This window comes from Flavobacterium commune, assembly GCF_001857965.1.
Classification (GTDB): domain Bacteria; phylum Bacteroidota; class Bacteroidia; order Flavobacteriales; family Flavobacteriaceae; genus Flavobacterium; species Flavobacterium commune.
This window is the reverse complement of sequence record NZ_CP017774.1, coordinates 1-57671: the sequence shown is the minus strand read 5'-3', so window position 1 is coordinate 57671 and position 57671 is coordinate 1. Positions and strand designations below refer to the sequence as shown.

The 57671-nt window shown below is 35.6% G+C and carries 32 protein-coding genes, 2 tRNA genes, 3 rRNA genes and 1 pseudogene (1 of these 38 running past the window's edge); 36 read left to right on the top strand and 2 right to left on the bottom strand.

What is annotated here, in order from left to right:
* From araA to BIW12_RS00100, 20 genes are all read left to right on the top strand, one after another.
* Positions 1-762, top strand: partial view of an L-arabinose isomerase gene (araA, locus tag BIW12_RS00195; RefSeq protein WP_071183258.1) — the 3' portion only. 747 nt of this gene lie to the left of the window's left edge; only the last 762 of its 1509 coding nucleotides appear in the window; the start codon falls outside the window, past its left edge; it ends in the stop codon at positions 760-762.
* A gap of 100 nt (positions 763-862) precedes the next feature.
* Positions 863-2041 carry an aldose epimerase family protein gene (locus tag BIW12_RS00190; protein WP_071183257.1) on the top strand — a complete coding sequence of 393 codons (1179 nt, stop codon included), beginning with the start codon at positions 863-865 and terminating at the stop codon, positions 2039-2041.
* Between the two features lie 888 nt (positions 2042-2929).
* Positions 2930-4443, top strand: a 16S ribosomal RNA gene (locus BIW12_RS00185).
* Positions 4444-4574: 131 nt separating this feature from the next.
* Positions 4575-4648: transfer RNA gene (locus BIW12_RS00180), tRNA-Ile, on the top strand.
* 127 nt (positions 4649-4775) lie between these two features.
* A tRNA-Ala gene (locus tag BIW12_RS00175) sits at positions 4776-4849 on the top strand.
* Positions 4850-5036: 187 nt separating this feature from the next.
* Positions 5037-7916: ribosomal RNA gene (locus BIW12_RS00170) — 23S ribosomal RNA — on the top strand.
* A 171-nt stretch (positions 7917-8087) separates the two neighbouring features.
* A 5S ribosomal RNA gene (rrf, locus tag BIW12_RS00165) occupies positions 8088-8197 on the top strand.
* The 16S, 23S and 5S rRNA genes sit together here with 2 tRNA genes alongside, the layout of an rRNA operon.
* 636 nt (positions 8198-8833) lie before the next feature.
* On the top strand, positions 8834-13114 hold the full coding sequence (locus BIW12_RS00160) for a DUF4979 domain-containing protein (protein ID WP_071183256.1): 4281 nt from the start codon (positions 8834-8836) through the stop codon (positions 13112-13114).
* Positions 13115-13692: 578 nt separating this feature from the next.
* The gene (locus BIW12_RS00155; protein ID WP_071183255.1) at positions 13693-16485 is read left to right on the top strand and encodes a heparinase II/III domain-containing protein; all 2793 of its coding nucleotides are present in this window, start codon (positions 13693-13695) and stop codon (positions 16483-16485) included.
* A 62-nt stretch (positions 16486-16547) separates the two neighbouring features.
* A complete protein-coding gene (locus BIW12_RS00150; protein WP_157499445.1) occupies positions 16548-18419 on the top strand; it encodes an alpha/beta fold hydrolase in 1872 nt (623 codons plus the stop codon).
* A gap of 44 nt (positions 18420-18463) precedes the next feature.
* A complete protein-coding gene (locus BIW12_RS00145; protein WP_157499443.1) occupies positions 18464-19876 on the top strand; it encodes a glycosyl hydrolase family 28 protein in 1413 nt (470 codons plus the stop codon).
* 221 nt (positions 19877-20097) lie between these two features.
* Positions 20098-21297 (top strand): DUF4861 family protein, encoded by a 1200-nt coding sequence (locus BIW12_RS00140; RefSeq protein WP_071183252.1) that lies wholly within the window; start codon positions 20098-20100, stop codon positions 21295-21297.
* A gap of 29 nt (positions 21298-21326) precedes the next feature.
* On the top strand, positions 21327-22991 hold the full coding sequence (locus BIW12_RS00135) for a glycoside hydrolase family 43 protein (protein ID WP_071183251.1): 1665 nt from the start codon (positions 21327-21329) through the stop codon (positions 22989-22991).
* 9 nt (positions 22992-23000) lie between these two features.
* On the top strand, positions 23001-24950 hold the full coding sequence (locus tag BIW12_RS00130) for a glycoside hydrolase family 97 protein (protein ID WP_071183250.1): 1950 nt from the start codon (positions 23001-23003) through the stop codon (positions 24948-24950).
* Positions 24951-24961: 11 nt separating this feature from the next.
* Positions 24962-26563: an alpha/beta hydrolase family protein gene (locus BIW12_RS00125; RefSeq protein WP_071183249.1), complete on the top strand. Its 1602-nt coding sequence runs from the start codon at positions 24962-24964 to the stop codon at positions 26561-26563.
* Positions 26564-27056: 493 nt separating this feature from the next.
* Positions 27057-28988: a glycoside hydrolase family 127 protein gene (locus BIW12_RS00120; protein WP_071183248.1), complete on the top strand. Its 1932-nt coding sequence runs from the start codon at positions 27057-27059 to the stop codon at positions 28986-28988.
* A 20-nt stretch (positions 28989-29008) separates the two neighbouring features.
* On the top strand, positions 29009-30250 hold the full coding sequence (locus BIW12_RS00115) for a glycoside hydrolase family 88 protein (protein WP_071183247.1): 1242 nt from the start codon (positions 29009-29011) through the stop codon (positions 30248-30250).
* A 32-nt stretch (positions 30251-30282) separates the two neighbouring features.
* On the top strand, positions 30283-31662 hold the full coding sequence (locus tag BIW12_RS00110; protein ID WP_071183246.1) for a sugar porter family MFS transporter: 1380 nt from the start codon (positions 30283-30285) through the stop codon (positions 31660-31662).
* Positions 31649-32431, top strand: a complete 783-nt coding sequence (locus BIW12_RS00105) for a gluconate 5-dehydrogenase (protein WP_071183245.1) — start codon at positions 31649-31651, stop codon at positions 32429-32431. The genes BIW12_RS00110 and BIW12_RS00105 overlap by 14 nt, the downstream gene beginning before the upstream one ends.
* 23 nt (positions 32432-32454) lie before the next feature.
* A complete protein-coding gene (locus BIW12_RS00100) occupies positions 32455-32970 on the top strand; it encodes a cupin domain-containing protein (protein ID WP_071183244.1) in 516 nt (171 codons plus the stop codon).
* Positions 32971-33139: 169 nt separating this feature from the next.
* Here the strand turns inward: BIW12_RS00100 and BIW12_RS00095 are convergent, their stop codons facing one another.
* The gene (locus tag BIW12_RS00095; RefSeq protein ID WP_071183243.1) at positions 33140-33337 is read right to left on the bottom strand and encodes a hypothetical protein; all 198 of its coding nucleotides are present in this window, start codon (positions 33335-33337) and stop codon (positions 33140-33142) included.
* A 432-nt stretch (positions 33338-33769) separates the two neighbouring features.
* Positions 33770-34944 (bottom strand): IS3 family transposase gene (locus tag BIW12_RS00090; protein WP_394332086.1). Its coding sequence is split into 2 segments (ribosomal slippage): positions 33770-34686 and positions 34686-34944, totalling 1176 coding nucleotides; the frame shifts between segments, so codons are not numbered across the junction.
* A 96-nt stretch (positions 34945-35040) separates the two neighbouring features.
* Between BIW12_RS00090 and BIW12_RS00080 the strand changes: the two genes are divergently transcribed.
* From BIW12_RS00080 to BIW12_RS00005, 16 genes and pseudogenes are all read left to right on the top strand, one after another.
* The gene (locus tag BIW12_RS00080) at positions 35041-36435 is read left to right on the top strand and encodes an Ig-like domain-containing protein (RefSeq protein ID WP_071183240.1); all 1395 of its coding nucleotides are present in this window, start codon (positions 35041-35043) and stop codon (positions 36433-36435) included.
* Between the two features lie 137 nt (positions 36436-36572).
* Entirely contained in the window at positions 36573-39641 is a 3069-nt protein-coding gene (locus tag BIW12_RS00075; protein ID WP_071183239.1) for a chondroitinase family polysaccharide lyase, read from the top strand.
* A gap of 7 nt (positions 39642-39648) precedes the next feature.
* On the top strand, positions 39649-41070 hold the full coding sequence (locus BIW12_RS00070) for a sulfatase family protein (RefSeq protein WP_071183238.1): 1422 nt from the start codon (positions 39649-39651) through the stop codon (positions 41068-41070).
* A 25-nt stretch (positions 41071-41095) separates the two neighbouring features.
* Complete coding sequence (locus BIW12_RS00065) at positions 41096-42646, top strand: sulfatase family protein (RefSeq protein ID WP_071183237.1); 1551 nt, start codon at positions 41096-41098, stop codon at positions 42644-42646.
* A gap of 392 nt (positions 42647-43038) precedes the next feature.
* Positions 43039-46203: a SusC/RagA family TonB-linked outer membrane protein gene (locus tag BIW12_RS00060; RefSeq protein ID WP_083382017.1), complete on the top strand. Its 3165-nt coding sequence runs from the start codon at positions 43039-43041 to the stop codon at positions 46201-46203.
* A gap of 19 nt (positions 46204-46222) precedes the next feature.
* Entirely contained in the window at positions 46223-47884 is a 1662-nt protein-coding gene (locus BIW12_RS00055) for a RagB/SusD family nutrient uptake outer membrane protein (RefSeq protein WP_071183235.1), read from the top strand.
* A gap of 86 nt (positions 47885-47970) precedes the next feature.
* Positions 47971-49185 carry a glycoside hydrolase family 88 protein gene (locus BIW12_RS00050; protein WP_071183234.1) on the top strand — a complete coding sequence of 405 codons (1215 nt, stop codon included), beginning with the start codon at positions 47971-47973 and terminating at the stop codon, positions 49183-49185.
* A 40-nt stretch (positions 49186-49225) separates the two neighbouring features.
* Positions 49226-50791, top strand: coding sequence for a DUF4955 domain-containing protein (locus BIW12_RS00045; RefSeq protein ID WP_071183233.1), 1566 nt, complete (start codon positions 49226-49228; stop codon positions 50789-50791).
* Between the two features lie 13 nt (positions 50792-50804).
* A complete protein-coding gene (locus BIW12_RS00040; RefSeq protein ID WP_071186027.1) occupies positions 50805-52283 on the top strand; it encodes a sulfatase family protein in 1479 nt (492 codons plus the stop codon).
* Between the two features lie 20 nt (positions 52284-52303).
* The gene (locus BIW12_RS00035) at positions 52304-53092 is read left to right on the top strand and encodes a gluconate 5-dehydrogenase (protein WP_071183232.1); all 789 of its coding nucleotides are present in this window, start codon (positions 52304-52306) and stop codon (positions 53090-53092) included.
* Positions 53093-53232: 140 nt separating this feature from the next.
* A complete protein-coding gene (locus tag BIW12_RS00030; protein ID WP_232227118.1) occupies positions 53233-54309 on the top strand; it encodes a DUF4861 family protein in 1077 nt (358 codons plus the stop codon).
* Between the two features lie 16 nt (positions 54310-54325).
* Entirely contained in the window at positions 54326-54628 is a 303-nt protein-coding gene (locus BIW12_RS16525; protein WP_232227117.1) for a hypothetical protein, read from the top strand.
* Positions 54610-55434, top strand: a complete 825-nt coding sequence (locus BIW12_RS00025) for a formylglycine-generating enzyme family protein (RefSeq protein ID WP_232227115.1) — start codon at positions 54610-54612, stop codon at positions 55432-55434. Before BIW12_RS16525 ends, BIW12_RS00025 begins: the two co-directional genes overlap by 19 nt.
* Positions 55435-55559: 125 nt before the next feature.
* Positions 55560-55913 (top strand): sulfatase family protein, encoded by a 354-nt coding sequence (locus BIW12_RS16615; RefSeq protein ID WP_071183230.1) that lies wholly within the window; start codon positions 55560-55562, stop codon positions 55911-55913.
* Between the two features lie 20 nt (positions 55914-55933).
* Positions 55934-56916, top strand: a pseudogene (locus tag BIW12_RS16695) (sulfatase-like hydrolase/transferase).
* Between the two features lie 161 nt (positions 56917-57077).
* Positions 57078-57545, top strand: a complete 468-nt coding sequence (locus BIW12_RS00005) for a chondroitinase-B domain-containing protein (protein ID WP_157499441.1) — start codon at positions 57078-57080, stop codon at positions 57543-57545.
* Positions 57546-57671: the final 126 nt, after the last annotated feature.

The window sequence follows — 57671 nt, the reverse complement described above, 5'->3', positions numbered from 1 at the left end:
AGACAATCATTGTTAGATGCTGCTAAAATCGAATTAGGTTTAAGAGCTTTCTTAGAAGAAGGTGGTTTTGGTGCTTTCACAGATACTTTTGAAAACTTAGGAGAATTAAAACAATTACCAGGTATTGCAACTCAGCGTTTAATGGCTGATGGTTACGGTTTTGGTGGTGAAGGTGACTGGAAAACAGCTGCTATGGTTCGTGTTATGAAAGTAATGAACATCGGTCTTGAAGGAGGAACTTCTTTCATGGAAGATTATACTTATCACTTTACACCTGAGAAATCATACGTTTTAGGTTCTCACATGCTAGAAATTTGTCCTTCTATTACTGACGGAAAACCTTCTTGCGAAATTCATCCATTAGGAATTGGTGGAAAAGAAGATCCGGTTCGTTTGGTATTCAATTCACCTGCTGGAGATGCTATCAATGTTTCGTTGGTTGATATGGGGACTCGTTTCCGTTTAATCGTTAACGAAGTAACTGCGGTTAAGCCAATGGCTGATTTACCAAAATTACCAGTAGCTCGTGTGCTTTGGGATTGTAAACCTAACCTTGACATCGCTGCTACAGCTTGGATTCTTGCTGGTGGTGCTCACCATACAGTATATAGCCAGGCGGTAACTACTGAATTTATGGAAGATTTTGCTGATATTGCTGGAATCGAATTAGTGGTTATTGATAACGATACCAGAATCCGTAATTTCAAAGATACTTTGAATGCTAATGAAGCTTACTACCATTTATTTCAAACTGGATTATAATCTTTTTTAGAAACAAATTTACCAAGTCATAAAGTCAAAAGTTAGTATTACTTTTGGCTTTATGGCTTCTCTATTATCATTAACCTAATAAAATAAAATTATGAATCTATTAAAAAGTTGTGTCTTAGGATTGGCTGTTATTACTACAGCAGGACTTTCTGTTCAATGTAAAGGGGAAAAGAAAGAAAACCAGGAACAAAATGTTACTCAAAAAGACAGTGTTACTATTGAGAAATCAGAGTACGGAACTACTGCCAAAGGTGAAAAGATTGACAGCTATAAGTTGAAAAATCAAAAAGGAATGGAAGTGGATATTATGACTTATGGAGGAATTATTACTTCTTTAAAAGTGCCTAATAAAGCAGGAGTTTCTGAAGAAGTAGTGGTAGGTTTTGATAATTTCGAACAATATACTAAAGACAATCCTTATTTTGGAGCTTTAATCGGTCGTTACGGAAATCGTATTGCTAAAGGTAAATTTACTTTGGATGGTAAAGAATATAAATTGGCAACTAATAATGGTGAAAATGCTTTACACGGAGGGCCTGAAGGATTTCATAGAAGAATTTGGACTGTCGAAGAGGCTAAAGGTGGTAATGCTGCAGTCTTAAAGTTGAAGTACATCAGTAAAGACATGGAAGAGGGTTATCCTGGGAATTTAACGGTTTTTGTTACTTATACATTAAACAATGATAATTCTTTGGATGTTCTTTACGAGGCTACAACGGATAAGAAAACAGTGGTGAATTTAACACAACATTCTTATTTCAACTTATCAGGGGATTTTACTAAAACTATCTTGAATAATGAAATCACTATTGATGCGGATAAATTGGTACCTGTAGATGCTGATCTTATTCCAACAGGTAAATTAGATGATGTGACTAATACTCCTTTTGATTTCAGAAAACCAAAAGCGATTGGTAAAGATATCGAAGTAACAAATGACCAATTGAAAAAAGGATTGGGTTACGATCACTGTTGGGTGTTGAATAACCAGGACAAAGGATTCCGTTTTGCAGCTTCTGCTTATGATCCAACTAGCGGAAGATTGTTGGAAGTATACACTGATCAGCCTGGAATCCAATTGTACACAGGAAACTTCTTGGACGGAACTTTACCAACCAGAGACGGTAAAACTTACGCACATAGAACAGGACTTTGTTTGGAAACACAGCATTATCCGGATTCTCCAAATCAAAAAGATTTCCCAACTACGGTTTTAAACCCGGGTGAAAACTATAAAACAAAAACTTCTTTCAAGTTTTCTACTAAGTAATATTAGGAAACAGAATTTGTTTTAATCTATAAAACCTGTCTCGTTCTAAACGAGGCAGGTTTTTTTGTGTTTTTGTATGAAGTTGATTTTATACATATATATAAGAGTGATTTTTTGAAGCTATTTCCCGCTATCCGTTTCAATCTTTAGTGCCGTCCCGAGGCTTCGGGACCGGCACTAAAGGATTTTCACTACTATCGGGGCTAGTAAATCGTGCTAGAAATAGCGAGATGTACTAATATATTAAGTATAGTTTGTTAGAAAAGCCTTTGCGGGCTTTGTGTTTTCTTGGTGTTCTTTGTGTTTAAAATAGCGTTAACAATTCTAAAACCTTACAAAACTCAAAAAAGCTAAAAAATAAAAACCACGTTTTCAGAGTGTTAAAAAATACTTTCAAAATAGTTTCGAAAAGTTATTGTCAAAACGAATAAAGGTTCTACTTTTGCACCCGCAACAGCGCAGACGTTCATTAAAATACTGGCAAACATTAAATCTAAATTAGAGATTTATTTCTAAAAAAAAGGTTTAAAAAAGTTTGTGAGATTTAAAAACAGATGTTACATTTGCACCCCGCAAAAGCGACAAGTTATTTGAAAAGCTGGTAAGGAATTGAGAAGAAAAGAAGAGTAAGATTTTCTAAAAAAAACTTTAAAAATTTCTTGCGAGATTAAAAAGAAGTTGTACTTTTGCACCCGCTTCGAGAGACATGCTACGGTGTGAAAAACGAAGAGAAAAAATAAGAAGAACACGTTCCTAGACATATTGAATTGACAGCCGTCCCGATTAATCGGGACAAAAGAATAAGAGTAATAGAATCGAGAGATTAGAATAAAACCACTAGAACTTCAGTCAAATAATAAATAGTCCGCCACGGCGGACAAACAATATACGATGAAGAGTTTGATCCTGGCTCAGGATGAACGCTAGCGGCAGGCTTAACACATGCAAGTCGAGGGGTATAGTTTTTCGGAACTAGAGACCGGCGCACGGGTGCGTAACGCGTATGCAATCTACCTTTCACAGAGGGATAGCCCAGAGAAATTTGGATTAATACCTCATAGTATAGCAGTTTCGCATGAAACCACTATTAAAGTCACAACGGTGAAAGATGAGCATGCGTCCCATTAGCTTGTTGGTAAGGTAACGGCTTACCAAGGCTACGATGGGTAGGGGTCCTGAGAGGGAGATCCCCCACACTGGTACTGAGACACGGACCAGACTCCTACGGGAGGCAGCAGTGAGGAATATTGGTCAATGGACGCAAGTCTGAACCAGCCATGCCGCGTGCAGGATGACGGTCCTATGGATTGTAAACTGCTTTTGTACAGGAAGAAACACTCCTTCGTGAAGGAACTTGACGGTACTGTAAGAATAAGGATCGGCTAACTCCGTGCCAGCAGCCGCGGTAATACGGAGGATCCAAGCGTTATCCGGAATCATTGGGTTTAAAGGGTCCGTAGGCGGTTTAGTAAGTCAGTGGTGAAAGCCCATCGCTCAACGGTGGAACGGCCATTGATACTGCTAGACTTGAATTACTAGGAAGTAACTAGAATATGTAGTGTAGCGGTGAAATGCTTAGAGATTACATGGAATACCAATTGCGAAGGCAGGTTACTACTAGTTTATTGACGCTGATGGACGAAAGCGTGGGTAGCGAACAGGATTAGATACCCTGGTAGTCCACGCCGTAAACGATGGATACTAGCTGTTGGGAGCAATTTCAGTGGCTAAGCGAAAGTGATAAGTATCCCACCTGGGGAGTACGGGCGCAAGCCTGAAACTCAAAGGAATTGACGGGGGCCCGCACAAGCGGTGGAGCATGTGGTTTAATTCGATGATACGCGAGGAACCTTACCAAGGCTTAAATGTAGATTGACCGGTTTGGAAACAGACTTTTCGCAAGACAATTTACAAGGTGCTGCATGGTTGTCGTCAGCTCGTGCCGTGAGGTGTCAGGTTAAGTCCTATAACGAGCGCAACCCCTGTTGTTAGTTGCCATCGAGTCATGTCGGGAACTCTAACGAGACTGCCAGTGCAAACTGTGAGGAAGGTGGGGATGACGTCAAATCATCACGGCCCTTACGCCTTGGGCTACACACGTGCTACAATGGCCGGTACAGAGAGCAGCCACTGGGTGACCAGGAGCGAATCTACAAAGCCGGTCACAGTTCGGATCGGAGTCTGCAACTCGACTCCGTGAAGCTGGAATCGCTAGTAATCGGATATCAGCCATGATCCGGTGAATACGTTCCCGGGCCTTGTACACACCGCCCGTCAAGCCATGGAAGCTGGGGGTGCCTGAAGTCGGTGACCGCAAGGAGCTGCCTAGGGTAAAACTGGTAACTAGGGCTAAGTCGTAACAAGGTAGCCGTACCGGAAGGTGCGGCTGGAACACCTCCTTTCTAGAGCCTTAGTGTTAGCTATATGCACGCTAAGGAAAAAGACGAAAAGAACTATTGGTCATTAATATTGACATTTTATTACTCTTGCTGTTAATTTAAAAAAAAAGAATAAGAATTTAAGTAAAAAACAGAGTCTCGTAGCTCAGCTGGTTAGAGTACTACACTGATAATGTAGGGGTCGGCAGTTCGAGTCTGCCCGGGACTACTTTTTAAGACAAAAACTTAAAAAGACTGTAAAAAACTTAAAAGGAAATTTTAGAAGTTGAGTTGCACTATTAGTGACGAACCGTATAGGACTGTTAACTAAAAACTGTTAACTGTACACTAAAACCGGGGGATTAGCTCAGCTGGCTAGAGCGCCTGCCTTGCACGCAGGAGGTCAACGGTTCGACTCCGTTATTCTCCACAAAAAAGTACAAAGATATAAGTACAAAGTATCAAGACAATGTCTTAATACTTAATACAAAAATCTTAATACTTATTAAAGTTCATTGACATATTGAGATAAAAAATATTAAAAAGTAGAAAGCGTTTTCTATTATTTATAATAGGAAACAAACAAAACGGTCTTGTTTTAATTAACAAGATTGGTACAATAAGCAAAATAAGGGCGTATGGGGGATGCCTAGGCTCTCAGAGGCGATGAAAGGCGTGATAAGCTGCGAAAAGCTACGGGGATCTGCACACAAGATTTGATCCGTAGATACCTGAATGGGGCAACCCACTATGTTGAAGACATAGTACACCGATAGGTGGGCAAACCCGCTGAACTGAAACATCTAAGTAGGCGGAGGAGAAGAAAACAAAAGTGATTCCGTAAGTAGTGGCGAGCGAACGCGGATTAGCCCAAACCAATGTTGTTACGGCAATGTTGGGGTTGTAGGACCACGAGATTTTATGCATGAAGAATTAGAATCTACTGGAAAGTAGAGCCAAAGAGAGTGATAGCCTCGTATAAGTAATGATTGTAATAGATAGTGGTATCCTGAGTAGGGCGGGGCACGTGAAACCCTGTCTGAATTTGGCGGGACCATCCGCTAAGGCTAAATACTCCTGAGAGACCGATAGTGAACCAGTACTGTGAAGGAAAGGTGAAAAGAACCGTGAATAACGGAGTGAAATAGATCCTGAAACCATACGCTTACAAGCGGTCGGAGCCCTTTTGTGGGGTGACGGCGTGCCTTTTGCATAATGAGCCTACGAGTTAACGTTGCTGGCAAGGATAAGTACTTCAGGTATGGATCCGTAGCGAAAGCGAGTCTGAATAGGGCGCTTTAGTCAGTAGTGTTAGACGCGAAACCGTGTGATCTACCCATGGGCAGGTTGAAGCTGTGGTAACACACAGTGGAGGACCGAACCGGTTGACGTTGAAAAGTCTTCGGATGACCTGTGGGTAGGGGTGAAAGGCCAATCAAACTCGGAAATAGCTCGTACTCCCCGAAATGCATTTAGGTGCAGCGCTAGATATAAGTTATATAGAGGTAGAGCTACTGATTGGATGCGGGGGCTTCACCGCCTACCAATTCCTGACAAACTCCGAATGCTATATAATGTTCTCTAGCAGTGAGGGCTTGGGTGCTAAGGTCCAAGTCCGAGAGGGAAAGAACCCAGACCATCAGCTAAGGTCCCCAAATATATGTTAAGTTGAAAGAACGCGGTTTGTCTGCCCAGACAGCTAGGATGTTGGCTTGGAAGCAGCCATTCATTTAAAGAGTGCGTAACAGCTCACTAGTCGAGCGGACGAGCATGGATAATAATCGGGCATAAACATATTACCGAAGCTATGGATTTTGCGTAAGCAAAGTGGTAGGGGAGCATTCCAGCAGGGTTGAAGGTGTATCGTAAGGTATGCTGGACTGGCTGGAAAAGAAAATGTAGGCATAAGTAACGATAATGCGGGCGAGAAACCCGCACACCGAAAGACTAAGGTTTCCACAGCTATGCTAATCAGCTGTGGGTTAGTCGGGACCTAAGGCGAACCCGAAAGGGACAGTCGATGGACCACGGGTTAATATTCCCGTACTACTGTTAACTGTGATGGGGTGACGGAGTGATGAAAGCGCCGCGAACTGACGGAATAGTTCGTTAAAGTACCTAGCTATATTCTCTATAGGCAAATCCGTAGAGAATGGTGAAATACGATAGTACACGGAGACTTCGGTTGAAGTGATAGTGCGCCTAAGGGCTTCCAAGAAAAACCTCTAAACTTCAGGTTAATAGTACCCGTACCGCAAACCGACACAGGTAGTCGAGATGAGAATTCTAAGGTGCTCGAGAGATTCATGGCTAAGGAATTAGGCAAAATAGACCCGTAACTTCGGGAGAAGGGTCGCCCGCCGTAAGGCGGGCCGCAGTGAAGAGGTCCAGGCGACTGTTTATCAAAAACACAGGGCTCTGCAAAATCGTAAGATGAAGTATAGGGCCTGACACCTGCCCGGTGCTGGAAGGTTAAGAGGAGATGTTATCTTCGGAGAAGCATTGAATTGAAGCCCCAGTAAACGGCGGCCGTAACTATAACGGTCCTAAGGTAGCGAAATTCCTTGTCGGGTAAGTTCCGACCTGCACGAATGGTGTAACGATCTGGACACTGTCTCAGCCATGAGCTCGGTGAAATTGTAGTAACGGTGAAGATGCCGTTTACCCGCAGTGGGACGAAAAGACCCTGTGCACCTTTACTATAGCTTAGTATTGACCTTGGATAAATGATGTGTAGGATAGGTTGGAGACTGTGAAGTGGCGTCGCCAGGCGTTGTGGAGTCATTGTTGAAATACAACCCTTTGTTTATCTGAGGCCTAACCCCCAACCGGGGGGACATTGCTTGGTGGGTAGTTTGACTGGGGTGGTCGCCTCCAAAAGAGTAACGGAGGCTTCTAAAGGTTCCCTCAGTACGCTTGGTAACCGTGCGAAGAGTGCAATGGCATAAGGGAGCTTGACTGAGAGACATACAGGTCGATCAGGTACGAAAGTAGAGCATAGTGATCCGGTGGTTCCGCATGGAAGGGCCATCGCTCAAAGGATAAAAGGTACGCCGGGGATAACAGGCTGATCTCCCCCAAGAGCTCATATCGACGGGGGGGTTTGGCACCTCGATGTCGGCTCGTCACATCCTGGGGCTGGAGAAGGTCCCAAGGGTTGGGCTGTTCGCCCATTAAAGTGGCACGCGAGCTGGGTTCAGAACGTCGTGAGACAGTTCGGTCTCTATCTACTGTGGGCGCAAGAAATTTGAGTGGATCTGATTCTAGTACGAGAGGACCGAATTGGACTAACCTCTAGTGTATCTGTTGTCACGCCAGTGGCACTGCAGAGTAGCTACGTTGGGAAGGGATAAGCGCTGAAAGCATATAAGCGCGAAACCCACCACAAGATGAGATTTCTTTTAAAGGTCGTGGGAGATGACCACGTTGATAGGCTATAGGTGTAAAGGCAGTAATGTCATAGCCGAGTAGTACTAATAACCTGTAAGCTTATGTACATCCGCTTGTCCCGATGTAAATCGGGACAGCAAACTTTCTAATGACAATTTAAATTATTTATCTCAGTATGTTAAGATATTTGCTCGACGCGAGCAGTTATGAGTTTTGAGTTATAAGTTAAGAGTTTAAAAACTGCAAACTATAAACTGTGAACTGGAAACTAACAACCTTAAGGTGGTTATTGCGGCGGGGCTCACCTCTTCCCATCCCGAACAGAGTAGTTAAGCCCGCCTGCGCAGATGGTACTGCAGTTTTGTGGGAGAGTATGTCGTCGCCTTTCTTTGAAAACCCTATCCTAATCAGATAGGGTTTTTTGTTTTTATACTGTCTCGTCCTGATACAGAATGTTGAAATTGAGAATTTCAAAATTAAAGGAGAAGTTATTCAAAAGGACAAAGACAATAATTATATTATAAAATATTTTGTCCAAAATATTAACCTTAAATAAGGTAAGAGTAAAATTTATCTAAACCATTACCAATTTTTATAAGCCAAGATTGCGTTTTCTTAAGCGCAATATTGGCTTTGTTTTTTATAATTATTGGTGAGTTTATTTCTGTTGTAAATGGTTTTAATTGAGTGTTTTACAGTGGAAAAATAAATTGTAAAATTTAACTGTGTTTTTAATGAAATAAATTTAAAAATGGGTGATAGTTTATGCAGAATGGTTGATAATTAGTATTCAGGGAGAATTCATGTAGGTATTTTTGATTGTAGATAAATAAAGAGAATTGAATTCTATTAATCAAATTAAAAGCCTATGGGGAAACAAAAAAAGATTAAGTGATATGTAATTCCTATTGATTGCATATCAAAATGGGATGATTAAAAACAAATTCAATTCAATCACAATGATTTGGAAAATAACCGAAACCACAAAAAAATAAATTATGAATTTATATTTAAAAACCAACCAATGAAAAATTCTAATCTAATAAATATTGACAAAAACTTTACTTTACCCCTGCCTGTTGAGATTGTCGCTACAGATGAAACAGCGAATGAAAAAATATATAATTTGTTCAATGCTATAGTCGTTATTCTGTTACTGTTTTTTCCTTTTATAAAAGCTGAGGCCCAAACAGGATTGATAAATGATGATTTTTCCACCGGAGCTACCTACAACTGGGTTGCAGCCACAGCAGGATCTACCGGGCAAATTGTAAATGGAAAATATAATGTGAACTTTCCGGCACCAGCAGGAGGAAAATACCGTGCAGACTTCAAAAAAAATGGAGGTATAACTTTTCATGCCGGAAGTTACCCTATTATTGCCATTAAGATTAATAAACCACCGCGTTGTAATTATTTCTTTGATACTAATTTAGGATCTTATAATGGTGTTAATAACAATGGGACTAAGATTATTACTGAAACCGGTAACGTTTTTTATTGGGATCTTTCAACCTGTAAATTGGGTAACACCACGATTTCAACTTCGCAGCCAACTACCTTGTCTTCATTTCAACTTAAAATTGCGGATATTGTCTTAACAGATGAAGAAATTGCTGCAAATAAAACTAATTATCAGGTGGACTGGGTCAAGAGTTTTACTTCGGTAGATGCACTCCGTGCTTTTTTAAATCCTTCTGGAACGACTAATCCTCAATTTGAATTCAGCGGTACTTTTGTTCATCCCGGTTTGCTTCATAATGCGGCTGACCTTAACAGGATTAAGGATTTAGTAGCTCAGCAGGCGGGTCGTCCGTACCAGAGTTTTCAGGCTTTGGTTGCTTCGGGTAAAGCCTCTGCTACTTATGTTGTGAAAGGTCCTTATACTGCGCTTACAAGAGACCCTTCTATCACAGTTGGTGGGGTAGCGGGAGGAACAGTTAAAAATAATGTAGAAAGCGATTTTCTGGCTGCCTATTACAATGCATTAATGTATAAAATTAATGGTAATGAGGCACATGCTTTAAAAGCCATTCAGATATTAGATGCTTATTCTGCTACCACAACATCAATCGTTGGTGGTGATGCTGAGCTGAATGGCTTGTACGGATTTATGTTTGTTAATGCGGCTGAGATCATGCGTTCTGTTTATCCATCATGGCCGGCAGCCAAAGTTTTGCAGTGTCAAAATATGCTGAAGTCTGTTTTTTATCCTGTAATAGGGAATTTTAGGCCTTGTGCTCATGGTAATTGGGACATCATTTGTATGAAAGCCTTAATGGGAATTGCCATTTTTACCGAAGATGTTACCATGTTCAATAAAACAATAAACTACTATTATTACGGAGAAGGTAATGGAAGTATTAAAAACTATGTACTTACCGATGAAGGTCAATTACAGGAAAGTAATCGAGACCAGCCTCATACGATGCTGGCTTTAGGTTCTCTTGCTGAATTGGCAGAAATGGCCTTAAAACAAGGTGTGGATTTATACTCTGCTAATAATAATGCCATTATGAGAGGTTACGAATATACTTCTCAATATAATTTAGGACAGGATGTTCCTTATCAAACCAGTTATGATTATTGCGAAAAAAATTACCAGGACTATACTCCAACCGCTATTTCTGCAAATGGTCGTGGTCAGTTAAGATCTGTGTTTGAAATTGCTTATAATCATTATGTGTATCGAAAAGGTTTGACTATGCCTCAAACAATGGCTGTATTAGGAAGAATGGGAGCTGAAGGAGCTCCTGTTGGAGCGGATAACCCGGGTTATGGATCTTTATTGTTTTATTTGAATTCGTCCAATGATTATCCATTTGTAAATCAGGGATTAATTGATGATAATTTTACCACTTCAACAGGAACGTGGAAAGCGGTAACGACAGGATCAGTTGCTACTGCTGAAGACGGGCAATTAAAGATTACTACAGTAATTCAATCGAATGGAAAAGGAAGGGGAGATATGCAGAATAACATTACAACGGTTCATTCTGGTAATTATCCAATTTTAGCCATCAAGATGAAGAAACCTGTTAGTTGCAATTTTACTTTTGATACTAACTTAGGCAGCTATGGAAATGCTGCTAACAAATGGACTGGAAAAGTAGGAGAGGAGATTTATTATTATGATCTTTCTAAAACAGGTTTTGGTGCAACACCTACCATGTTGTCAGCTACTGCTGCTACTACATTTTCAACTTTTCAATTTAAAGTAGCCGATATTGCCTCTGGTGAAACAAGTTATACTGTTGATTGGGTTAAAACGGTTAAAACAGTAGCAGAGCTTACAGCCTTTGATCCTGCAACTGGTCTGATTAATGATAATTTTTCGACAACAACAGATGGATGGAACGTTGCTACCAGTGGTGCTAATTCCTTTGCCGATAACGGCCATTTACGAGTAGGTCTTGCCAAACAAACCAATGGATCTTATCGTGGAGATATCAAACGTACCGCTGGTGCAACATTGTATCCTGCCAATTATCCTATTGTAGCCATTAAATTGAAAAAGCCAATAGTTGCCAATATTATTTTAGATTCTAATTTAGGTTCTTTCGGTAATGGTAGTAACAAATGGACAGGCAAAGTGGGGAATGATATTTATTACTTTGATCTTTCTAAAACGGGTTTTGGTTTAAGTGGTATATTAACTACTCCAACCGCTTTAACAACTTTTCAATTTAAAATAGCTGATATTACATCAGGCGAAACGGATTATCAGGTGGATTGGGTTAAATCCGTGAAAACTGTGGCAGAGTTGCAGGCTTTGGTTGCTCCGGCTTATCAAACAATAACTTTTGCTGCTATAGACGTTATGAAAGTGGGAATGGCCGATTTTGGCTCAGCTGTATCCAGCTCAGGACTACCAGTAACTTTGTTAAGTTCTAATTCAGATGTAGCAACTATAGTAAATGGAAAAATACATATTGTAGGATCGGGAACTTCCGAGATCTCAGCTACCCAAGCCGGAGATGCTAATTATTATGCTGCCGATGTAGTGAAACGAAATCTTGTTGTGGTTAAAAACGATCAGAATATTACGTTTAATAGCTTATCTGCAAAAACAATAGGGGATGCAGATTTTGATGGTGGTGCTATTGCAAGTTCAGGATTATTAGTAGATTATACAAGTTCTAATCCGGCTGTAGCAACTATTGTTGATGGAAAAATACATCTTGTTGGAGTTGGAACAGCAACAATTACAGCTTCACAGACAGGAAATGAAATCTACAATGCTGCAATTTCAGTTACACAACCGCTAACTGTAAATAAGACATTTTATGTAGATGCAGATAAGGATGGTTTTGGATCAACTATAACTGCTTTGCTTGCTGTTAATGATGCTCCTGAAGGATATGCTACTAACAATACCGACTGTAATGATAACGATGCGACTGTTCATCAGCCAATTCAATATTATGTAGATGCTGATAAGGATGGATTTGGTTCAACTACAACGGTAATGTTATGTTCATCAATAGCACCTGAAGGATATGCAATTAATAATACTGATTGTGATGATACTAAAATATTGTATGCTGATGATGATGGTGACGGACTCGGAGCTGGATTTCCAACTGCTTGCGGTGTAGAAAACAATAATGACTGTGATGACACTAATCCGGTTCAATTGACCGCAACGATTCCTGATGTGTATGCGCTTAATTCGGCGGTAGATGAGAAGAATACTATTTATATTGGTTATGGAACCCCGTCGCTTACTATTGCTGCAACTCCATCCGGAGGTACAGCACCTTATACATATCAATGGAATGTAAGTACAAACCAAAACAAGCAAAGTGTTTCAGTGTCAGCAGCAGGAACTTATACTGTGATTGTAACGGACGCTAAAGGTTGTCAAACAACAGCTTCTATTGTTATTAAAACCATCAATGTACAATGTGGCAATTCGGGCGACAAAGTGATGGTTTGCCATAATAACCAAGCAATTTGTGTGAGTTCAAGTTCAGTTCAGGCACATTTGAATCACGGAGATAAGTTAGGTTCATGCACAGTTGCCGGTAAACAAACCAGTAAAAATTTAATTACTGATGAAGATATAACAGAAGCTGTTGTAGTTTACCCTAATCCTGTTAGTAGTGATTTGAATATAAAAGTAAACGAAGTGCATACTGCTGCAAAATTAGAGTTGTTTAATGCCTTAGGAATTAAGCTTCGTTCTCAAGCTTTGATAAATACTTTGGAAGTGATGCCTTTGGAAGGATTAGCTACGGGAATTTATTCATTGTATATTACAAATGGAACTGAAATTACCGTGAAGAAAATTATTAAAGAATAACGTTATTTATTAAGTTATAAGCCGGCTACTTTTTTACAGAGTAGCCGGCTTTATTATTTATAGAAATTGATTTTTTAAAATAATGATTTGTTGAATTTTGTTAAGATTATGTATTTAATATAAAAAGGCAACAAAACAGAGGGTTTTCGATTGTTTATGGTTTATAATTTATAGAAAATGAACCATAATTTATCTTTAAAAACAGAGATTCTTAGTAATATTGAAAAACGGTTCAAGCTGTTTTATCCTATTCTAAAGACGGTGTATGCAGAGTGAATTTATAATAGAAATACAGGTTTGGTTGACTTGTAATTAGTGTGTTTATGATGTCAAAAACAGTTGCTGAATTGGTTACTCAGTAACTGTTTTTTAGAATTAAATAAGAACACAAATTGAAACTTAGATAAATGATTCTTGTATTTTTAGAACGAATTTAAACGTTTCAAAAATAGGGATGAAACAATACAAATTTTGGTTAGTTTGTAATTAGTTTGATTACTGTAGTATAGTTGCCAAAAATTACTTTGGCAACTAGTAATCAAAATTTCTGTAACTTGATAAAATAAAAAGAAATTAATATGCAAAATAAAATTCTGGTACTTCTTTTTCTATTGCTTTCAATAAGTAATGTGAAATCTCAAAATCTGCCTGTACCTCAAAATGTTGGGACACAACATCCGCGTGTTTTTGGGAAAGAGATGTCTTTGAACCAGGTGAAAGAATTGGTGCAAAAAGAAGATTGGGCTGCAGCTATTATCACAAAAACCAAAAATAATTTAGCTCCATATATCACTCATTACAAAACAGATAAAAGCTGGTTAGTTTCCCGACTTCAGATGTATTGGAAAACCAAAGCCACTCAGGTTTATATTAAAGGAGGAACTTATGATCATGCCGATGGAGAAGCGCCGGTAGCGACTGTAAAATATCCGGGAACCCGCAATCATACTACAGATTATTTAACGCCAAAGATTGAAGATATTTTACCGTATATGGATGATCCCCGCGGTTTGTATTTACAACATCGTAATCGTCCTGCGCAATGGGAATGGACGGGGATTTCAAAATCGGGTAAAATTGTAGAAAATATCAATCGTCAAATAATTAGTATTGCCAGAAATGCTGCATTTATGTATTGGTTTACTGGCGAACAAGTGTATGGTGATTTGGCTTATTCGGTTTTGGATACTTATTTGGAGGGGATTTATTACCGTAAAGAACCAATCGATTTGAGTCATGGTCATCATCAAACTTTAGTGGGTTACACTTCTTTTGAAGTTATTCAGGAACATATTTTGAATGAAATAAGTCAGGGGTACGATTTTCTTTATGGGTATATCGAAAAACAGCATCCTGAAAGATTGGATTTGTATGCTCAAACTTTACAAAAATGGGCCGATTTAATCATCAAGAACGGGGTGAGTTTTAATAATTGGAATTTATTGGAGGCGGCTCATATTTCCCATATAGCATTAGTTTTAGAAAATAATTCGGCTTATAAAAACGCTAAGGGAGCTCAATATTATTTAGATCAAATCATGAATCAAACTTCTACCAGACAATGGTCGATGAATAAATTAATTGATTATGGTTATGATAAAAAAACAGGAGTATGGAATGAAAGTCCGGGTTATTCTCTGAATGTTTTGAGCGATTTTATTTCATTCGCTGAGTTTTACGACCGTAATTTTGATATCGATTTGTTAAAAGAAATGCCAATATTGAAACAAGCAGTAAAGTCAAGTGCTCAATATTTGTATCCTAATAAATACATGGTTTCTTTTGGTGATGGGCATTATAATAAATTGCGCAACGAACCTATCCTTTATATAATTGAAAATGCCCAAAAATATGGAAAGAAAGAGGACGAGGATTATTTTACCAGAATGTACAAGACCATTTATACTAATGATGCAACTGAAAGTAAATTTATAGGTAAAAATATCCAGGATCTTTTTGCAGAGAATGCATTGAAATTTGATAAAAACAGTGTTGCCGGAAAATTAACAGATTATACGAATCCGTTGTTCCATGTACCTCATAACAGTTGGTTGGTACAGCGTCAGGGCGAAGGAGATTCGGCTTTAATGATTAGTCAAATAGGTTCATTAGGGAATCACATGCACTCTAACGGAATTGCAATGGAATTATATGGGAAAGGATTACCATTAGCTCCAGAAATGGGGCATGGTTCCAGTTATTTCTCGATAGAATATGCCGAATATTATACACAGTTCCCGGCTCATAACACCGTAATTGTAAACGGAAAATCCAAATATCCGGAGATGAAAAGTAACCATGCTTTTAATTTAAATGCGGCTTATCCTAAAAGTGGAGTGAATGAAGGATTTGTTTCTGGAATCACTTTTTCGGATGTTTCTTTTTTAGAACCGGAAACCAATAGTAATCAGCGTAGAGTAATGGGAATTGTGAAAAATAATAATGATGAGGGATATTATATAGACATTTTTCGTTCTACGCAAAGTAAAGGGGATAATGTAAAAAATGAATATTTCTATCATAATCTGGGGCAAAATTTAGAATTGACAAGATCAGATGCAACTCCATTAGATTTAAAACCTACTACAAAATTAGCCTTTGGTGATGGCGATTTGATGGCTTACGATTATATGTGGGATAAAAAATCGATTGAAACCAGTCAGGATTTTAAAGGGAAATTTAATCTGGCCTTAAAAGACAAAACTGTAAATATGAACCTGTGGATGCAGGGGCAGGCAGATAGAGAAGTTTTCTCGGTTCTTTCACCAAAATCAACTGCTTTAAGTCATGGTTTATTGCCGGATGAGATTAACAATAGTCCAATACCAACCTTGGTTGTAAGACAAAACGGAGAAGCCTGGAACAGACCATTTGTGGCTATTTATGAACCTGCATTGAACAATGAAACGAATATCCAATCGGTGGATTATTTCGGAAAAAATGAATTTGTAGGGATTCATGTGAGCAATAAATCGGGCAAAGAAGATTTTATTTTTTCGAATACTAATGCTGATACAAAATTAATAGAACAACAATTTTCGGTAACGGGAACTTATGCTGTCATCAGTAAAAAAGCGGCTGATTTCACACTCTTCTTAGGTAATGGAAAAAATATTTCAAATGGAAATTATACCATTGCTTTAGGAAACGAAATTGCTTCAGCAGTATTAAAAAGCGAAAATGGAACAATCTCTTTTAGTGCCGATACTGCATCGGTATTGACAGTTTTAGTTGAAGAAAAAATCAAGAACGCTACTTTAACGGATGACAAAGGAATCATCTATAAAGGAAATTACAATAAGAAAGAAAAAACGCTAAGTTTTAAATTGCCGGCAATGAGCTATCAAACGATTAAAATAGCCGTGGAATAATGAAGGTGTTTGTTAATACATATTTCAGATTTTATGTAATTCTGATATTGTGTGGGTTGACAATGGGGTGTAGTAATTTATCCAAACAAACTCAGCAACGCAAAAAGAATAGCGGATATGATTTTTCAGATGTTGAGCATAAAATTCAAACTTGGGTGGACAGCAGTTATTACTCTGGGGCATCAATTATAATTGTGAAAAATGATACTGTCGTTTATGAAAATATTTTTGGAAATTATAATAAAGATACCCAGGTGTTTATTGCCTCAGCAGGCAAATGGTTAGCTGCTGCTACGATAGCTTCAGTTGTTGAAAAAACAAGTCTTTCTTGGGATGATAAAGTGAAAAAATGGCTACCGGAATTTAAGGATGTAAAAGGAGAAGCCACTTTAAGACAGCTTTTTTCGCATACTTCCGGTTTTCCGGATTATCAACCTAAAGATTCGGTTACAGACAATTACCAAACATTGGAAGAATCGGTAAAACACATCGTTAATTTACCGGCCGATGCACAACCAGGAACTTCTTTTCATTATGGAGGATTAGCAATGCAGGTAGCCGGAAGAATGGCTGAATTGGCAACTGGGAAAGATTTTGAAACTATTTTTCAGGAGAATATTGCTATGCCGTTGGGAATGAAAAACACCCATTTTGTGCCAGTGGATAATAGTGGCGGACATAGTCCCATGCTTGGAGGTGGTGCCAAAAGTACGCTTTATGATTATGCTCATTTTTTGGAAATGATTAGTCATGATGGGAATTATAAAGGGAAACAAATTTTAAAAAAAGAGTCAGTAGCAGCAATGCAAACAGACCAAGTGGGAAATGCCAAAATTGTTGATCCTGAATATGCAAAAAAGGTACGAGCCGAAAACCATAATGGTGTTTATGGACTCGGTGAATGGAGAGAAGAATTGGACGCAATAGGCAATGCAGTATTAATTAGTAGTCCAAGTTGGGCGGGTGCTTATCCCTGGATTGATAAAACAACCAATACCTATGGCTTTTTTTTGACTCATGTAAATGTAGAAAATGCTAATAAAGCCGGTTTTTCATCTTTCTATAACAGTCCAGTTTTGCCGATAATGGTTCGGGATGTGTATAAAAATAAGGCTTTGCCTAAGGAGGTAAAGACTGGCTTTATAAATGTTGGAGGTGCAAAATTGTATTATGAGGAATTGGGAAAAGGAGAGCCCCTAATTTTTATTCATGGTCATTCTTTCGATCATAGTGAATGGGATCCTCAGTTTTTTGAATTTGCAAAAAAGTACAGGGTTATCCGATATGACTGCAGAGGCTATGGTTATTCGGATAAACCCAAAGAAAATTTAGCTTTTTTGCATGCTGATGATCTTTTAAAGTTAATGAACAAGCTTAAAATTAAAAGAGCACATTTGGTCGGACTGTCGATGGGAGGTTTTATCGCTACAGATTTTCTGGCTTTACATCAAAACCGACTTTTATCAGTAACAGCAGCTAGTGGTGATATTTTTCCGGTTTCCGGACCATCTGAACCTTGGACAAAAGAACAATTGGCTGTTCGAAGAGCAGAAATAGAAAAAGTAAAGCAAAAAGGAACTATGAATCAAAAATGGAATTGGTTAAATGCTTTGATGCGTAACGGAGGAACTAATTTAGAAGGAATAAGAAGAGTTGTCTGGGATATGATTTATAAATGGGATCAATGGCAACCACTTCATGCAGAACCTCGTTTGGTTTTAGGGAACGATGCAGTTTCTATTTTAAAGAAACAAAAAATAACCGTTCCGGTAATGGTTCTAACAGCTGAAGCCGATAAAAATCGTGTCAATCAATTATTGGCTTGTGTCCCAACTGCTGTACAAGTTTTGGTTCCAAATGCGGGTCATGTTAGCAATCTTGAAAATCCGGTTGATTTTAATCGATTGGTTATAGAATTTTTAAAAAACAAATAAAAGAAACAATGGTATTTAAAGAAAAATTTTGGTCACTAATTACAATGCTACTATTTGTATTTTGTGGAACATTTAAAATGTCAGCTCAGGAATTAGTGGTTTATAAAACAACTGAGGATATTTTAAAAAGCATGCACAATGATGATTTTTCAGTAAAAGTAAGAAAGCCGGGTGGAGAATGGAAAGACTTATTTGAGTATGGTGTAAAAGTGGATCAGGTATTAGGAACTGGACATTCGGTACAAAAAGCTTCGATGGCTTCTTTTGATTTTTCAGGAACTGTGGAAGTTTCGGTGACTTCGAATAAAGGGGCAATAAACAAAGCCAGAATAAGACCCTTGTCTTATGGGATAGAACCAAAAATAAATGGGAACACCTTGAGTTTTTCGTTATCCAATCCTGCAAATTTATCAGTAGAAATCAACGATGATATTTTTCATAACCTTCATTTATTTGCGAACCCAATTGAAAAAAATACTCCTAAGCCAAAAGATCGCAATGTGATTTATTTTGGCCCCGGAATTCATGAAATACCCAATCAAAAATTAAAAGTAGCTTCTAATAAAACCATCTATTTGGCTGGTGGAGCTGTTTTGAAAGGACAAATTGCATTAGATAGTGTTTCCAATGTAAATATATTAGGCAGAGGAATGGTGGATCAGGAAATCAGACTTGGAATACATATAGCCAATTCTAAAAATGTGAATGTTGAAGGCGTTTTTGCTTCACAGTGTTTAGCCGGCGGATCTGACGGCGTAAAAATCAACAATGTTAAAACCATTAGTTTTTTTGGCTGGGGTGACGGCATGAATGTAATGGCAAGTAACAATGTTTTTTATGATAGTGTTTTTATCCGCTCTTCTGATGACTGTACCACGGTGTATGGGACTCGAAAAGGATTTTTAGGTGGGTGTAGGAATATTGCAATGCAAAATTCAACACTTTGGGCAGATGTTGGGCATCCTATTTTGATAGGTACACATGGAAATAGTGAAAAACCGGATGTTCTTGAAAATTTGAAATATACTAACATTGATATTTTAGATCAAAAAGAGATGCAGGTGGATTATCAGGGCTGTCTGGGCATTAATGTGGGAGATAATAATCTGGCTAAAAATGTACTCTTTGAAAATATAAGGGTAGAAGATTTCAGGGAAGGGCAATTGCTTAACTTGAGAGTATATTATAATACTAAATATTGTACTGCACCGGGTTTAGGTATCGAAGACGTGGTTTTTCGTAATGTAAAGTACAATGGTAAAAATGCCAACTTATCTATAATAGCAGGCTATAATGAACAAAGGAAAATTAAGAATGTAAGCTTTGAAAACCTGATGATAAATGGCGTTTTGATACATGATGAAATGAATGGAAAACCCAAATGGTATAAAACGGCAGACATGGCTCGATTCTTTGTCGGAGAACATGTAGAGGGCGTTTCTTTTAAAATTAAATAAGACACCCCAGTCTTCGACCACCCCTCTAAAAGAGGGGAATGGCGCTCGGAATTCCCCTCCTTTGGAGGGGTGCCCAACGGGCAGGGTGGTTATAAAGACATTTATATAATGCGCTACGGATATAAATAAAATTTACATATATGAAATAGCCATGATTTAATTATCACAAACATGAATAATGGCTATACCATATTCCTTTAAAAAATAAATATTATCTAAATATGAAAAAAATACGTTCCAAATTAAGTGTTATTCTAGGCAGTTTTTTTGTTCTGGGATATGCGTCAGGTTGTTCTGTAAAAAACAAATTTAAGGGAATTAATATTGAGGTGAAAAATAATCTGGATTTCAACCGTAAGGAAATTGTGGGTATTCCAAGCGGTAAATTAGCGGGTTTATTAAAAAATACTTCAGAGAAAAATGTTCGTATTAAAATTCAGGGAGCTAAAGACTATTTAAGAACCCAATGGATTGATTATAATAACGATGGAGTAGGAGATGAATTGCTTTTTGAAGTAGACATTAAAGCCAATAGTGTAGTAAATTATTCGATAGTTTCTGATACCGCGAAAGTTCCTGAAAGTAAGGCAACAACTTATTCCCGTTTTGTTCCGGAGCGTATTGATGATTATGCCTGGGAGAACAACAAAGTAGCTTTTAGGGCTTATGGTCCTACAGCGCAGCAATTGGTAGAGCAACACAAAGAAGGTGGTACACTTTCCAGTGGTATTGATCTTTGGCTTAAAAAAGTAGACTATTCTATTATTGATAGTTGGTATAAAAAAAATGTAGAAAGTTCGGGATACTACCACATCGAACACGGTGAGGGCTATGATCCCTATCATGTAGGAGCCAGCCGGGGTACCGGTGGAGCAGGAATTTGGGAAAATGACAGTTTACAGGTAGCTAAAAATTATATCAGTTATAAAACAATTGCAACAGGACCACTACGTACGGTTTTTGAATTGACTTATGCACCCTGGAGTAGTTATGGAGTTCAGGAAACCAAAAGGATTTCATTGGATTTGGATTCCAATTTTTCAAAATTTGAAATTAGCCTTCGTTCAGATAAAAAGATACCAAATTATACGCTGGGGATTACGCTGCATGAAAAGAAAGGCGAAGTCAATATCAACAAAATTAACGGATGGTTTCGTCATTGGGAACCCATAGATAGTTCTTTTGTAGGCGAAGGTATCGTTGTTAATCCTGAAGTGGTAAACAAAGCTTTTGCTAATGATTCTAAAACGCCAGACCAAAGTAATTTGTTGATAGTCACTAATCCTGCAGCTAAACTGACTTATTATGCCGGTTTTGCATGGACAGGAAGCGGACAGCTTTCAGATGTTACCCAATGGGATGAAATCCTTGCCAAGCAGGCAAAAATTATTGCGAATCCTTTAGAAGTGATTGTTAAATAATATCAATTCCAATTTAAGAACGTAATCTAATGATCTCTAGAATTCAAAATGTAATTTATATTGTAATGGCTTTTTTTGCTTTATATTCTTGTAAGTCAGGAAGTGAAAAACAGTCTGGGAATCAATATAATTCTCAAAACTATATTTCCAAAGTTTGGCAGTCAGACCGTGGTGATGGGACTTATACAAATCCTATTTTGTATGCCGATTATTCCGATCCCGATGTGATTCACGTAGGGAATGACTATTATATGACCGCCAGTAGTTTCAATTGTACTCCGGGGTTACCCATTTTGCATTCTAAAGATTTGGTGAATTGGCAGATTATCAATTATGCTTTGGACAAACAAATTCCTGAAGCAGTGTTTGATATTCCGCAACACAGTAAAGGAGTTTGGGCGCCGGCTATACGTTTTCATAAAGGTGAATTTTATATTTATTGGGGCGATCCTGATTTTGGGGTTTACATGATTAAAACCAAAGCTATTTATGGTAAATGGTCAAAACCAGTATTGGTAATGGCTGGAAAGGGAATCATTGATCCCTGCCCGTTTTGGGAGGGAGAAAATGCCTATTTGGTTCATGCCTGGGCTGGAAGCCGGGCAGGGATTAACAGCGTGCTTACCATCAATAAAATGAATCCTGAAGGGACAGCAGTGCTGGATGAAGGGCAAAATGTTTTTGATGCACACGATAAGCATCATACCATGGAAGGACCTAAATTGTATAAAAAAGATGGCTATTATTACATTTTTGCTCCTGCTGGCGGAGTGGAAACAGGATGGCAGGTAGTTATGCGTTCCAAAAATATATACGGCCCGTATGAAGATAAAGTTGTTTTGGAACAAGGCAGTACTGTTATCAATGGTCCACATCAGGGAGCCTGGATCGAGACTTCGGATAATAATTCATGGTTTATTCATTTTCAGGATCAAGGAGTTTACGGTCGGGTATTGCTTTTGCAGCCTGTGCAGTGGAAAGATAATTGGCCTCTAATAGGGAAAGATTTAGACGGTAATGGAGTAGGTGAGCCAATACTTTCTGGTGCAAAACCCGTAATAGGGAAAAATTTACCGATAATGCATCCGGTGGAAAGTGACGAATTTACAAACGGAAAACCGGGTTTACAATGGCAATGGTATGCTAATTCTTCTGTAAAATGGAGTGCCCAAATCCCGGGAACAGATTATTTGAGACTTTTTGCCATCAGTCAGAAAGAAGAACCTAATCTTTGGAATGTTCCCAATTTATTATTGCAAAAATTACCGGCACCAAATTTTACCGCTACAACTAAAGTAAAATTGACAACCGAATGGCAAACTTCAGACAAGAAAGCAGGCTTGTTGTTAATGGGAAAAACCTATACTTATTTGGCAATTGCTTTTCATGACAGCCAATATTGGGTACAACAAATAAGTTGTGCCAATGCTAATGAAGGAACAGCGGAAAAAATAATAGCTGAAAAAGCTTTGGTTTCAAACGAAGTGCAGCTGAGTATGAAAATTATGGCTCCTAATGCCAGTTGCCGATTCAGTTACAGTGAAAACGGAACTGATTTTTTCGAAATAGGAGAAGAAGCTAAAGCCGAAAAAGATTTATGGATTTCGGCCAAAATAGGAATTTTTGCCATCAGTGAGCCCAATGTTAGAATGGGAGGTTATGCTGATTTTGACTGGTTTAGAATAACGAAATAAAAAACAAAAATGAAGACAAACAAATTTTATCACTTACTGGGATTATTCCTTTGTACGTTAGCTACTCAGGCGCAATTTATTCTTGAGGAAACTGTTCAAAAATTGAAGTCTCCGGATGGGGCTTACGAGTTTACTTTTTATCAAAAAAAGGATAATTCTAATGATAAACAAATGTACTATACGCTTTCTTACAAAGGAAAATCGGTTGTATTGGAATCAGAATTGGGTGTTTTGATAGAAAATCAGACTTTCGAATCAGCTCTGGCAATCCCTAATGATAGCTGTAAGGTTTGGGGAGAGAATTTGAATTTTATCGATGCTAAACGAAATACTATTAATGAAAGCTGGAAGCCGGTTTATGGTGAAAATTCGACTATTCGAAATAATTACAATGAGATGACCATCTCGTTTCGAAAAGGAGAAACTGTAAAGCAAGTTTCAACAGATGGCTACGACAAGAATAAAAGTTATTTTATGAACGTGATTGTTTGTGCTTACAATGAAGGAGTTGCTGTTCGATACCATTTTCCGGAACCAACGAATGGTTTGTTTCTTCATATTATAGGGGAACAAACGCAGTTTACCATGCCCGAAGGGACTTTGGCTTATTATGAACCTTGGGCACAGGGACCAATTTCATTACTTCCTTTAAAAGATTGGAAAGGGCAAAGTGAGCGTCCACTAACAATGAAATTAACCAATGGTTTGACAGTAGCTATTGCTGAAGCACAAATGACCGACTATGCCCGTATGAAATTCAGTCTCAATGCTGTAAAACCCAATACACTTCAGGCAACGCTTTACGGTAGTGTAGATGTGATTCCGGCTTATTTTACGCCTTGGCGTGTGATTATGGCTGCTGATAAAGGAACTGATTTAATCCTAAATAAAGATATTATTCTGAATTTGAATCCCGAAAATCAAATGAAGGATGTTTCGTGGATTAAGCCGGGAAAAGCAATTCGGGTGGCCAAATTGACGCAGGCAGATGCCAAAAAATGTGTTGATTTTGCTGCTGAACGCGGTTTGCAATACATTCATCTTGATGCAGGCTGGTATGGACCTGAAATGAAAATGAGTTCTGATGCTACTAAGGTTTCAGAAACAAAAGATATCAATATAGCTGAACTATCGGCTTATGCGGCTTCAAAAGGCATTGGGCTTTGGGTGTATGTAAACCAACGTGCTTTGATACAACAATTGGATTCCATTTTGCCTTTGTATAAAAAATGGGAGATTAAAGGAATTAAATTTGGTTTTGTGCAGGTAGGAAATCAACGCTGGTCGACCTGGTTGCATGAGGCGGTTAAAAAATGTGCAGAATATAATTTGATGGTGGATATTCATGATGAGTATCGCCCAACTGGTTTTAGCCGTACTTATCCTAATTTGATGACGCAGGAAGGAATTCGTGGCAACGAAGAAATGCCTGATGCCGATCATAATGCTATTTTACCTTTTACGCGTTTTTTGGCCGGAGCTGCCGATTATACCATTGCTTATTATAATAATCGTATTCAAAATACGCATGCGCATCAATTGGCTTTGTCGGTGGTTTATTATAGTCCAATTCAGTTTTTGTATTGGTACGACCAACCGTCAGCTTATCAGGGAGAACCGGAAATCGAATTTTTTGATAAGGTTAAAACAGTTTGGGATGAAACAAAAGTACTTAATGGAGAAGTGGGAGAATATGCAACTGTAGCACGTAGAAGTGGTGCCGATTGGTTTGTGGGAGCGATTACCAATAAGCAAGCCCGAAAAGTAAGTATCCCAACCGCTTTTCTTGTAAAAGGGAAGAAATATATTGTGAAGTCTTTTCAAGATAATGATGCGATTCAAACCCGTACTAAGGTAGTGGCTTCAGAACAGAAAATAAAAGGAGGGGAAACATTGACTTTTGATTTAAAAGCCAGTGGTGGTGTAGCATTAATCATTTCTGAAGTCTCTAAAAAGTAGCTTAGTTTAAGATGAAAAAGATAAATTATATACTTCTTTGTTGTAGTTTTTTTTGTCTCAGCAGTTATGCTCAGGTTTGGCAATGGAGCGTAAAGTTGAATAATACGATTTCTCCGGAAACCAATGATAATCCGCAAGCTTTTTTGTGGGTGCCGGAAAATTGTAAGCAAATTAAAGGGGTAGTGTTTGGACAACACAACATGATAGAAGAAGGGATGCTAGAAAATTCCTATTTCAGAAAAGTAATGACTGAACTTGGTTTTGCTGAGGTTTGGGTAACTCCTGTAGTTAGTTGGACTTATGATACCAGCAAAAATGAAGAAAAGATCATTGATGCAATGTTCAAATCATTGGCTGAGGTTTCGGGTTATCAGGAGTTGGCTTACGCACCGGTTGTTCCTATTGGGCATTCGGCAATGGCGAGTTTTCCTTGGAATTTTGCGGCTTTTAATCCGGATAGAACCCTTGCCTTGGTTTCTGTACACGGAGATGCACCCCAAAGTAATTTGACAGGAAGTGGTAAACCCAATCCTGATTGGGGCAATCGAAATATTGACGGAATTCCGTCGTTGTTTGTAATGGGAGAGTACGAATGGTGGGAGAAAAGGATACAGCCTGCTTATGCTTATATTGCAAAACATCCTGAGAGTGTAATTACCCTATTTGCCGATGCAGGACATGGTCATTTTGATTATTCGGATGGAATGGTTAAATATGTTGCAGATTACATTCGTGAAGCTGCTAAAAGGCGACTTCCTGCTAAAATGCCTTTGGCAAATTATCCAAATCTTAAAAAAGTAAAACCGGATTCGGGTTGGTTAATGGATAAATGGAGAAAGGATTCGGTTCCAAAATTCAAGCCTGCCCCTTTTAACCAATTTGTTGGTGATAGAAATACAGCTTCCTGGGTTTTTGATGAAAAAACAGCAAATGCAACCGAAGTTTTTTATGCTCAGGCCCGTGGAAAGAAAAAACAACATTTTGGTTTTAAACAAAATGGAGAAATAGTAAAACCAGATAAAAGTCATGCTAATTTTCAGTTAGATTTTCAGCCATTAAGTGACGGAATAAGTTTTGTAGTAACGCCTTTTTCCTCGGATAGTTTAAGATTAAAACCAGTTAGTGATTTTGCCCAAACTAAACTTCTGATTGACCGGATTTGTGGTCCGGTGAAAAAAATAAACGATACCACTTTTCAAATTAGATTTGATAAACTGGGTTTCAATAATACAAAACGCAGTAATGATATTTGGCTTTTGGCTCACAATAATGGCGATGTCATTTATAAAAGCGCTGTCCAACAACTGCATTTGCGATTTCCTATCGTTAATAAAGAAGGAAAACCACAAACGATTGATTTTTCTCCAATAGCTAATGTAAAAGTAGGTGTAGAAACAATTGCATTGAATGCCCAATCGAGTGCAGGAACTAAAGTAAGCTATTATGTAAAAGAAGGTCCTGCTTATGTGGAAGACAATAAACTGCATTTTACTAAAATTCCACCGAAGGCAAAGTTTCCAATTAAAGTTACTGTCGTGGCATGGCAATATGGAATAGCGGGAACATTACAGTCAGCTCAGTCAGTCGAACAAAGTTTTTTTATTGTAAAATAACCCGATTCGAAATGATTTAAAGGAGCAGTTAATCTTAGTTAGATTAGCTGCTTTTTTTGTTTTTAGGGACAATATTCGTTCTGTTTTAAAAAGTCAATTAACGGTGTTATGAGTTCATTTTAAATGGAACTTTTTATTTAAAATTTCGATTCTGTTTTTCAGAATAAAAGGAGCTATAAAATAGGAGTGAAAATAATAGTTTTTACTCATGTATTTGATAGCCAAAAGATAAAAAATCTGTTAAGAGTAGCATTCCTTAGTTTTTTGTCTCATAAGAACTATAATTTATAGTGTTTGCATCATAATTTATCTATTAAGTTTTTAATTCTGACTAACATTGAATGTTTTTATGATGCTAATAAAACAGCGTATAAATCAAGGGAGAAAATCATTCGGCTGAATGAATTTTAGAGGGAGAAAATTTCGAATCAAAAATTAATAAATGTTACTATTTAGAGCTTAAAATTAGAACTAAAATAATTTAAAAAAATATATGAAATACGGTACAATTAAATGTTTAGTTCTTGTTGTTGGATTGTCAATAAATATGAATGGGCAATCGCACTATCCCGGACAACACGAGGGGAAATTAAAACTGGATGATACCAAAAATGCAAAGGTTTTGGGATTTAACCTCCAAGATGTAAAATTACTGGACAGCCCATTTAAGGATAATATGCTGCGCGAAAGTAAATGGATTTTGAGTATTGATGCCAAGCGATTGTTACACAGTTTTAAAACCAATGCAGGTGTATTTAGTGATTTGGAAGGAGGTTATTTTAAGGTTGATAAATTAGGCGGTTGGGAATCTTTGGATTGTGATCTTAGGGGGCATAGTACCGGGCATATCCTTTCCGGTTTGGCTTTATTATATGCTGCTACGGGAGAGAACAAGTATAAAATTAAGAGTGACAGCTTAGTTACAGGATTAGTTGAGGTACAAAAAGTGTTGAATCAAAAAGGTTATTTAAGTGCGTTTCCTCAAAACTTAATAGATCGAGCTATTGCAGGAAAAAGTGTTTGGGCGCCATGGTACACCCAGCACAAACTTTTTTCGGGTTTAATGGATCAATATCTTTATTGTGATAGTAAACCAGCATTGGAAATCGTTAAAGGAATGGCTGATTGGGCTTATGAAAAGCTGAAGCCTTTGACTGATGAAGAGCGTAAAAGAATGCTTAAAAATGAGTTTGGCGGAATGAATGACTCTTTTTATACTCTATATGAAATTACGGGAGACAATAAATATAAATTTCTTGCCGAATTTTTTTATCATGAAGAAGCACTGGATCCGCTTTTGAGTAAAGTAGACAATCTCAATAAAAAACACGCCAATACTTACATTCCTAAATTGATAGGGCTTTCCCGTAACTATGAACTAGAAGGGGGTGACAAAAATCGTGAGATTCCTGAATTCTTCTGGAATACGGTTGTTAATCATCACTCATTTATTACGGGTAGCAATAGTGATAAGGAGAAATTTTTTGAACCGGATCATCTTTCTGAACATCTAAGCGGTTATACGGGAGAGTCTTGTAATGTGTATAATATGTTAAAACTTACCCGCCATTTATATGGCTATAACCCACAAATAAAATATGTGGATTATTATGAAAAAGCACTTTACAATCACATCTTAGGGCAACAGGATCCTAAAACGGGAATGATTGCTTATTTCCTGCCTATGAAACCCGGTGCACATAAAGTTTACAGTACGCCCGAAAATTCATTTTGGTGTTGTGTGGGAAGTGGTTTTGAAAATCAGGCAAAATATGGGGAATTTATCTATTACCATGATAACAAAGGTTTGTATGTAAATCTTTTTATTCCGTCAGAATTGAACTGGAAGGAAAAAGGAATTGTCGTAAAACAGCAAACCAATTTTCCAAATTTAGGCAATACCCAACTCACTCTTAGTACTGCTAATCCGGTTAGTATGCCAATTAGTATTAGATATCCATCATGGGCAGCTAATGCTGAAGTGAAAATAAACGGAAAAAAGCAAACCATTAAAGCTAAGCCAGGGAATTATATAGTATTAGACCGTAAATGGGATAATGGAGATACAATTGAAATTTCATTTGATATGCAAATCAAAGTCAATCCAACATCTGATAATCCCAAAGTTGCGGCTGTAACCTATGGACCTATAGTGTTGGCTGGTGCAATGGGAACAGAAGGCATGCTTGAACCAGGACCTTATAGTAATCCAAAGCTATATAATGATTATTATACCTATGATTACCATGTTCCTGGAAGTGTTTCTAATCAGTTGAATCTGGATGGAAAAAAATTAGAAAAAAGCATTGTTAAGGAGAATGATAATGTTCTAAAGTTTAAAATAAAAGGAACAGCGAATACTTTGAAACCAATTTATGATATACACCGTGAAAGGTACATCGTTTATTGGAATTTAAATAAATAAGGATTTATATATAATTTACTATGAATATTAAACAACAAATTTTAGGTTCCATTGTTGCAACTTTAATGCTGGTGGGCTGTGGAAGTACTATTACTAATACTAAATTGGATGATAAATTGGATGTGGATGCACAATTAGCTTATTGTGTGAAACAATCGTCGAATGCCTTAAAATTAATACCCAATGATGGTTCGATTCCAAGGAGTATTCCATTTGAAAGTAAGCAATGGAAATTTGTAGATTATAAGGATTGGACAAGTGGTTTTTGGCCGGGTCAACTTTGGTATTTATATGAATCTACGGCGGACCATAAATGGGAAACCGCTGCAGATAAATTCACCAATTATTTAGCACCACTTGCTGTCACTCCTGCATTAGATCACGATTTAGGTTTTCAGGTTTTCAATAGTTATGGGAATGGTTATCGTTTGACAAAAAATCCGGAATACAAAAAAGTGATTTTAAAAACAGCCGATACTCTGGCTACACTTTTCAATCTAAAAGTGGGTACAATCTTGTCCTGGCCTCGTGAAGTCCCTAATATGGAATGGCCACAACATAATACGATCATGGACAACATGATTAATCTGGAACTATTGTTTTGGGCATCTAAAAATGGAGGTAGTAAATCATTGTATGATATGGCTGTTAGTCATGCTACAGTCACGATGAAGAATCATTTCAGACCTGATTATACTTCGTACCATGTAGTAGTTTATGATAAAGAAACAGGCAAAAAAATAAAGGGGGTAACACATCAGGGCTATAGTGATAGCAGTATGTGGGCTCGCGGTCAATCCTGGGCTATATACGGTTATACGATGGTTTACAGAGAAACAAAAGATCCTAAATTTTTAGATTTTGCGCATAAGGTTAGCCGTGTTTATTTAGACCGATTGCCAAAGGATTTGATTCCGTATTGGGATTTTGATGATCCAGCGATACCAAATGCGCCCAGAGATGCTTCGGCAGCTGCAGTTGTAGCTTCGGCTCTTTTGGAATTGTCAACTTATACCCAGGATAGCGTGTTGGCCAAAGAATATTTGGATAAGGCCGAAGGAATGTTAAAAGAGCTTTCGGATAATTATCAAAGTAAAAATACGAATACCGCACTTTTACTACATTCAACAGGACACAAACCTGCCGGTTCAGAAATTGATGCTTCCATCATTTATGGCGATTACTATTATGTAGAAGCTTTGTTAAGGTATAAAAAACTGAAAGCAGGTGAGAAACCATTATTGACTTATAAATTCAATTAGAAAGAATAAAAATTAACCAAACAAAAATTAAAATGAAAAACAAAAAAATAATATACTGGTCTATAGTTGTAGCATTGGCCGGATTTCTATTTGGTTTTGATACCGTAGTCATTTCGGGAGCCGACAAACAATTGCAGCAATTATGGGGATCTTCAGATTTGTACCATGGATTGGTGGTTATGTCTTCGGCACTTTGGGGAACAGTAATTGGAGCTGTTTTTGGAGCTATTCCTACCAATATTTTAGGAAGAAAGAAAACATTAGTATTAATAGGTGTTTTGTTCTTTCTTTCGGCTGTAGGAACTGCTTTTGCAAATGATGCTGTTGTTTTTTCAATTTTCCGATTTTTAGGAGGACTTGGAATTGGAGCTTCAACTATTGCAGCACCAACTTATGTTTCTGAGATTGCTCCGGCAAAAGACAGAGGGAAATTAGTTGCATTGTATCAGTTCAATATCGTATTTGGTATTTTGATAGCTTTTCTATCGAATTATTTATTACAGGATATTGGCGAGAATTCCTGGCGATGGATGTTAGGAGTACAATCTGCTCCGGCTTTAATATATACTTTATTGGTTTTCGGAATTCCGGAAAGTCCGCGTTGGATTTTTGAGTATAAAAAAGACCGTGAAAAAGCGATTGCTATTTTAAAACAAGTCAATTCAGATGAAGAAGTAGCATCAGAAATTGCAGCAATGGAAAATGAAAAACAGCATGAAGTACTCGATGAGTCTATTTTTATGAAAAAATATAGAAAGCCATTGTTATTAGCTTTCTTTATTGCCTTATTCAATCAGTTTTCAGGAATTAATGCTTTCTTATACTATGCGCCGCGTATTTTTGAATTGGCGGGTCTTGAAAAATCGGCTTCTTTTTTCAGTAGCATCGGGATTGGCGTAGTAAACCTAATTTTTACGCTGATTGGAATTTCATTGATTGACAAATATGGAAGAAAGACCCTGATGTATTTAGGTTCTGTTGGATATGTGATTTCTTTAGGATTAGTAACTATGGCTTTTTATTTTGAATGGAAAGGGATGGCTGTACCGTTATTTTTCTTTTTATTCATAGCATCACATGCTGTAGGTCAGGGGTCAGTAATTTGGGTATTTATTTCCGAATTATTTCCTAACAAACTCAGAGCAGCAGGAACTTCTTTTGGAACATCCGTTCATTGGGTTTTGGCAGCCTTGATTCCTTCTTTTATTCCGTTTTTGTTTAAAGAAATTGGAGCAACAACCGTTTTTAGTATTTTTTGTCTGATGATGGTTTGGCAATTGCTTTGGGTTTTCTTTAAAATGCCGGAAACCAAAGGAAGAACCCTGGAAGAATTATCAGAAAGTCTTTCGACACAAAGTGAATTAAATCGTAATCAAAATAATTTTAAAGTAGAACAAAATGAATTTATTTAACCTTGAAGGTAAAACAGCGTTAATAACAGGAGGAATTCACGGATTAGGAATGGCAATGGCTGAAGGATTAGCCAAAGCCGGAGCAGAATTAATCATTACCAATAATGTTCAGGAACCTTTGGATGTGGCTATTGAGCACTATAGAAAATCAGGTTTTACAGCTACAGGCTATGTTTTTGATGTAACTGATGAGGTAGAAGCCGAAAAGCAAGTGGCTGCCATGGTAGCCAATCATGGTAAAATTGATATTTTGGTTAACAATGCCGGAATTATTTTACGTGTTTTAGCTATCGATATGCCGGTTTCTGATTTCCGTAAAGTAATTGACGTAGATTTAGTGGGACCATTTATCATGTCTAAATTGGTTGCCAAAGGAATGATTGCGCGTCAGTCGGGTAAGATAATCAATATCTGTTCAATGATGAGTGAATTAGGTCGTGATAATGTGAGTGCTTATGCTTCGGCCAAAGGAGGATTAAAAATGCTAACCAGAAATTTAGCTACTGAATGGGCAAAACATAATATTCAGATAAATGCTATTGGACCAGGCTATTTTGCTACGTCACAAACAGCGCCAATTCGCGTGGATGGTCATCCGTTTAACGATTTTATCATTAGCAGGACACCAGCAGGACGTTGGGGAAATCCGGAAGATTTAGCCGGAACAGCAGTTTTCTTAGCATCTGAAGCCAGCAATTTTGTGAACGGTCAGGTAATTTATGTAGATGGAGGAATTTTGGCTACTATTGGAAAACCCTCTAACGAATAATAGTTGTTTTAAAGAAATTAAAAATGAATTTGAATATATCTAATACTATTGATAAAAAAGTAATTTTCGAACAGATTGCAGCAGAATTAAAGAAGCAGAATTTTACTATTGTTCAACAAGATGCAACAAGACCCTGGGGCGGTTTTTTCGTAATTGATGAAAATCAGGCAGCTGTTTTTGCCGCAAAATTTTTTCCTCATCTTGAAATGGATAAAATAAAGATAACAAATAAGCTAAGCCCTAAAATATTAGTTGTTGCTCCAGATAAGCGATTGTCATGGCAATATCATTTTCGCAGGGCTGAAATCTGGAAAATTGTAGCCGGTATTGTGGGTGTAAAAACAAGTTCAACAGATGAAGAAGGAGAAATTCAACAGCTTACCCCCGGAGATTTTATTCAAATGAATAAAGGAGAACGCCATCGTCTAATTGGTTTGGATTCATGGGGAGTTGTTGCTGAAATCTGGCAGCACACCGATCGAGAAAATCCTTCCGATGAAGAGGATATCGTTCGTTTACAGGATGATTTTGGGAGGTAGTAAATGGTGAAATAAGTTTAATTGAAATCAAATAAATGTCTAATCATTATTATAAGAGATCGTGAGTTATTAAATTTATAAAAAAGAATACAAGTTTTTTAATGAGCTTTGGTACGGCTTTTCCAATATTAATAAGACTTGCGTAAAAACCACCTTCGATAGGGTAGATTTAAGTCCAGTAGCTTGTTAGATATATATCTTTTAGTTTTGGAAAAGGAAAGTCTAATTCATCGTCTAAATAATCTTTATCGTAAAGAAAATCAATGATAGGTTGGTATTCTTTCTTGTCTTTAAACAAGTCTTTTAATTGATTTTTAAGGTAAATGAAATCAATAACTATATGTTTTACGGATACTTGAGTTTTCATAATTACTGTTTTAATGTAAAATTAGTAATTATTTTTCATGAAAATTGTGGGGATAATGTGAGGATATATTGTAAATAAAAAACCCTAACCAACTGATTTGTAGTTGTTAGGGTTTGATTCCGCGGAGAAAGAGGGATTCGAACAAAACAGTTACATCCCACTTTTATACTGCATTTCTAATATTTTTTTAATTGCTGTGCCACGGATGTGCCATAAAGATTTTCGCTATTTTTATAAATATTGAAAGTTCTAGGCTGGTTTAAATCCGCTTAAATTTAAGTTATAATTCTTAATTAATTCAAAGACAAAGGTATGCTTTTTTATGACAAACTAGTACAAAAAATGTTGAAAACAAATTTTGAAAATTGGATTAAGGAATTTATTATTTTTAGTTGATTACGGTGGATATGCAAATAAAAATTACAGTTTAAGTTAAGCTACATTTTTGTAAATATCGTTTTGATAATTGAACTCCTCTATTGTTTTATAATTCAAAGCACGATGTCTTCTTTTTCTGTTGTACCATATTTCAATATATTCAAATATTTCAAGTTTCATTTGTTCTTTTGATAGTAACTTATTTCCGTAGATAAGTTCTGTTTTGAGAGATTTAAAGAAACTTTCAGCCACTGCATTATCCCAGCAATTCCCTTTTCTACTCATACTCCGGATTACTCCATAAGACTTAATAGTATTAGCAAATCTCTTAGTAGCATATTGTACACCTTGATCGGAATGAAATATTAATCCTTTTTTGATAGCTCTGTTTTTTATTGCCATTCGCCAAGCAGCTAGTGATGTGTCATTCGTGCTCATTGTATTGCTCAAACTCCAGCCAATTAATTTTCGGTCATATAAATCAATTACAGTTGTTAAATACAAAAAACCTTCTTTTGTTTGAATATAGGTAATATCGGACACCCATACTTCTGAAGGTTTAGTTACCATAAAGTTTCTATTGAGCACATTATCAACAATTAGATAATTATGTTTTGAATTGGTTGTAACTTTAAATTTCTTACTTACTTTACTCCGTAAGCCAAGTTGTCTCATGTATTTTGCGACAGTAAATCGTGATATTCGATATCCTAAAGCATGTAGCTCAGATGTTATTCTTGGACTACCATAACGTTGCTTAAATTCAAAATAAAGAGCTTTTATTTTTTCTTTCAGCATATTCTTTTTTAGTAGTCTTTCTGAAACAACCCTGCTTTTCCATTTATAATAGCCACTTGAACTGATTTTTAAAATCAAACACATTTTCTCAATCGTAAACTGGCTTTCATGGTTCTTAATGAACCTGTATTTCATCGACCGCTCTTGGAGAAAATGCTGATTGCTTTTTTTAATATATCACGTTCCATTTCTGCATCTTTCAATTTTTTCTCCAATTCGTGAATACGTTCCTGTTCAGGTGTCAATTTTAAATTTCCTTTTCCAGGGAAACTGCCTTCACCATATTCTTGGTAATCTTTGCGCCATTTATAAAGTAAAGAAACTTTTATTCCAAGTTCTCTGGCTAACTCTGACAAATTGCTTCTTTCGTTACTTAATTCTACAGCTTTAACCTTAAAGGCTGCATCGTAAATTTTTCTTTCTTGTTTCATGTGTTAAAATTAAGATTTTAGTCTTAACTAACACTGTAAGCTAAATTAGTACATCCAAATGGTTTTGTTAACGCAAATGATACTCCTTGTTTGGTTATGTATCGGTCTTTAAATCAAAACTATTCTCAAATTGTTTTGTCAGTAAGTAATCCTGATTTAGGTGCCTCACCTTCTTCTCCTAAAGTAATCACACTAACATTAAATAATAAATGGAATTTACTGGAAACTAATCCTAATGCCAATATTGTTTCGGCAACTGAAACAGCTACAACAATTGCATTTACTACTTCTGATGGACTTCCGGTAGAAATAAAATTGGCTTTAGAAAATCCATGTGCACTGTTAAACGGAACGCCTGAAGCCCCCATTTTAGATATTACACAGCCAACGTATACTGAAGCAGGAAGTATTCAGGTTAGCAGTACAATTGTTAATTTGAGTTTTAGTTTGGATGAAATCACATTTGATAATACTACAGGTCTTTTTGAGAATCTGTCACCGGGTAATTATACGGTATATGCTAAAAATGCCGATGGATGTATTTCTTCAGGAACTAATGCCGTGATTGATCCGCAGCCTGTCGCACCACTGGTAACAATAGATTCGTCTTTGTCAAATAAAAGTTTTTATGCTCCTGCAAAAATTATTCTTACTGCAGATGCATCAGATGCAGATGGAACAATTACAAAGGTTGAATTTTTTAATGAAGCGAATAAGTTAGGAGAAGTTGTAACTGGACCGTATAGTTTTGAATGGGATAATGTTTTGGCAGGAAATTATTCGATAACCGCTAAAGCTACTGATAATGATAATGCGGTTAGTACATCAGAAATAGTTAATGTAAATGTAGCATGTCCTCCTGTACAATTGTTAATTCCAGATGTTTATGCAATGGATCCAAGTGTAGATTTGAAAAACACACTCTATATCGGTTATGGCCCATCATCATTGACACTAACAGCCTTGGTTTTAGATAATCAGGCTGAGGCATATAGCTGGAATACGGGAGCGAAAACAGCTACTATTGAAGTTTCAGAAGCAGGAACTTATACCGTAACAATAACTTATGCAGGGGGGGGCCATGCATCGGCTTCCATTACTATTAATACTTTGGATGTATCCTGTGGTAATAATACAGATAAAGTACAAATTTGTCATAACGGAAAAATCATTTGTGTAGCCAAATCAGCAGTTCAATCACATCTGGATCATGGTGATCATTTGGGGACTTGTTCGGGTAATGGTTTAGATGGATCAACACCAGTTGTTGTTTATCCAAATCCGGTTCAGGATTTTCTAAATGTTAGTGTAACTGAATTAGCGGTAAATGCAAAAATAAGTTTGTATAATTTTTACGGAAATAAAATGAGGGAAATAGCATTTACTACTATACCTCAAAATTTATATGTTGGCGATCTGGTTGTTGGAACTTATTTTGTAGTGATTCAAAATGGAAATCAAATAGCGCAGTACACCATTATAAAAAAATAAGTGATTAGAAAACATGAAAATTCCTAATCAAAATAAGTTTTAAATTTTGATTAGGAATTTTAAACATATAGATTTTAAGTTTTAGTTTAGGTAATAAAAATAGAACCAGCTTAGTATTGAAATTAATAGTAAAAAAAATGAAAAGAATCAAAATGACTAAAAAGTTTATTACAGCCATAACTCTTATAACAGGGGTTTTGTCTTTTGCGCAGCTAAAAGAAAGTAATCCGGCTAAAGAATCCTTTGAGAGTGAATCTTCGATAATCAATTTCAAAAAAAATAAGTCGAGTAGTTTATCAATTAGTAATAAACACCATCAATTTGGGAAATCATCATTACAATGGGAATGGTCAGGAGTGAGTTTTTTTAAAACTTCTAATTTTGGAATATTGAGTAAAAAGGATAGCCCTTTGAAATATGGAGATCATTTTCCTGCGAGCCCAACTTTGGTAATGTCTTTGTATAATGAAAAATCTCAGGATGAAATCATTAAAATTTCTTATGAAAAAGAAGGTAAAGAAGAAGTTTGGTTTTCTATCAAATTAAATTTTACTGGATGGCGTACTATTTGGGTTCCTTTTTATGAGATGAATGGTAATCCGCCCAAAAAAGGAGATGCTATAGCTTATGATACTTTTAAAGTAAGTTGTAGTTCTATTAGGAGCAAAGGGAAATTGTTTTTTGATGATATTGTGTTTTCTCAATATCAAGATGATCGTCACTCTTATCCAGATGTGATGGTACCTTTTATTAAAAAAGATATAGAAGAAGGAAAAGATCATTGGATGCCTTTGATTCGAGATATGAAACGCATTCAGGAAATGCTTGTAAAACCAGTTTCAAATCTACAAAAAGAAGAAATACGGATTATTAAACAACGTATTGATGATACTTTTGATAAAAGTACTGAAAAGAGTGATAATTTATTAAAAGCGAAAAAAGAATATGCTAAATTAAATCTGGTGAAAAATGAGACTGTTTTAGGAGCTCCTTTGACATTTAAAATTGAACAGGTTTACTTTGATAGAGAAGATGTAAATCAGAAAAATTTTTTAGAAATTCAAGATTTTGGTAAAGTTTTAAAGAAAATAGCTAGTTATTACCTTCAAAGCACTGATGAAAATAAGGCTCAAATAGAAGAAATGTTTATTACTGCATCCCAATATTTTTTAGATCAAGGTTGGCAGGAAGGAGCGTCAGGAGGTACCAGACATCATATAGGGTATAATGTTCGAGAGCTTACAGATGCTTTTTATATGATGAAAGAACCATTAAAGAATGCAGGTTTACTAAATGAGGTGGGGAATAGTCTACAATGGATTTTTAATTTGGGTAAGATTTTGGGACCAGAAGAAGAATTTGAAGCTAATATTGATTATTTTAATACTCAATCTTTTTATCATTTGATGCTAATTTTTATGTCGGATAATGTTGAAAAACAAACAGCATTATTAGAGGCTTATTCTAATTATATATCAAAAACTCTGGCTCAGGACAACGAAATAGGTGTGTTTAAGATAGATGGTACTTCATGGCATCACAATGGGCATTATCCAGCTTATGGATTAGGAGCTTTTACTAGTATACCTCCTGTGATTTTTACACTTTCCGGAACTCAATTTAGAATTAACGAGGCCGGGCACAAAAACTTTAAGAAAGCATTAATGACAACAAGGTTGTACAGTCAATTGTTGGATTTTGGTTTTGGAAATGCAGGGCGCCATCCGTTAAAAGACTATTCTATTAAGTCCTTGAAAAATTCATTTTTGTTAATGGCTCGTTCAGGAAATCCTGAAGGTACTTCCAAAATAGATAATGAAGTGGCAGCTGCTTATTTAAGATTGTGGGGCGAAAGCGATAAATTAAATACTACTTTATTTGCAGATATAGATAATGTTGGAAAGGATACTTTGCCGGGGTATCATGTACTCACTTATGCAGCAACTGCTATTCATAGGAGAAATGATTGGGCCGCATTTATCAAAGGATACAGTAAATATGTTTGGGCCTCAGAGATATATGTTGATGCCAATAGATATGGAAGATATCCTGCAAATGGGAGTATTCAGATAAATAATATTGGAGGAGATGAAGCGAGTGGTTTTAAGCAAGAAGGTTGGGATTGGAATCGTTATCCGGGAACAACAGTTGTAAATCTTCCGTTTAAAGAATTAGAGCCTAATACACCATTGTTAATGTTTAGGTCTGAGGAGACTTTTGCAGGAGCAGTAATTTTAGATAATAATGGTGTTTTTGGAATGAAATTAAATGAATCAAAAGGTTCTAATGCAGATGGACCAGAAAAAAATATAGGATTTCCAGGAAAACTTAAGGCTAATAAATCTGTTTTTTCTTTTGGAGATAAATTAATTTGTATTGGAACAGGAATTTCAAGCGTTGACACTGTAAATCCAATACAAACAAACTTATTTCAAAATTTCCTGAGTAGTACTTCGATGCCTATTTATTTATCTGAAAAGAAAGACATTTCGACGTTTCCTTATCAATCGAAGATAGAAGTAGTTGGTAATTCCCGAAAATGGTTAATTGATGCTTATCAAAATGGATACTATATTTTATCCCCCAATACAATTGAAATTAGAAGACAAACTCAAGAATCTTATATTAATAGTTATTCTATAAGAACAAAAGAGATTAATTCAATAAACAAAGGAATTAGCGTTACTAGAGGCAATTTTACTTCTTCATGGATTGAACACGGTAAAGCTCCTAAAGACGCCTCTTATCAGTATGTTATTTATCCCGGTCTTCAAAAGGAAGATATTAATTCTTTTGAAAATAAAATTGAAAAAGATAAATCCTATCAGATTTTGAGAGCTGATAACACGGCTCATATTGTAAGAGATAATGAGAGTTCAACAACAGGCTTCGTAATATTTGATTCGAGTAAAGAGTTGGATAATTCTATTTTGAAAGGTGTTTCAGTCCCTTCGCTTTTGATGATTAAAAACAAAGGAGAAAATGTTACCATAAGTGCGGTTCAGCCAGATCTTAATTTTTCTGAAGTAAAAGATAAGACAATTAGTGGCTATAGCTTGCCTGTTGAATTGAGTATTACTTTAAAAGGGCAATGGAAACTTGCAGCTAATTCAGTAGTCAAATCTATTGTGATTGCGGGTAACAATACACTAATAACTATAGAGTGTAGACATGGATTTTCTAATAAAATTAATTTGACCAAATAAATTTATTATGATTACTAAATTTAAAATATTATTTTTTGTAATGTTTGTTGGAGCTTTTATTGGAGTTAATGCCCAAAAAAAAGAAAAACCGAACATTATATTAATAATGACGGATCAACATCAGGCAGAAGCATTGAGTGTTGCAGGTAATGCAGATGTAAAAACTCCTAATTTAGACAGGTTAGCAAGAAGTGGTATGCGATTTGAAAAAACGTATGTAACTTTTCCTTTGTGTACTCCGTCAAGGTCAAGCATTTTTACAGGTAAAATGCCTCATAATTTAGGCGTAAATTCGAATGAAGTTGGAGATAATATTATAAAATCATCTGAAAAAGAATTGATGCTTGCTAAAGCACTACAGCTTGCAGGTTATGATTGTGCATACGGAGGAAAGTGGCACGCACATGAATCAAGTATGGTTGCCGGTAATGGTTTTGATATGATAGCTCCTATGGGAGACATTGGTTTAGCTGAAAAAAGTATTGATTATTTAAAAGCAAAAAAAGAATCAAAAAAGCCATTTTTTTTGACGGTGTCTTTTGATAATCCTCATAATATATGCGAATGGGCAAGAAATGAGCCATTACCTTATGGAAATATTTTGAGTGTACCATTATATGAGACACCACAGTTACCTAAAAATTATCAGCAAGGGAACTCATTTCCAGAAGTTCTTAAAATGGAACAAGATGCTAACAAAAAAGTTTATCCAACTGCTAATTATACAGAAGAAGACTGGCGTCAATATAGATATACTTATTATAAATTGATTGAAAAAGTAGATTTGGAAATTGGAAAAATTCTAGATGCTATTTATAAACTTAATCTTAGAGAAAATACTTTAATACTATTTACAAGTGACCACGGTGATGGTAATGCTTCACACAGATGGAATCAAAAAACGGCACTTATTGAAGAGTCTGTTAAAGTGCCTTTTATCGCTAGTTATAAAGGAAAAATTAAAACCAATCAAGTCAATACTACTTTGATTTCGAATGGACTTGACTTGTATCCTACCATTTGTGAATATGCTGGTGTTGAAGTACCAAGACAATTAAGCGGAAAAAGTTTAAAAACGGTTTTTGAAATATCAAATAGTACTTTAGATAGAGATTTTATTGTTGTTGAGACTAAATTTGAAGGTAAGAATGCTTTTGGTTCAAGTGGTAGAGCGGTTGTTGGGAAACGTTTTAAATATGTTTTATACAGTTGGGGTAAAAATAGAGAACAGTTATTTGATCTTGAAAATGACCCTTTAGAAATGAATAATTTAACTGATTCTAAATCCCATTCAAAAATTTTAGATCAATACCGAGAGTATTTATTAGATTGGTGTAAATCTACAGGTGACGCCTCTTTTCTAAAAAAAGTAATCTTACCAAGTAACAGTAAATTGTCTTCTAGTGCTCTTTTTGACAAGCCATATTAATAATAACTTTAAATAAATTTTAAAAATGATAAAATCAATTATTACTGGCTGTTTAACTTTAATAACTTTTAGTTTTTATTCCCAAGAGTCTCAAAATAAACAAATTTCAGCCAAACCCAATGTGATTTTTATTTACGCAGATGATCTTGGATATGGTGATTTAAGCTGCTATGGAGCAACTAAGCTTAAAACTCCAAATTTGGATAAACTGGCTAATCAAGGGGTACGTTTTACCAATGCTCATTGTACTTCGGCAACATGTACTCCTTCCAGATACGCATTGCTTACGGGGCAATATCCATGGAGAAAATCAGGAACGGGGATTTTACCGGGAGATGCAGCTTTAATTATTCCAACAAATAAAATGACTTTGCCAAAATTATTTCAGCAGGCAGGTTATAGAACAGCCAATGTAGGTAAATGGCATTTAGGTTTAGGAGATCAGGTAGCTAAAAATTGGAATGGAGAAATAAAGCCAGGCCCAAATGAAGTTGGTTTTGATTATTCCTTTATTTTCCCTGCAACGGCTGATAGGGTACCATCCGTTTTTATGGAAAATCACAAGGTTGTTGCCTTAGATACTAATGATCCAATTCAAGTAGATTACAGTAGTAAAGTAGGTAATGATCCTACGGGGAAAGAGCATCCTGAATTATTAAAAATGAAATCTTCTCCAGGACAAGGACATGACAATACAATTGTTAATGGTATTGGACGTATCGGTTACATGAGTGGTGGTAATAAAGCAAGATGGGTTGATGAGGAAGTTTCTACAACTTTTTTAGAAAAAGCAAAAGAATTTATAGAGGAGAATCATAAGAAAACATTCTTTCTGTATTTTGCTCTTACTGAACCTCATGTTCCGCGTATGCCTGCCACGATGTTTAAGGGAAAAAGTGGTCTGGGTTATCGTGGAGATGCAATTTTGCAGTTAGATTGGACGGTAGGTCAAATCATGAAACAGCTAGAAACATTGGGAATTAACCAAAATACGATGGTTATTTTTACAAGTGATAATGGTGCAGTTTTGGATGATGGCTATCAAGATGAAGCAGTAAGTCAACTAAATGGACATACCCCAAATGGAATTTTAAGAGGTGGAAAGTATAGTGTTCTGGAAGCGGGAACAAGAGTGCCATTTATTTTAAGTTGGCCGGATGTTGTAAAACCAAAAGTATCTTCTGGAATGGTTTGTCAAATGGATTTATTAGCATCTTTTTCTAATTTATTGGAACAACCTATTCTAAAAGAAGATGCGCCAGACAGTGAAAATACATTAGAAACTTTTCTTGGTAAATCAGAAAAAGGAAGAACTATTTTAATAGAACAAGGAGGAAACACATTAGGTAAAGGTGGAACTCTTGCTATAGTAAAAGACAATTGGAAATTTATCCCTGCTAATGATGGAATTTCTTATGATCAATTAGTGGGTATTGAAACAGGTAATGCGAATGAACCCCAATTGTATGATTTAAACGAAGATTTAGGTGAAAAAAATAATTTAGCTAAAAAATTTCCAAATAAAGTTAATGAGTTAGCCAAGTTGTTAAAAGAAAAGACTCAGATAAAAGAGTAAATTAGAAAATAATTTTAAAAAAAATTGCATTCATTTTCCAATTCGAAATTGGCTTATGAATGCAATTTTTTATTTATTAAATTAATTCTTTTTTAGTTTTTAAGATTTTACATTGTTGGTTTTCTTTAAGTTAATTTCAGCAACTTTTTAGTTCTTATTTCCACAATAAAATTTAAAAATAATAATTCTAACTAAATGACTTTTTTATAGTTAATAATATGGTTTTTTTAAGCTAATAAAAAAAATAAAAATTAAAACAAGGGTCATTTTATTACATTTTAGTTAATTTTTTGTGCTCGAGCACATTTTTTCATGCTTTATCTTGTTTATATAATAACGTTTGCATAATATTGTAGTATAAACTAACATATTAACCATATAAATAGAGGCTTATGAAAAATTACCAATTGAAATTCCCAATATTTAATATTGCTTTAAAGCAGTTTTTAATGGGCGTTTTTTGTATGATTGCTCCAGCATTTATACATGCACAAAACAGAATAATATCAGGTTCAGTAAATGATAATCTAAATGAACCTCTTCCTGGGGTTACAGTTTCTGTAAAAGGGACTAAAGTAGCTACTTTAACAGATGGAAATGGTCAATTTAAAATAACCGCTGCATCAAAAGATCAATTGATTTTTACTTACATCGGTTTTGAAACCAGTACTCTTGCTGTTCAAGATAAAACAACTGTAGCTGTTACTTTAAAATCGACAACCAGTGCTTTGGAGGAAGTTGTTGTAATTGGATATGGAACAGTTAAAAAGAAAGATTTGACAGGGGCAGTTTCTAGCGTAGCTATGAGTGATTTAAATAAAGCGCCTGTTCGCTCTTTTGATGAGGCATTGGCTGGTAGAGTAGCGGGAGTTCAGGTCACATCTTCAGATGGTAGACCTGGAGCAGGTATTAATATAGTAATTAGAGGGAATAACTCAGTTACACAGGCTAATAGTCCGTTATATGTTGTGGATGGTTTTTTGATTGAAGATCCTGATAATAATGTTGTGAATCCAAGTGATATTGAATCGATTGATATTTTGAAAGACGCATCGGCTACTGCTATTTATGGTGCTAGAGGAGCTAATGGGGTTGTTGTGATTACTACAAAACAAGGTAAGGCTGGCAAAGCGGTATTTAGTTTCTCAAGTTCAGTAGGGGTTCAAAATAATATAAGTAAAATGGAATTGATGAGTCCTTATGAATTTGTGAAATATCAACTAGAGCTTAATCCTGCTGAAACGTCAATACCGCGTTCACCGACAGAGATTTATCTTTCTGATGGAAAAACCCTAGATTATTATAAAACGCAGAAAGGTATCGATTGGCAAGACTTGACTACTCGAACTGCTTTGTTTAAAAATAATGATTTTTCTGTAAGAGGTGGGACTAAAAAATTAAAATACGCATTTTCTGGTTCGACAAGTGATCAAGATGGTATTTTATTGAATTCCAATTATAAAAGATATCAAGGTCGTGCAGTTTTGGATTATAAAATTACCGATAAATTGAAAATAGGAATTAATACTAATTATAGCCATTTAGAACAATCAGGAATTAATCCAGCCATGTCAACAGGAAGTGCTACTACAAATATTATGGTTTCGGTATGGGGATACAGACCAATTGCAACTGATTCTTCAGTACTTGATTTACTTCAGGATCCGGATGTTAATTCAGCAAATGATTATAGAGTGAATCCACTTTTAAATTTACAAAATTTGTATCGTTTGAACACTACTAAAAATATTAATGCTAATGGATATTTAGAATATTTGTTTACAAAAGACCTTAAACTCAGAACTTCGTTTGGAATTATTGAAAATAGGTTAAGACAAGATCAATTTAATAATTCAAAGACTCAATATGGATTTCCAGGAAATACAAATGGAGTAAACGGAAGAATTTTACACAGTAATTCTAGCAATTGGTTAAATGAGAATACATTAACCTGGGATAAAAAAGTTTCTAAAAAATCAAAAATTAATGTTTTAGGAGGATTTACAATCCAAAAACGAGATTCATGGTCTTATGGTCGTTCGGCTACTCAATTACCAAATGAAGATTTGGGATTAGCAGGATTAGATCAAGGAGTAGCCCAACGTGTAGATTCTTTGGCATCAGTTTGGACAATGTCATCTTTCTTAGGTAGGATTAACTATAATTATGATTCTAAATATCTCTTAACAGCATCGTTCAGAGCAGATGGTTCATCAAAGTTTCCTTCTAAAAACCATTGGGGTTACTTTCCTTCAGCTGCTGCTTCTTGGAGATTTGATAAAGAAAAATTTCTTAAAAATAATAAAACTTTATCTGAGGGTAAATTAAGAGTAAGTTATGGTGTGACAGGAAATAATAGAGTAGGAGACTTTGATTACCTTTCGACTTATTTTAACCCAATAGGGAATAGTTACGTTTTTAATAATGAATATGTACCCGGAGTTGTTGCTACAAATCTTGGAAATTCTGATTTAAAATGGGAATCAACTGAGCAAGTTGATGCAGGTATTGATTTAGGTTTTTTCAATCAACGAATTACTTTGACTGCTGACATATATAGGAAGATAACAAAAGATTTATTATTAAATACTCAACTCCCTCCTTCTTCTGGATTTGGTTCAGCAATAAAAAATATTGGAAGTGTTGAAAATAAAGGATTGGAGTTAACTTTAACTACTAAAAATATTAATACAAAAGATTTTACATGGACTACTAGTGCTAATATAGCTTTTAATAAAAATAAGTTAATTGCTTTAGGTGAGGATCAAGAATCTCTTGAGAGTACTGTAAATTGGGATAATCAATGGAATACTACAAGTGCTTACATAGCTAAAATAGGACAACCTTTGGGTTTGATGTATGGTTATGAGTCATTGGGAACTTACAAATATGAAGATTTTAATTTAGATACAACTACAGGTATTTATACATTAAAGCCAGATGTTACAACTAACGGTAATACAAGAGCTAATATTAAACCAGGAGATATAAAATACAAAGATCAAAATGGTGATTTAGTAGTTAATTCTAATGATTATACTGTAATTGGGAAAGGATTACCTGTTCATACAGGTGGATTTTCTAATAACTTTACTTATAAAGGTTTTGATTTGAATATCTTTTTTCAGTGGTCTTATGGAAATGACATTTTGAATGCTAATCGTGTTTTATTTGAAGGGAATACAAAAAACCAAGGTTATTTAAATCAATTTGCCAGCTATGAAAATAGATGGACACCAGAGAATTCAGATTCAGATATTTTTCGTACCAGAGGTTACTTTGGTGGAGGTTACTCATCTAATTTTGTAGAAGATGGTTCTTATTTAAGATTAAAAACAGTTTCTTTAGGTTATAATTTTGATGCTAGTTTTCTTAAAAAATTACGTTTAAAATCATTAAGATTTTATGTGTCAGGACAAAATCTAATTACTTGGACTGATTATTCCGGTCCAGATCCGGAGGTAAATACCTATAGTTCAGCATTAACACCAGGATTCGATTTCTCATCCTATCCTCGTGCACGAACTATAGTTTTTGGTACAAATATTTCATTTTAATAACATTAATTCTTTTCAGATGAAAAATATATATATAGGATTATTACTGGTCTCAATTTTCACTAGTTCATGCGAGGATTTTTTAAATACCGAACCAAAGAATAAAATTGCTTTAGAACAATATTATACAGATGAAGAAGGATTAACACAGGCTCTAGCTGGAGTGTATGATCCTTTAGGTTCAGATAAATTGTATGGAAATGCAATGTATACAACTTTAGAGGCTTGTACTGATGAAGGTTATTATGCTCGTTCTGCTCAAGTAACAGGTACACAGGTGTATAATTTTGATCCTACTGCAGCTGATGTGGCTGGATTATGGAGTGAACTCTACAATGGAATAAATAGGGCTAATGATTTAATCGCAAATATAAATGTTCCTAAGATGGATGAAAATAAACGTGAGGTTATTTTAGGCGAAGCTTTATTTTTGAGAGGCTATTATTACTTTATGCTAGTAACTAGATTTGGAGAAGTACCTTTAAAAACTACACCTACAACTAGTCCTAATGGGGTTCAAATTGCTAAATCTTCAATTGCTGAAGTGTATGCTCAAATATTAAAAGATATGACAGAAGCTGAAGCAAAAGTTGGAACTGTTACCTCTTATGGATACTCTAGTCGAATTTCTAAAACAGCAGTACAGGGTATTCTTGCTAGGGTTTGTTTGCAAATGGCTGGCTATCCTTTAATGGATAGTTCAAAGTATGCAGATGCTTTAGCTTGGTCTAAAAAAGTAATAGATTCAGGAGAACATTCTTTGAATGTTAGTTTTGATACTAATCCTGCTTTAGCACCTTTTAACCCAACTATAACAGCTAATACCTCTAATAATGGATACCGTCAAATATTTATCAACCAAGCACAGGATATCTATGATGTAAAAGAATGTATTTGGGAAATTGATTTCAAAGGAAATCGTACTGACTCCTATACTGAAACTGGTCGTGTGGGAAACACCAATGGAATTACTATGACTGGAGTTAATTTTGAATCAACAATAGGATATAGTTATGGTTTTATTAAAGGTACAGGTCGATTATTTAATAAATATGGCACTGGCGATTTACGTCGTGATTGGGTCTTAACAACTTATACTTTTAATAATAATACTGGAGCCAAAACTGCTATTGCAAAAACAATGGCTTATGGTAGAGATTGTGGAAAATGGAGAAGAGAGTATGAAATTCTAACACCTAAAAATAAAAATCATACTCCTATTAATTTTCCTGTTTTGAGATATGCGGATGTTCTTTTAATGTATGCGGAAGCTGAAAATCAAGTAAATGGGCCAACTGAAGAAGCTGTTGAAGCAGTTAATAAAGTACGTCGTAGAGGATATGGACAAACTAATTTGACACTAGCTTATCCAACATCTGATGTAGCAACAGCAACGGCAGCAGCGTCTAAAAGTGCTTTTCAACTATTTATTGAAGATGAACGTATGCGTGAATTGTGTTTTGAGGGTACACGTCGTTCTGATTTAATTCGTTGGAATAAATTTGTTAGCACAATGAATGCTGTAGGTGCTGAAATGAGTGCAGCCCCAACTCCAGCAAACCAACAGTATGGAGGTTTAGGAGGGAGAAATGTTACTGCAAGAAACGTATTATTCCCTATCCCTTCAGTAGAAATATTGTCAAATAAAGCATTAACACAAAGTGAGCCTTGGTTAAATTAATAAATTATCAAATTGCCATGATTCATTGTATATAATGAATCATGGTGATATTATATTTCTTTAAAAAAAACAATAAATAACAACTTATGAAAATACTTAAATATCTTTTATTACTGCTATCTTTTTATAGCTTGTCAGTTTCTGCACAAAAAGCTAATAAGAAAGAAAAGACAGTAATGAAAAAAATGATTCAGGATAATTTTGTATTTGCAGCAAAGCAATATAAATATTTGGAGAAAGCGACTCCTTTGGATTCAATGCCAAGAACATTTAGTAATAACAAGCATATTAATTCTGATGTGTACTGGTGGTGTAGTGGTTTCTATCCGGGAACGCTTCTATATATTTATGAATATACTAAAAAACCATGGGTATTTGAAGATGCTAAAAAAAGATTAGCGATTTTAGATACAGTAAAGTATTTCACTAAAAACCATGATTTAGGTTTTATGATGTTTTGCAGTTATGGGAATGCGTTTCGATTAACTAAAAATGAAGAGTATAAAAAAGTAATTCTGGAATCGGCTAAATCATTGGCAACAAGATACCGTCCTAATGCCAAAGTGATCCAATCTTGGGAAATTACCGATGGAGGCTTGAGACAAAAAGGATTTGTAGGTCCGGTTATTATTGATAATATGATGAATATTGAAATGCTGGAATGGGCAAGCCAAAATAGTACTGATAAAAGTTTTGCCGATATAGCAAGAAATCATGCTAATACCACAATTAAAAATCATTTTAGACCTGATTATAGTAGCTACCATGTACTAGATTATGATTTAAATACTGGAGAAGTTCGTAAAAAAGTTACCGCTCAAGGGTATTCAGATTCTAGTTCATGGAGTAGAGGTCAAGGTTGGGCACTTTACGGTTATACTATGATGTACCGTTTTACAAAAGATCCTGTTTACTTAAATCAGGCACAAGGAATTGCAAAATTTATATTGAACCATCCTAATTTACCCGCCGATAAAATTCCGTATTGGGATTTTGATGACCCTAAAATCCCTGATGCGCTAAGAGATGTATCAGCGGCATCCGTGTTTGCCTCAGCCTTGCTGGAATTAGGACAATATACTTCAGGAAAAGAAAAACAAAATTATGTTGATGTTGCTAAAATTATTTTAAAGTCATTATCTAGTCCTAAATATCGAGCACAATTAGGTTCTAATGGTGGTTTTCTTTTGAAGCATAGTGTAGGATCAATTCCTCATAAAAGTGAAATTGATGTACCTCTTACTTATGCCGATTATTATTTCCTAGAAGCATTATTACGTTACAAAGATTGGTATTTGTAGAAAAGAATATTCATTAATGAATTAAATAAAATCTATTAAAATGTATAATTGTAATAAAAGCCCTATTCAAAATATATTAATTGTCTGTCTGAATTTATTAGCTTTAACAGATGTTTTTGCTCAAGATAAATCTAAAATATTTGAAGATTATAAGAAAGATAGAAATCTTTTACCTGATTTCTCTTATGTAGGTTATCATCAGGGAGAAAAAGAAATTCCCAATGTTACTAATTATAAGATTTTTGATGTCACCACTTTTGGAGCAAAGCCTAATGATGATATTTCAGATAAAATTGCCATACAAAAAGCAATAGATGCGGCTAATAAAAATGGTTCTGGAATTGTTTTTTTCCCTAAAGGAAGATTTTTAGTGAATGAAGAAAGTGATGCAACAAATTCTATTATATCAAAGAAAGGCAATATCATTTTTAGAGGAAGTGGTTCTGGTTTGAATGGTACTGAATTGTATATGAAAAATACACTTCCGCCAGCAGATCCATCAAAAATGTGGACCGTTCCACCATTATTTCTTTTTACTAGCGGAGGTGCTGATAAAAAAATAGGATTTATTACTAAAGCAGCAGCAGTTGGAGATTGTACTATTGAGTTAAATACGATTGAAGGTTTAGAGTCAGGAGATTGGATTGTTTTAAAATTATTAGATAATAATAAAGATTTAATTGTAGCGGAATTGAAGACTCAACAAGTTGAACCAACATGGAGTTATCTGGTTAATAAAGGAATTGATGTTAAGGTTTATTATCAAATCAAAAGTATTAAAAACAATAAGCTCATTCTTAAAGCACCTGTTTCGTATACTATTGATCCAAAATACAAATGGGAAGTTTCTAAATTTGCTAATAGTGAAGAGATTGGTATAGAGGATGTTGCATTTGTGGGCAATTGGAAAGAAAAATTTGTTCATCATCGTTCATGGCAAGATGATAGTGGCTATACGATGTTGCGAATCAATAGAACAACAAATTCATGGATGAAAAATTGTCGTTTTACCGATTGTAGTGTTGCAGCAATAGTTTTACAAAGTGCTAATATTTCTGTATTAAATTGTAAAATTGACGGCAACAGTGGTCATGAAGCCATTACTTCTAATGGTTCTACCAATGTATTAATTGCGAATTGTGTTGATGAAGCATCCCAATGGCATTCCTTTGGTTCATCACATGGATCAATGAATACTGTAATTTTAAATTGTACTTATCCTTCGACAACTTGTTTTGAATCTCACGCAAGCCAGCCAAGAAATACATTATTAGATGGTGTTGAAGGCGGTTTGATGAAAAATAGAGGAGGAGGTGCATTAGAAAATATGCCTAATCATATGCAAGGTTTAGTTCTATGGAATTATAAACAAACTAATGAACCGGTAAAAGATTTTGAGTTTTGGCCATCATCTAAAGTATATGAATATTGGAAAATTCCTAAACCTGTTATTGTTGGATTTACCAGTAAGGGAACAACTTTTAGAATGGATCAACTAGGACAATCAGAATCAATAGGAAAAGCTGTAGAGCCTGCTTCTTTGTATTTAGCTCAATTAAAATTAAGATTGGATAAGTTACCAAAATGGATTAAGGAACTTGAATAAAAAAAAACTAATTATGAAATATATAAGATATAGTATTTGTACAAAATTTTTCCTTTTACTCTCAATAGTTTTTGGAATTTCTTGTGATGCTCAAAATAATGTTAAATATAAAAAAGCACCAAATTTACTTATTATTCTTGCTGATCAGTGGAGAGCTCAAGCAGTAGGTTTTGAAGGGAGAGAGCCAGTTATGACTCCTTATTTAGATCAATACGTTAAGGAAAGTTTAGTGTTGGAACAGATGGTCAGTAATTATCCTGTTTGTTCGCCAGCCAGGGCTATGCTCATGACTGGTCAATATCCTATTAAAAATAAGGTTTACAGTAATGTAAATTCTGCATCTGCTCCTTTTGGAATTGAATTGCAGGAGAATGCTATATGTTGGTCTGATATTTTAAAAGAAAATGGATATTCTAATGGATATATTGGGAAATGGCATTTGGATTCACCATATAAACCTTATGTGCCAACATCTAATAATGTAGGATCAGTGGCATGGAACGAATGGACTTCACCTGATAAAAGACACGGTTTTGATTATTGGTATGCTTATGGAACTTATGATGAGCACGATAGACCAATGTATTGGGATACCTATGATAAAAGAGATGAATTTAAATATGTAAATGAATGGGGACCAATACATGAAGCTGATAAAGCATTGGCATATATGAAAAATGAAGAAGGTAAAATCAGAAATTCGGATGCGCCATTTTCTTTAGTAGTATCTATGAATCCACCCCATTCAGAATACCAAAGAGTTCCTGAAAAATATTATCAGCTTTATAAAGATGTTCCATTAGAAGACCTTATTAAAGATCCCAATATTCCTGCTGCAGGGACAAAAATGGGAGATACTTATCGAAAAGATATTCGTTATTATTATGCAAATATTACGGGAGTTGATGAACAAATTGGACGTATTTTGAATGGTCTTAAAGATATGAAATTAGACGACAATACTATCGTAGTGATTATGGCTGACCATGGTAATTGTTTAGGTAAACATTCGGAAATATCAAAAAATAACATCTTTGAGGAATCATTAAGAATACCATTCATAGTTCGTTGGAAAAACCATATTGTTCCAAGAAAAGACAGTACTTTTTTAGGAAGTTTGCCTGATATTTATCCAACACTATTAGAACTTATGGGGTTGAAAAATAAAATACCTAAAAATTTAGATGGTAAAAGTTATGCTCAATATTATCTGAACGGTAAAGGGAAAAAGCCAACCGAGCAATATATTTTAGGTGCTATTATTAGTGACAATGTTGATATGAATACTGGTTTTAGGGGAATCCGAACTAAAGATTATAAACTTTCGTTTGTAAAGAAAAAAAAGAAAGGGGAATATGTATTATATGATTTAAAAGCAGATCCTTTTGAATTGACTAATATTTATAAACCAGATTTACCAATTGTAAAAAAATTACAGCCCGTTTTAAAGCAATGGCTTGAAAAAACTAAAGATGGCTTTATTTTAGAATAATTAAGTATTTAATAAAAAAAATGACAATGAATTTATTTGATTTAACAGGGAAAACAGCACTAATTACAGGAGGAGTTCACGGTTTAGGAATGGCTATGGCAAAAGGATTAGGATATGCCGGAGCAAAAATTGTAGTAAACGATCTTTCGCAAGAAAACATAGACAAAGCTATCGCAGAATACAAATCGGAAGGAATAGAAGCTTATGGATATGTATTTGATGTAACTGATGAAGCAGCAGTAATTGCCAGCATCAGTAAAATAGAATCTGAAGTGGCTCCAATTGATATTTTAATTAATAATGCAGGTATTATCAAAAGAACTCCTATTATCGAAATGGAGGTTAAGGATTTCGCTGCGGTAATAAATGTAGATTTAATAAGTCCCTTTATTGTTTCAAAAAATGTTGCCAAAGGGATGATTCAACGCGGAGGAGGTAAAATCATTAACATTTGTTCAATGATGAGCGAATTAGGAAGAGACTCTGTAAGTGCTTACGCTGCAGCTAAAGGAGGTTTGAAAATGTTAACTAAAAATATGGCAACTGAATGGGCCAAATTTAATATTCAAACTAATGGTATTGGTCCAGGTTATTTTGCAACCAGCCAAACAGCTCCAATCAGAGTTGACGGACATCCATTTAATGAATTTATCATCAGTAGAACTCCTGCTAATAGATGGGGAGATCCAGAAGATTTACAGGGTGCGGCAATATTTTTAAGCTCAAAAGCGAGTGATTTTGTAAACGGACACATCCTTTATGTAGATGGAGGAATTCTTGCTACCATTGGAAAACCTTCTAATGAATAATAAATATTTTAAGCTATTTCCACTAATACTGTTTCAAAAAGCAGTGTTAGTGGAAATAAATATCAGAACAAAATCTAAAATACTATCATGAAATACATTAAGAGTGCTTGCTTATTATTTCTTTTTTTCCATTACTACTTTTGTCCCAAACAAAAAGAATTATTGAAATACAGAATAATTCGAATTTAGAAAGAAACGAAGTTGTTATAGCAATCAAATGGGAAACCATCTTATCTCATTATCCTCAAATAGATACGTTAAATTTTGTTGTGATTAATGCTAAGACTAAAAAGCAGATTCCCTATCAATTGGAACACAAAGGACTTCCGGGAATTCAAAATTTACTTGTGCAAGTAAGTATCAAAGCCAAAACAACAGTTGGTCTATCTATACAAAAAGGAAAACCAATGGTATTGCAAACCAAAACCTTTGCCCGTTATGTTCCTGAGAGACTGGATGATTTTGCTTGGGAAAATGACCGTATTGCATTTAGAGCTTATGGTAGAGCATTGGAAGGCAAAAGAGATGATGCTTATGGTTTAGATGTTTGGGTAAAGCGAACGGATAAAATGGTTATAAATGAACGCTACAAGGTAGGAGAGTATCATGTTGATCACGGGAATGGATTAGATTACTACAAAGTCGGTTTTACTTTAGGAGCAGGCAGTATGGCACCTTATATTAAAGATACTGTGCGTTATTCCGGAAATTACAATCGATGGAAATTACTGGATAATGGTCCTTTACGTTCTACTTTTCAATTGGAGTACGATACTTGGGATGCAGTTGGTATCAAAGTTAGATGTACTCGAATAATTTCATTAGATGCAGGTTTACAACTGAATCGAATAGAAAATAGTTACACTTATGTGGATAGTAAAGTATTACCAGTTGCAGTTGGTATAAGTAAAAGACCTGAAAGTGGAGTACTTTTGTTAAATGAGCAACAAGGAATTATAGGGTATTGGGAACCTACTCATGGTAATGATGGTACGACTGGGGTTGGTGCTGTTTTAACTACTGAAGTCAAGAATATGTTGGTAGGAAATAATCAATTATTAGCTCTAACCGAGGCAAAAAATAGTGAGCCAATAGTTTATTATGCAGGAGCTGTTTGGGATAAGGCAGGGAAAATTACAAATTCAGCGCAATGGTTTGAGTATCTCAATCATTTTTCTCAGGGATTAAAGAATCCATTGTTGGTAATTTTAAAATAAAATTCAATTATAGTTAATGAAATCTAATGTTGCCATTTTTGGATTATTATCTTTTTTCTTTTTTGCTTGTAAAAATAAGCAGGATGATAAAAAAGCTATTAATGAAACAATGAGTTGTGAAGCTTCTTTACCAGCTCGTTTTTCTGTTGGAAAAACTTCAGATACAGTTAATAAATCAAAAAAAGTTTCTTACGAAGGGATGGTGAAGATTTCCGGAGGTGAATTTCTGATGGGGGCTTCGGATAAAGAAGGAAGATCGATGAGTATCCTCAACATAAGGTTATTGTCAAAAGTTTTTGGATGGATGCTACCGAAGTAACTAATGCCCAATTTGAGAAATTTGTAAAGGCAACAGGCTATATCACAACTGCTGAAATAAAACCCAATTGGGAAGAAATAAAAAAACAATTACCTCCAGGTACTCCAAAACCTGATGAAAGTTTATTAGTTGCGGCATCATTGGTTTTTACGCCTACTACTACTGCAGTTAATTTAAATGATGCATCCCAATGGTGGACATGGACTAAAGGGGCTAGCTGGAAACATCCGCACGGACCTGAAAGTACTATTAATGGAAAAGAAAATTATCCTGTAGTACACATTTCATGGGACGATGCAAATGCATATGCAAAATGGGCTGGCAAAAGATTACCTACCGAAGCTGAATGGGAGTTTGCAGCTCGAGGAGGATTGATTGATAAAAAATATTTTTGGGGAAATGAAGAGCCCGAAAAAGCGAAACCCAAGGCAAATATTTGGCAGGGAAAATTTCCCTATTTGAATACTGCTGTTGATAAATTTACAGTAGCAGCTCCTGTAAAATCATTTTCGCCTAATGGTTATGGTTTGTATGATATGGCAGGAAATGTTTGGGAATGGTGTAGTGATTGGTACACGCCTGAGTATTATAAAGAATTAACACAATCTGTCTCAGAAAATCCCAAAGGACCTTCAAAGAGTCATGACCCAATGGAGCCTACTATTCCTAAAAAAGTGGTTAGAGGAGGATCGTTTCTTTGTAATGCTTCTTACTGTAAAGGATACCGCGTTACGGCAAGAATGAAGTCATCACCCGATACTGGTTTGCAACACACTGGTTTTAGATGTGTGGCAGATGTCAAGTAATTGTACAATAGAATATAGAAAAAGAGTATCGCTTTAACAGTTTTAAATTATTATTTATGCTTTTAGTGTAGATAATATTCTTGTATAGTAAGTAAAGTATTAATCCATTAACCAAACAAATAATCATGAGTTCTAAATTATTTCATATAGTTTTTATTAGCTGTTGTATCTTAATTTTTAATTGCTCCCTTGCGCAGCAAAAGCCTAATATTGTCTTTATCCTTTCTGATGATGCTGGTTATGCCGATTTTAGTTTTCAATCTTCACGATTAATACCTACTCCAAACATTGATCGTGTAGCGAAGGAAGGTGTAAAATTTACTAATGGATATGTTACGGGTGCTGTTTGTAGTCCATCGAGGGCAGGTTTGCTTACAGGAGTGTATCAGGCAAAATTTGGTCACACTACAAACTTTATTCAAGGGGTAAAATATAACCTTCCGCTTGATAGCCTTGGTTTACCAACAAACAAAAATTAGTTGGTGATTATCTAAAACCTTTGGGATATACTACAGGTATTGTTGGTAAATGGCATTTGGGATTGTCTGCTCCTTTTCATCCCAATAAAAGAGGTTTTGATTATTTCTGGGGATTTCTCTGGGGTAGCAGTGCTTATGATGTAACCAAAAAACGGTTTATTGAAGAAAACGGGAATCAACTGGATGCTTCAACCATTCCATATACGACAGATGCAATTGGAGATAAATCGGTAGAGTTCATTAAAGCGAATAAGGATAAACCCTTTTATCTTTATGTGTCATTCAATGCACCGCATACACCTATGCAAGCTAAACCGGAATTGTTGGAGAGGTTTACTAAAGAATTAAACAATCGTAACCGCGCATTAAATGCCGCTCTCACTTACAATATGGATGAAAACGTGGGTAAAATATATAGAGCACTTGAACAATTGAATTTATTAGAAAATACTATTATTTTTTTACGAATGATAACGGTGGACAGGTAGAACATAGTTTTGCTGATAATTATCCATTGCGTGGAATGAAAAGTGATGTGTATGAAGGAGGTATTCGAGTGCCAATGGCTATGAGCTGGAAGGGTAAAATACAGCCGGGGACTGTATTCGAAATACCAGTTACCACACTTGATTTTTTACCTACCTTTTTAACTGCCGCAGGAGCCAAATTGAAAGATAGTGTTTACGCTAGGCTTGAAGGTAGGAATCTCATAAGAATGATTAATTCACCTACGGATAAGGATTATAATCGTTCCCTTTTCTGGTATGTAAATACCAATAGAGGATGTATGCGTAAAGGAGATTTTAAAATGGTTTTTCTTCCAAATCAGCAGCCTCAATTGTATAATTTGAAAAATGATATTTCTGAAACTAAAGATTTACTTGGCACTGAAATAATAATTTCTGATGCCATGACCAAAGAATACATGCGTTGGAAAAAACAGTTACCTCCGTTCAAATGGTATCCAATTAGAAAACAGATAAACAGGAAGAGTAAATCATAATTTTCATAAAATGAACAAAAAGGATATTAGGTCATTAAATCCAGAATCATTTTTATATTTCAACTCCAAATTAAAGGCATATAACATCCAAAGTAGAATAACCATGCGCATTAAATGTTTTTTATCTTTCGTTGTATTAATTGGTATTAACACTAACATTTTTGCCAAAAAAATCTATGTTGATAATTGCTCAAACATATAAAGTCTTAAATAATTTGAGACCCGGAGACAGCCTGGTATTTAAAAAGGGAGAATATAAGGATATTCAATTATTGCTTAAACAAAATGGAAGCAGCAGTAAACCAATTTTAATTGCGGAAACACCAGGTAGTGTAATTTTCTGTGGAGACGTGAAAGTGGCTATGTATGGTACATACACAGAGCTTAACGGCATTTATTTTACCAATGGAAACCGTAATCCAAATCAATGGAAGTCACATGGACCCGGACTTATTGCTATGTATGCCAGCTATTGCAGGGTTTCCAATTGTGCATTTAACAATTTCGATGAAGCTAATTCAGCATACATTACTACATCATTGGACGAAAACGGAAATGTCCCACACATTGTCGCATTGACCATTGTAGTTTTACGAATAAACTTACCTTCGATCAGGTTATTAACTTAAACAATCAAAAAGCTCCAGACAAAACAAGCCAGGTAATTGCACCACCAATGTACCATCGTGTGGATCATTGCTTTTTCTCGAATCCCAAAAAGAAAGGTAATGCCGGAGGTGCTATCCGTGTAGGGT

Coding starts and splice junctions, on each gene's coding strand:
- BIW12_RS16525 (WP_232227117.1), top strand. CDS start 54,326: ATGAAATCTAATGTTGCCATTTTTGGATTATTATCTTTTTTCTTTTTT.
- BIW12_RS00155 (WP_071183255.1), top strand. CDS start 13,693: ATGCAAAATAAAATTCTGGTACTTCTTTTTCTATTGCTTTCAATAAGT.
- BIW12_RS00145 (WP_157499443.1), top strand. CDS start 18,464: ATGCTACTATTTGTATTTTGTGGAACATTTAAAATGTCAGCTCAGGAA.
- BIW12_RS00160 (WP_071183256.1), top strand. CDS start 8,834: ATGAAAAATTCTAATCTAATAAATATTGACAAAAACTTTACTTTACCC.
- BIW12_RS00100 (WP_071183244.1), top strand. CDS start 32,455: ATGAATTTGAATATATCTAATACTATTGATAAAAAAGTAATTTTCGAA.
- BIW12_RS00150 (WP_157499445.1), top strand. CDS start 16,548: ATGGGGTGTAGTAATTTATCCAAACAAACTCAGCAACGCAAAAAGAAT.
- BIW12_RS00140 (WP_071183252.1), top strand. CDS start 20,098: ATGAAAAAAATACGTTCCAAATTAAGTGTTATTCTAGGCAGTTTTTTT.
- BIW12_RS00110 (WP_071183246.1), top strand. CDS start 30,283: ATGAAAAACAAAAAAATAATATACTGGTCTATAGTTGTAGCATTGGCC.
- BIW12_RS00105 (WP_071183245.1), top strand. CDS start 31,649: ATGAATTTATTTAACCTTGAAGGTAAAACAGCGTTAATAACAGGAGGA.
- BIW12_RS00075 (WP_071183239.1), top strand. CDS start 36,573: ATGAAAAGAATCAAAATGACTAAAAAGTTTATTACAGCCATAACTCTT.
- BIW12_RS00095 (WP_071183243.1), bottom strand. CDS start 33,337: ATGAAAACTCAAGTATCCGTAAAACATATAGTTATTGATTTCATTTAC.
- BIW12_RS16615 (WP_071183230.1), top strand. CDS start 55,560: ATGAGTTCTAAATTATTTCATATAGTTTTTATTAGCTGTTGTATCTTA.
- BIW12_RS00135 (WP_071183251.1), top strand. CDS start 21,327: ATGATCTCTAGAATTCAAAATGTAATTTATATTGTAATGGCTTTTTTT.
- BIW12_RS00065 (WP_071183237.1), top strand. CDS start 41,096: ATGATAAAATCAATTATTACTGGCTGTTTAACTTTAATAACTTTTAGT.
- BIW12_RS00040 (WP_071186027.1), top strand. CDS start 50,805: ATGAAATATATAAGATATAGTATTTGTACAAAATTTTTCCTTTTACTC.
- BIW12_RS00025 (WP_232227115.1), top strand. CDS start 54,610: ATGGATGCTACCGAAGTAACTAATGCCCAATTTGAGAAATTTGTAAAG.
- BIW12_RS00080 (WP_071183240.1), top strand. CDS start 35,041: ATGTATCGGTCTTTAAATCAAAACTATTCTCAAATTGTTTTGTCAGTA.
- BIW12_RS00120 (WP_071183248.1), top strand. CDS start 27,057: ATGAAATACGGTACAATTAAATGTTTAGTTCTTGTTGTTGGATTGTCA.
- BIW12_RS00190 (WP_071183257.1), top strand. CDS start 863: ATGAATCTATTAAAAAGTTGTGTCTTAGGATTGGCTGTTATTACTACA.
- BIW12_RS00125 (WP_071183249.1), top strand. CDS start 24,962: ATGAAAAAGATAAATTATATACTTCTTTGTTGTAGTTTTTTTTGTCTC.
- BIW12_RS00060 (WP_083382017.1), top strand. CDS start 43,039: ATGAAAAATTACCAATTGAAATTCCCAATATTTAATATTGCTTTAAAG.
- BIW12_RS00055 (WP_071183235.1), top strand. CDS start 46,223: ATGAAAAATATATATATAGGATTATTACTGGTCTCAATTTTCACTAGT.
- BIW12_RS00130 (WP_071183250.1), top strand. CDS start 23,001: ATGAAGACAAACAAATTTTATCACTTACTGGGATTATTCCTTTGTACG.
- BIW12_RS00045 (WP_071183233.1), top strand. CDS start 49,226: ATGTATAATTGTAATAAAAGCCCTATTCAAAATATATTAATTGTCTGT.
- BIW12_RS00050 (WP_071183234.1), top strand. CDS start 47,971: ATGAAAATACTTAAATATCTTTTATTACTGCTATCTTTTTATAGCTTG.
- BIW12_RS00115 (WP_071183247.1), top strand. CDS start 29,009: ATGAATATTAAACAACAAATTTTAGGTTCCATTGTTGCAACTTTAATG.
- BIW12_RS00035 (WP_071183232.1), top strand. CDS start 52,304: ATGACAATGAATTTATTTGATTTAACAGGGAAAACAGCACTAATTACA.
- BIW12_RS00070 (WP_071183238.1), top strand. CDS start 39,649: ATGATTACTAAATTTAAAATATTATTTTTTGTAATGTTTGTTGGAGCT.